52 protein-coding genes, 3 pseudogenes and 1 riboswitch (1 of these 56 running past the window's edge) are annotated in these 57,671 nt (G+C 55.0%); of the genes and pseudogenes, 35 read left to right on the top strand and 20 right to left on the bottom strand.

Annotated features, from left to right (window positions below):
• Positions 1-388: 388 nt before the first annotated feature.
• Positions 389-1,240: a glutamate racemase gene (murI, locus tag ACJ9N4_RS14900; protein ID WP_182919128.1), complete on the bottom strand. Its 852-nt coding sequence runs from the start codon at positions 1,238-1,240 to the stop codon at positions 389-391.
• Positions 1,185-3,038: a TonB-dependent vitamin B12 receptor BtuB gene (gene btuB, locus ACJ9N4_RS14905; protein ID WP_182273289.1), complete on the bottom strand. Its 1,854-nt coding sequence runs from the start codon at positions 3,036-3,038 to the stop codon at positions 1,185-1,187. Before btuB ends, murI begins: the two co-directional genes overlap by 56 nt.
• 65 nt (positions 3,039-3,103) lie before the next feature.
• Positions 3,104-3,335, bottom strand: a riboswitch (cobalamin riboswitch).
• Between the two features lie 104 nt (positions 3,336-3,439).
• Here btuB and trmA point away from each other — a divergent pair.
• On the top strand, positions 3,440-4,540 hold the full coding sequence (gene trmA / locus ACJ9N4_RS14910) for a tRNA (uridine(54)-C5)-methyltransferase TrmA (RefSeq protein WP_182919129.1): 1,101 nt from the start codon (positions 3,440-3,442) through the stop codon (positions 4,538-4,540).
• Positions 4,541-4,597: 57 nt separating this feature from the next.
• Here the strand turns inward: trmA and ACJ9N4_RS14915 are convergent, their stop codons facing one another.
• Together ACJ9N4_RS14915 and fabR are read right to left on the bottom strand one after the other, a co-directional pair.
• Positions 4,598-4,957 (bottom strand): YijD family membrane protein, encoded by a 360-nt coding sequence (locus tag ACJ9N4_RS14915; RefSeq protein WP_182273287.1) that lies wholly within the window; start codon positions 4,955-4,957, stop codon positions 4,598-4,600.
• Positions 4,958-4,966: 9 nt separating this feature from the next.
• Positions 4,967-5,605: an HTH-type transcriptional repressor FabR gene (gene fabR / locus ACJ9N4_RS14920; protein WP_014072319.1), complete on the bottom strand. Its 639-nt coding sequence runs from the start codon at positions 5,603-5,605 to the stop codon at positions 4,967-4,969.
• Positions 5,606-5,801: 196 nt separating this feature from the next.
• On the opposite strand from fabR, the gene sthA reads away from it, so the two are divergent.
• Positions 5,802-7,202, top strand: coding sequence for a Si-specific NAD(P)(+) transhydrogenase (gene sthA / locus ACJ9N4_RS14925; RefSeq protein WP_028018089.1), 1,401 nt, complete (start codon positions 5,802-5,804; stop codon positions 7,200-7,202).
• Here the strand turns inward: sthA and oxyR are convergent.
• The 4 genes from oxyR to argC all read right to left on the bottom strand — a co-directional run bounded on the left by oxyR (position 7,176) and on the right by argC (position 11,670).
• Positions 7,176-8,102: a DNA-binding transcriptional regulator OxyR gene (gene oxyR, locus ACJ9N4_RS14930; protein WP_182919130.1), complete on the bottom strand. Its 927-nt coding sequence runs from the start codon at positions 8,100-8,102 to the stop codon at positions 7,176-7,178. The two genes, sthA and oxyR, sit on opposite strands and share 27 nt — an antisense overlap.
• Before the next feature lie 332 nt (positions 8,103-8,434).
• Positions 8,435-9,808 carry an argininosuccinate lyase gene (gene argH / locus ACJ9N4_RS14935; RefSeq protein WP_182273284.1) on the bottom strand — a complete coding sequence of 458 codons (1,374 nt, stop codon included), beginning with the start codon at positions 9,806-9,808 and terminating at the stop codon, positions 8,435-8,437.
• A gap of 74 nt (positions 9,809-9,882) precedes the next feature.
• On the bottom strand, positions 9,883-10,659 hold the full coding sequence (gene argB, locus ACJ9N4_RS14940; RefSeq protein WP_098946274.1) for an acetylglutamate kinase: 777 nt from the start codon (positions 10,657-10,659) through the stop codon (positions 9,883-9,885).
• Between the two features lie 6 nt (positions 10,660-10,665).
• Entirely contained in the window at positions 10,666-11,670 is a 1,005-nt protein-coding gene (gene argC, locus ACJ9N4_RS14945) for an N-acetyl-gamma-glutamyl-phosphate reductase (RefSeq protein ID WP_182919131.1), read from the bottom strand.
• An 88-nt stretch (positions 11,671-11,758) separates the two neighbouring features.
• On the opposite strand from argC, the gene argE reads away from it, so the two are divergent.
• The 5 genes from argE to ACJ9N4_RS14970 all read left to right on the top strand — a co-directional run bounded on the left by argE (position 11,759) and on the right by ACJ9N4_RS14970 (position 18,532).
• A complete protein-coding gene (argE, locus tag ACJ9N4_RS14950; protein WP_182273282.1) occupies positions 11,759-12,910 on the top strand; it encodes an acetylornithine deacetylase in 1,152 nt (383 codons plus the stop codon).
• A 246-nt stretch (positions 12,911-13,156) separates the two neighbouring features.
• Positions 13,157-15,808, top strand: a complete 2,652-nt coding sequence (gene ppc / locus ACJ9N4_RS14955; protein WP_182273281.1) for a phosphoenolpyruvate carboxylase — start codon at positions 13,157-13,159, stop codon at positions 15,806-15,808.
• A gap of 52 nt (positions 15,809-15,860) precedes the next feature.
• A complete protein-coding gene (locus ACJ9N4_RS14960) occupies positions 15,861-16,625 on the top strand; it encodes a helix-turn-helix transcriptional regulator (RefSeq protein ID WP_182273280.1) in 765 nt (254 codons plus the stop codon).
• Positions 16,626-16,753: 128 nt separating this feature from the next.
• Entirely contained in the window at positions 16,754-17,416 is a 663-nt protein-coding gene (fsa, locus tag ACJ9N4_RS14965) for a fructose-6-phosphate aldolase (RefSeq protein WP_411500595.1), read from the top strand.
• Positions 17,417-17,428: 12 nt separating this feature from the next.
• Positions 17,429-18,532, top strand: coding sequence for a glycerol dehydrogenase (locus ACJ9N4_RS14970; RefSeq protein WP_182273278.1), 1,104 nt, complete (start codon positions 17,429-17,431; stop codon positions 18,530-18,532).
• 64 nt (positions 18,533-18,596) lie between these two features.
• Here the strand turns inward: ACJ9N4_RS14970 and katG are convergent, their stop codons facing one another.
• From katG to metB, 4 genes are all read right to left on the bottom strand, one after another.
• Complete coding sequence (katG, locus tag ACJ9N4_RS14975; protein ID WP_182273277.1) at positions 18,597-20,777, bottom strand: catalase/peroxidase HPI; 2,181 nt, start codon at positions 20,775-20,777, stop codon at positions 18,597-18,599.
• Positions 20,778-20,987: 210 nt separating this feature from the next.
• On the bottom strand, positions 20,988-21,878 hold the full coding sequence (gene metF, locus ACJ9N4_RS14980) for a methylenetetrahydrofolate reductase (RefSeq protein ID WP_411500596.1): 891 nt from the start codon (positions 21,876-21,878) through the stop codon (positions 20,988-20,990).
• A gap of 203 nt (positions 21,879-22,081) precedes the next feature.
• Positions 22,082-24,514 carry a bifunctional aspartate kinase/homoserine dehydrogenase II gene (locus ACJ9N4_RS14985; protein WP_411500597.1) on the bottom strand — a complete coding sequence of 811 codons (2,433 nt, stop codon included), beginning with the start codon at positions 24,512-24,514 and terminating at the stop codon, positions 22,082-22,084.
• Positions 24,515-24,516: 2 nt separating this feature from the next.
• Entirely contained in the window at positions 24,517-25,677 is a 1,161-nt protein-coding gene (gene metB / locus ACJ9N4_RS14990) for a cystathionine gamma-synthase (RefSeq protein ID WP_182273274.1), read from the bottom strand.
• 276 nt (positions 25,678-25,953) lie between these two features.
• On the opposite strand from metB, the gene metJ reads away from it, so the two are divergent.
• Positions 25,954-26,271 carry a met regulon transcriptional regulator MetJ gene (gene metJ / locus ACJ9N4_RS14995; protein WP_006179183.1) on the top strand — a complete coding sequence of 106 codons (318 nt, stop codon included), beginning with the start codon at positions 25,954-25,956 and terminating at the stop codon, positions 26,269-26,271.
• Between the two features lie 48 nt (positions 26,272-26,319).
• Here metJ and rpmE read toward each other — a convergent pair whose 3' ends face one another.
• Positions 26,320-26,532, bottom strand: a complete 213-nt coding sequence (gene rpmE / locus ACJ9N4_RS15000; protein ID WP_003862040.1) for a 50S ribosomal protein L31 — start codon at positions 26,530-26,532, stop codon at positions 26,320-26,322.
• 205 nt (positions 26,533-26,737) lie between these two features.
• Here rpmE and priA point away from each other — a divergent pair, with 205 nt between their 5' ends.
• From priA to rraA, 7 genes are all read left to right on the top strand, one after another.
• Entirely contained in the window at positions 26,738-28,933 is a 2,196-nt protein-coding gene (gene priA, locus ACJ9N4_RS15005) for a primosomal protein N' (protein WP_411500598.1), read from the top strand.
• A gap of 120 nt (positions 28,934-29,053) precedes the next feature.
• Positions 29,054-30,079, top strand: coding sequence for a DNA-binding transcriptional regulator CytR (gene cytR, locus ACJ9N4_RS15010; protein WP_182273272.1), 1,026 nt, complete (start codon positions 29,054-29,056; stop codon positions 30,077-30,079).
• A gap of 93 nt (positions 30,080-30,172) precedes the next feature.
• On the top strand, positions 30,173-31,168 hold the full coding sequence (gene ftsN, locus ACJ9N4_RS15015) for a cell division protein FtsN (protein ID WP_182273271.1): 996 nt from the start codon (positions 30,173-30,175) through the stop codon (positions 31,166-31,168).
• A 94-nt stretch (positions 31,169-31,262) separates the two neighbouring features.
• Positions 31,263-31,793 (top strand): ATP-dependent protease subunit HslV, encoded by a 531-nt coding sequence (gene hslV, locus ACJ9N4_RS15020; protein WP_182273270.1) that lies wholly within the window; start codon positions 31,263-31,265, stop codon positions 31,791-31,793.
• 9 nt (positions 31,794-31,802) lie between these two features.
• On the top strand, positions 31,803-33,134 hold the full coding sequence (gene hslU, locus ACJ9N4_RS15025; protein ID WP_182273269.1) for an HslU--HslV peptidase ATPase subunit: 1,332 nt from the start codon (positions 31,803-31,805) through the stop codon (positions 33,132-33,134).
• A 62-nt stretch (positions 33,135-33,196) separates the two neighbouring features.
• The gene (gene menA, locus ACJ9N4_RS15030) at positions 33,197-34,123 is read left to right on the top strand and encodes a 1,4-dihydroxy-2-naphthoate polyprenyltransferase (RefSeq protein WP_182920084.1); all 927 of its coding nucleotides are present in this window, start codon (positions 33,197-33,199) and stop codon (positions 34,121-34,123) included.
• A 92-nt stretch (positions 34,124-34,215) separates the two neighbouring features.
• Positions 34,216-34,701 (top strand): ribonuclease E activity regulator RraA, encoded by a 486-nt coding sequence (gene rraA, locus ACJ9N4_RS15035; protein WP_182273268.1) that lies wholly within the window; start codon positions 34,216-34,218, stop codon positions 34,699-34,701.
• Positions 34,702-34,798: 97 nt separating this feature from the next.
• Here the strand turns inward: rraA and zapB are convergent, their stop codons facing one another.
• Positions 34,799-35,038, bottom strand: coding sequence for a septal ring assembly protein ZapB (gene zapB / locus ACJ9N4_RS15040; protein ID WP_014072349.1), 240 nt, complete (start codon positions 35,036-35,038; stop codon positions 34,799-34,801).
• Positions 35,039-35,436: 398 nt separating this feature from the next.
• Here zapB and ACJ9N4_RS15045 point away from each other — a divergent pair, with 398 nt between their 5' ends.
• From ACJ9N4_RS15045 to fpr, 4 genes are all read left to right on the top strand, one after another.
• Complete coding sequence (locus ACJ9N4_RS15045) at positions 35,437-36,282, top strand: MIP/aquaporin family protein (protein WP_182273266.1); 846 nt, start codon at positions 35,437-35,439, stop codon at positions 36,280-36,282.
• Between the two features lie 21 nt (positions 36,283-36,303).
• The gene (gene glpK, locus ACJ9N4_RS15050; protein ID WP_182273265.1) at positions 36,304-37,812 is read left to right on the top strand and encodes a glycerol kinase GlpK; all 1,509 of its coding nucleotides are present in this window, start codon (positions 36,304-36,306) and stop codon (positions 37,810-37,812) included.
• Positions 37,813-37,921: 109 nt separating this feature from the next.
• A complete protein-coding gene (glpX, locus tag ACJ9N4_RS15055; protein ID WP_182919134.1) occupies positions 37,922-38,932 on the top strand; it encodes a class II fructose-bisphosphatase in 1,011 nt (336 codons plus the stop codon).
• Between the two features lie 96 nt (positions 38,933-39,028).
• On the top strand, positions 39,029-39,775 hold the full coding sequence (fpr, locus tag ACJ9N4_RS15060; RefSeq protein ID WP_182273263.1) for a ferredoxin--NADP(+) reductase: 747 nt from the start codon (positions 39,029-39,031) through the stop codon (positions 39,773-39,775).
• Here the strand turns inward: fpr and ACJ9N4_RS15065 are convergent, their stop codons facing one another.
• Complete coding sequence (locus tag ACJ9N4_RS15065; protein WP_182273262.1) at positions 39,776-40,195, bottom strand: DUF805 domain-containing protein; 420 nt, start codon at positions 40,193-40,195, stop codon at positions 39,776-39,778.
• Between the two features lie 112 nt (positions 40,196-40,307).
• Between ACJ9N4_RS15065 and ACJ9N4_RS15070 the strand changes: the two genes are divergently transcribed.
• Both ACJ9N4_RS15070 and tpiA read left to right on the top strand, forming a co-directional pair.
• Positions 40,308-40,904, top strand: a complete 597-nt coding sequence (locus ACJ9N4_RS15070; protein ID WP_182273261.1) for a DUF1454 family protein — start codon at positions 40,308-40,310, stop codon at positions 40,902-40,904.
• 111 nt (positions 40,905-41,015) lie between these two features.
• Positions 41,016-41,783: a triose-phosphate isomerase gene (gene tpiA, locus ACJ9N4_RS15075; protein WP_010436926.1), complete on the top strand. Its 768-nt coding sequence runs from the start codon at positions 41,016-41,018 to the stop codon at positions 41,781-41,783.
• An 82-nt stretch (positions 41,784-41,865) separates the two neighbouring features.
• Here tpiA and ACJ9N4_RS15080 read toward each other — a convergent pair whose 3' ends face one another.
• Positions 41,866-43,170, bottom strand: coding sequence for an SLC13 family permease (locus ACJ9N4_RS15080; protein WP_182273260.1), 1,305 nt, complete (start codon positions 43,168-43,170; stop codon positions 41,866-41,868).
• Positions 43,171-43,243: 73 nt separating this feature from the next.
• Positions 43,244-43,873, bottom strand: a pseudogene (locus ACJ9N4_RS15085) (CDP-diacylglycerol diphosphatase); the annotation flags it as partial.
• Between the two features lie 450 nt (positions 43,874-44,323).
• Here ACJ9N4_RS15085 and ACJ9N4_RS15090 point away from each other — a divergent pair.
• The 3 genes from ACJ9N4_RS15090 (at position 44,324) to ACJ9N4_RS15100 (ending at position 46,932) form a co-directional block, all read left to right on the top strand.
• The gene (locus ACJ9N4_RS15090) at positions 44,324-45,802 is read left to right on the top strand and encodes a SulP family inorganic anion transporter (protein WP_046499366.1); all 1,479 of its coding nucleotides are present in this window, start codon (positions 44,324-44,326) and stop codon (positions 45,800-45,802) included.
• A gap of 17 nt (positions 45,803-45,819) precedes the next feature.
• Positions 45,820-46,647 carry a universal stress protein gene (locus tag ACJ9N4_RS15095; RefSeq protein WP_411500599.1) on the top strand — a complete coding sequence of 276 codons (828 nt, stop codon included), beginning with the start codon at positions 45,820-45,822 and terminating at the stop codon, positions 46,645-46,647.
• An 81-nt stretch (positions 46,648-46,728) separates the two neighbouring features.
• Entirely contained in the window at positions 46,729-46,932 is a 204-nt protein-coding gene (locus tag ACJ9N4_RS15100) for a hypothetical protein (RefSeq protein ID WP_021314636.1), read from the top strand.
• A gap of 277 nt (positions 46,933-47,209) precedes the next feature.
• Here ACJ9N4_RS15100 and ACJ9N4_RS15105 read toward each other — a convergent pair whose 3' ends face one another.
• The 3 genes from ACJ9N4_RS15105 to ACJ9N4_RS15115 form a co-directional block, all read right to left on the bottom strand.
• Positions 47,210-47,440, bottom strand: coding sequence for a thioredoxin family protein (locus tag ACJ9N4_RS15105; protein WP_021314637.1), 231 nt, complete (start codon positions 47,438-47,440; stop codon positions 47,210-47,212).
• 13 nt (positions 47,441-47,453) lie between these two features.
• A complete protein-coding gene (locus ACJ9N4_RS15110) occupies positions 47,454-48,455 on the bottom strand; it encodes a permease (protein ID WP_032951239.1) in 1,002 nt (333 codons plus the stop codon).
• Positions 48,456-48,611: 156 nt separating this feature from the next.
• Positions 48,612-49,154, bottom strand: a complete 543-nt coding sequence (locus ACJ9N4_RS15115; RefSeq protein WP_046499350.1) for a sigma-70 family RNA polymerase sigma factor — start codon at positions 49,152-49,154, stop codon at positions 48,612-48,614.
• A 422-nt stretch (positions 49,155-49,576) separates the two neighbouring features.
• On the opposite strand from ACJ9N4_RS15115, the gene ACJ9N4_RS15120 reads away from it, so the two are divergent.
• From ACJ9N4_RS15120 to ACJ9N4_RS15170, 11 genes and pseudogenes are all read left to right on the top strand, one after another.
• Positions 49,577-50,185 carry a TetR/AcrR family transcriptional regulator gene (locus ACJ9N4_RS15120; protein WP_004393990.1) on the top strand — a complete coding sequence of 203 codons (609 nt, stop codon included), beginning with the start codon at positions 49,577-49,579 and terminating at the stop codon, positions 50,183-50,185.
• Entirely contained in the window at positions 50,182-51,333 is a 1,152-nt protein-coding gene (locus tag ACJ9N4_RS15125; RefSeq protein ID WP_016236501.1) for an efflux RND transporter periplasmic adaptor subunit, read from the top strand. The genes ACJ9N4_RS15120 and ACJ9N4_RS15125 overlap by 4 nt, the downstream gene beginning before the upstream one ends.
• Positions 51,330-52,535 carry an ABC transporter permease gene (locus tag ACJ9N4_RS15130; protein ID WP_022652303.1) on the top strand — a complete coding sequence of 402 codons (1,206 nt, stop codon included), beginning with the start codon at positions 51,330-51,332 and terminating at the stop codon, positions 52,533-52,535. Before ACJ9N4_RS15125 ends, ACJ9N4_RS15130 begins: the two co-directional genes overlap by 4 nt.
• Position 52,536: 1 nt before the next feature.
• The gene (locus tag ACJ9N4_RS15135; protein ID WP_004393997.1) at positions 52,537-53,247 is read left to right on the top strand and encodes an ABC transporter ATP-binding protein; all 711 of its coding nucleotides are present in this window, start codon (positions 52,537-52,539) and stop codon (positions 53,245-53,247) included.
• 28 nt (positions 53,248-53,275) lie between these two features.
• Complete coding sequence (locus ACJ9N4_RS15140; RefSeq protein WP_050074829.1) at positions 53,276-53,749, top strand: cytochrome c; 474 nt, start codon at positions 53,276-53,278, stop codon at positions 53,747-53,749.
• Entirely contained in the window at positions 53,736-55,223 is a 1,488-nt protein-coding gene (locus ACJ9N4_RS15145; RefSeq protein WP_011784757.1) for an efflux transporter outer membrane subunit, read from the top strand. The genes ACJ9N4_RS15140 and ACJ9N4_RS15145 overlap by 14 nt, the downstream gene beginning before the upstream one ends.
• A gap of 6 nt (positions 55,224-55,229) precedes the next feature.
• Positions 55,230-55,505: pseudogene (locus ACJ9N4_RS15150) on the top strand (helix-turn-helix domain-containing protein); the annotation flags it as partial.
• A gap of 2 nt (positions 55,506-55,507) precedes the next feature.
• Positions 55,508-56,518 (top strand): annotated as a pseudogene (locus ACJ9N4_RS15155) (DUF4158 domain-containing protein); the annotation flags it as partial.
• Positions 56,492-56,728 carry a Tn3 family transposase gene (locus ACJ9N4_RS15160; protein ID WP_176392666.1) on the top strand — a complete coding sequence of 79 codons (237 nt, stop codon included), beginning with the start codon at positions 56,492-56,494 and terminating at the stop codon, positions 56,726-56,728. The pseudogene ACJ9N4_RS15155 and the gene ACJ9N4_RS15160, both read left to right, overlap by 27 nt.
• 215 nt (positions 56,729-56,943) lie before the next feature.
• Positions 56,944-57,264 carry a DUF134 domain-containing protein gene (locus tag ACJ9N4_RS15165; RefSeq protein WP_001137910.1) on the top strand — a complete coding sequence of 107 codons (321 nt, stop codon included), beginning with the start codon at positions 56,944-56,946 and terminating at the stop codon, positions 57,262-57,264.
• Positions 57,239-57,671, top strand: the 5' portion of a protein-coding gene (locus ACJ9N4_RS15170) for a NifB/NifX family molybdenum-iron cluster-binding protein (protein ID WP_000626969.1). Its footprint extends 29 nt past the window's final position; only the first 433 of its 462 coding nucleotides appear in the window; the start codon lies at positions 57,239-57,241; its stop codon lies beyond the right edge, outside the window. The genes ACJ9N4_RS15165 and ACJ9N4_RS15170 overlap by 26 nt, the downstream gene beginning before the upstream one ends.

The raw sequence follows: 57,671 nt of genomic DNA on the forward strand, positions 1-57,671 counted from the left end.
TTAAAAGTTTGATGCTCAATGAATTAAACTTCGTAATGAATTACGTGTTCACTCGTTGAGACTTGGTATTCATTTATTGTCCGAAGACATTAAGAATCCATGTCACTTTGAGTGCCCACACAGATTGTCTGATAAATTGTTAAAGAGCAGTTGCAACGCGGCTTTCAGCTCACCGTTGCGAGGTCACGTATATTACGTTTTCCTCATTCAGAGTCAAGCGATTATTTTCACTTTTCTCTGCTGGCGTTCATCTCTGAACCCCGCTAACCCGGCGGCCTGTAAGCCGTTGTTCCGTGTCAGTGGAGGCGCATTATAGGGAGTTCTCAGACGTTGACAACCCCTCTTTTAAAAAAAACGTTCAACCGTCTCTTTTTTGCTCAAAACCGTGCTACAGCGCCAGTTTTTCGAGCGTTTCAAACCCATAACGGTGTAAAACGGGTAAAAGTTGTTCAGTCTCTTTTGTTATCGCCATACAAAAAGCGATATTCGCATCAGCAGATTTTGCATCTGGCGCTTCATGTTCCAGCAGCCAGGCCGTGCGACGTGCAATAGCGGCACCGGAATCCACCAGGCGCGTACCTTCTGGCAGAACCTTTAACAACTCTTCCTGTAATAGTGGGAAGTGAGTGCAGCCCAGCACTACCGTATCCGGTGGCTCCGGCATACGCAGCCACGGACGAAGGATCCGACGCAGCTCTTCAAGCGATACCGCCTCGCCGTGCAGCTTCGCTTCCGCCATCTCCACCAGTTCCGCCGAACCCAACATCGCAATCTGGCACTCATTAGCAAAACGGTCGATAAGCTCACGCGTATAAGGACGCTTCACTGTGCCACGCGTTGCCAGTAAACCGACGATGCCGTTCGCCGTCAGACGCGCAGCAGGCTTTATCGCGGGGACGACGCCCACAACCGGGAACTGGAATTTTTCACGCAATGCAGGAAGAGAGACCGTACTTGCCGTGTTACAGGCGATGACCGCCAGCGCCAGGGGATAGCGTTTTTGCACAGCGGTGACGATTTCAACCACACGCTCAACAATAAACTCCTCACTTTTTTCCCCATAAGGGAAAGCGACGTTATCGAAGGCGTAAATGTAATGGAGATCCGGCAAAAGATGCCGAATCTCATCATAGACCGAAAGCCCACCGACGCCGGAATCAAACACCAGCACGGTGGGACGCGGATTAGAAGGTGTAGCTGCCAGACAAGGTGTATTCCCGTCCTGCAGTTTGGTAGCCATAAACTGTCTCGTAATCTTTATCGAACAGGTTAGCTATTTTACCACGAACTGTCAGATGTGAGGTGACAGGATATGAAACTGCGACATCCCACAGACTTACACCGCCCATTTTCACGCGTTCTGATGCATAAGTGTTTGGATCAAACGCGACATCATAGCGGGTACCCAGATAACGGTAGGCCAGGTTCCAGTCGAGATCCCACACTTGCCAGTCCAGCTGATACTTAACCTGCTGCTTAGAACGACGAGCCAATACTTCATTCGTTTTGGCATTACGCGGGTCGACATAATCATAGGAAATCTGATGCCCTACCGGGCCAGTATCGAACTGCGCCGTTGCTTCCACGCCTTTAATACGAGCTTCATCAACGTTGTAATAGCGATAAGTATGCGGATCGCTGCTAATCAGGTTATCAATGTCATTACGATAGCCTGTCACGCGCCAGTTTACCGGCCCCGTCAGACCTTCAAAGCCACCTTCCCACTGCTTACTCTCTTCTGGCTTAAGATCCGGGTTGCCGTAACTCGCACTGTGGATCTGGCTCATGGTTGGTGCTTTATAAGCCGTACCGTAAGAACCGATGAGGCGATACCCATCGATGAACTCCCACGCAGCGCTGGTTTGCCATGTTCCGTGGTTGCCAAAGTTGGAGTTATCGTCATTACGCGCCGCCGCTTCCAGCGTCACGCTGTTGAACTGCTGCATTGCTGAAAGGAACACGCCGGTATTACGTTGCTCGTAACCTTTATCCAGGTAACCCGTTCCGGCCTGTGTCTTCTGCTTCTGCCAGTCCAGACCCGCCCCGATGTTGCCGTGACCCACTTCAACTGTATTCAGCCACTGGGTGGTGTATTGCTTCACATCATCCGTTGTTGCGGAATCAGCGTAGCGTCCTTTTTTCGGATCATAGTTCTGATCTTTACTGCGGCCGTAACCCGCCACCAGCTGCGACTTGAAAATGCCCTGGTTGTAACGCAGACCCGTGTCCCAGTTCTGGCTGTAGAGCTGACGAGTATCCGGCCGCCCATCAACCATAAAGCTTGCATCATAGTGATCGTAACCGTCATACGCAGTGCGGTTGTCGTAACCAAAGCCACGGAAGAAACCACTCACACTGTCGGTAATCTGCTGTTCCACAGAGCCGTACAGCGACTTACTCATAAAGCCATCGCGGTCAGGCTGACGTGGCGCATCCAGCGCGGCGATATCAAAACCACGGGTGTAGGTGTAGTTACCCGCCATCGTAACTTTGGTTTTATCAAACACCTGCTGGAAGGAGCCATCATAGGTTTGGTAACCCTTAGAACCTACGCCCGCAGAGATTTCTGCCCCCGGCTTATCGCGACCGGTGATGATGTTGATCACGCCGCCAATCGCGTCGGAGCCATATAAGGCCGAACGCGGGCCACGAATGTACTCGATGCGCTGGATCAGCGAGGTCGGAATTTGACTCAGATCGGGAACGTTGCTGATCCCGGCGCTGTTCAGAGGAACACCATCAATCAGCACCAGTACATGGCGGGATTCAGTACCGCGAATAAAGGTAGATGAAGTTGCTCCCAGTCCACCGCTTTGTGCGATATCTACACCCGGCAGGCGCGACATGATTTCAACAACGCTCTTTGCCTGCCAGCGTTCAATATCTTCACGCGTCACAACAGACGTTGGTGCCAGAACGGTATTAACAGGTTGCTCAAAACGGTTTGCAGTCACCACCAGCGAGTCTGAGCTATCCTGCGCCCAGCCCGAAAATGCCGTGACGGACAATGCCGTACACAGCGATACTTTTTTAATCATTGTTAAAGCATCCACAATATAAGAAGGATGCCGCAGGCCTCATCTATAGCACGCGATGATGAAACCAAATGCGACGTGATCCCGGCAGGTCTTCGGGCTAGGTGGCGTGTTGTGGATGAAGACTTCCCGCCCATTTCATCCTTCAGGCTACCTCTGCGTGAGCTACCTGAAGGACTTTGTGTATATAAAGCAGTGTCTACAACTCTCATCCCGCCAGTCTTTACCGCTGCGCGTCAGCTCCAGATTTACACTGGATTCCCTTTTCACTCTCAGGAGACCGGAAACAGAATGCTACAATTAGACACGTATAGATGTCCAGACAGCCATGCGCCATTAAATCTGGACATCCCCTGAACAATGCCTACAATCCCCGCGTAATTCTTTATCACTCAGGACGCATCATGACCCCCGAACACCTCCCGACAGAACAGTACGACGCGCAGCTGGCAGAGAAAGTTGTCCGCCTGCAAAGTATGATGACGCCTTTCAACGCGCCCGTTCCCGAGGTGTTCCGTTCGCCTGTCAGCCATTACCGTATGCGTGCAGAGTTCCGCATCTGGCACGATGGTGACGACCTGTACCACATTATTTTCGATCAGCAGACGAAATCCCGTATCCGCGTGGACAGCTTCCCGGCGGCGAGCGAACTCATTAACCAGCTCATGACGCTGATGATCGACGGCGTGCGCAGCAACCCCGTGCTGCGCCACAAGCTGTTCCAGATTGACTACCTGACCACCCAAAGCAACCAGGCCATTGTCTCTTTGCTCTATCACAAGGCGCTGAACGACGAGTGGCGCGAGCAGGCCGAAGCCCTGCGCGATGTGCTGCGGGCGCAGAACATCAATGTCCATCTGATTGGCCGTGCGACGAAAACCAAAATCATGCTGGATCAGGATTACATCGACGAGCGTCTGCCGGTGGCGGGTAAAGAGATGATTTATCGCCAGGTGGAGAACAGCTTCACCCAGCCGAATGCCGCGATGAACGTGCAAATGCTGGAGTGGGCGCTGAATGCAACGGAAGGCTCAACGGGCGACCTGCTTGAACTGTACTGCGGTAACGGCAACTTCTCGCTGGCGCTGGCACGTAACTTCGAGCGTGTTCTGGCCACCGAAATCGCCAAACCGTCTGTCGCCGCCGCACAGTACAACATCGCCGCTAACCATATCGATAATGTACAAATTATCCGTATGGCGGCTGAAGAGTTTACGCAGGCCATGAACGGTGTGCGTGAGTTTAATCGCCTGCAGGGAATCGATCTCAGGAGCTACCAGTGCGAGACAATTTTTGTCGATCCACCGCGCAGTGGCCTGGACAGTGAAACCGAGAAGATGGTGCAGGCGTACCCGCGTATTTTGTACATTTCCTGCAACCCGGAAACCCTGTGCAAGAATCTGGAAACATTAAGCCAGACGCACAAGGTTGAACGTCTGGCGCTGTTCGATCAGTTCCCGTATACGCACCATATGGAGTGCGGTGTGCTGCTTACTGCGAAGTAATGGGGTTCCCGTAGGGCAGGTAAGCAAAGCGCCACCTGCCTACAACACCCCATTCACTTACTCCGGCAGCTCGTGCTTACGGCTACGCATGCGCGAGCCAATCCAGAACACCAGCGCCACAGACAGCACGGCAGGCAGGAAGTTAGAGCCGATATCCGGGTACTCTGCGCGCACCACGGTGCTATACAGCAGCACGCCCAGAATAAAGCAGGCGGCGGCCAGCCCCGGTAACCCCACCGGCATGGTGCGGTTCTGATAACGCTGGTGTAGACAGTAAACCGTCAGAACCAGCGCGATTAGCGGGAAAATCGAGAACGGCACAATCGAGCTGAAAACAGCCGCAAACGTGCCATTAATTGATAAGCCAGCGATCAATGCCAGCAACAACGTACCCTTATCCTGACCTGACTGTTTCATTACTCACCTTCACTCATCGGTTTGATGTGCTAACTTCTCTTGTTCACGGCGATACCAGTAATATGCGCCTTTGGAAATCATCCGCAGTTGCAATACCAGCCGCTCTTCGAGCTGCTTGCGTTGCTCCACGCTCACATCCAGCGCTTCGGCACCCGCACTGAAGACAATTGTCACCATCGCTTCGGCCTGTGCTTCTGTGAATGCACGCGGCATATGGTTTTCGAGTTCAAGATAGTCGGCAAGTTCCGCGATGAAATGCTGAATTTCACGCGCAACAGCGGCACGAAATGCGGCCGACGTCCCGGAACGCTCCCGCAACAGCAGGCGGAACGCATTGGGGTTATTGCCGATAAATTCCATAAAGGTCGACACGGAGGTGCGGATCACGCTGCCGCCTTTCGCGATACGCTGACGCGCCTGGCGCATTAGCTGACGCAGCATCAGGCCGCTTTCATCCACCATAGTCAGGCCCAGTTCATCCACATCACGGAAATGACGATAGAAGGACGTTGGCGCAATCCCGGCCTCGCGTGCGACTTCACGCAGACTCAAACTGGCAAAACTCCGCTCGGCACTCAGTTGACTGAATGCGGCTTCCACCAGCGAACGCCGGGTTTTCTCTTTTTGTTGTGCTCTTACGCCCATCACGATAGCTGAATCCTTCCAAAGGTCTGATGGCACTATACCAGAGAATAAAATTAATCTGTTTGCCTGGCTTTGTGAATGATTGTTTACGCGCGGTTTGTGCTCCACTGCCCGAAAAAAGCACAACGATAATTGGGTTACTCAGGCAATGATGTTATGATCCTGTTGCTTTTATGTATAAGAACAGGTAAGCCTTACCATGCCACATTCCTACGATTACGACGCAATAGTTATTGGTTCCGGCCCCGGCGGCGAAGGCGCTGCTATGGGACTGGTGAAACAGGGAGCCAGAGTAGCGGTCATTGAGCGCTACCATAACGTTGGCGGCGGTTGCACCCACTGGGGCACCATCCCTTCCAAAGCCCTCCGCCACGCCGTCAGCCGCATTATTGAATTCAACCAGAACCCTCTTTACAGCGACCACTCCCGACTTCTTCGTTCCTCCTTTGCCGACATCCTGAATCACGCGGATACCGTCATTAACCAGCAAACGCGGATGCGTCAGGGGTTTTATGAGCGTAATCACTGCGAAATTTTGCAGGGCAACGCGCACTTTGTAGATGAACACACCCTGGCACTCGAATGCCACGACGGTTCGGTTGAAACCATCACCGCCGAAAAATTTGTGATTGCCTGCGGTTCACGCCCATACCATCCGGCCGACGTGGACTTCTCGCACCCGCGCATCTACGACAGCGACTCCATCCTTAGCCTGCACCACGAACCACGTCATGTGATTATCTATGGCGCGGGCGTAATTGGCTGCGAATATGCGTCGATTTTCCGTGGAATGGAGGTCAAAGTTGATCTCATCAACACCCGTGACCGCCTGCTGGCGTTCCTCGATCAGGAAATGTCAGATTCTCTCTCCTACCACTTCTGGAACAGCGGTGTGGTGATTCGCCACAACGAAGAGTACGAGAAAATCGAAGGCTGCGATGACGGTGTGATCATGCATCTGAAATCCGGTAAGAAGCTGAAGGCGGACTGCCTGCTGTATGCCAATGGCCGTACCGGTAACACGGATTCGCTGGCGCTGGAAAACATCGGACTTGAAACCGACAGCCGTGGTCAGTTGAAGGTCAACAGCATGTACCAGACTGCACTGCCGCATGTTTACGCGGTGGGCGACGTGATTGGTTACCCAAGCCTGGCGTCAGCGGCTTACGACCAGGGGCGCATTGCGGCACAGGCACTGGTGAAAGGTGAAGCCACAGCGCACCTGATCGAAGATATTCCGACGGGTATCTATACCATCCCGGAAATCAGTTCTGTGGGTAAAACCGAACAGCAACTGACGGCAATGAAAGTGCCTTACGAGGTGGGTCGTGCGCAGTTTAAACATCTGGCGCGGGCGCAAATCGTGGGGATGAGCGTGGGTACGCTGAAGATCCTGTTCCATCGCGAGACGAAAGAGATCCTCGGTATTCACTGCTTTGGAGAACGCGCGGCGGAAATCATTCATATCGGCCAGGCGATAATGGAGCAAAAAGGTGGTGGTAACACCATCGAATACTTCGTTAACACCACCTTTAACTACCCGACCATGGCGGAAGCCTACCGGGTTGCGGCACTAAACGGTCTGAACCGCCTGTTTTAACGCGCTGTCAAAATGGCCATCCATTGAACTACGGATGGCCTCTGCCAGCTGCTCATAGCGGCTGCGCAGCGGTGAACCCGGGCGATAAACCAGACCAATAGTACGACGCGGCTCTGGCTTAATACACGGCAGATACACCACACCATCACGTTTACGCTCACGCGGTACCGCCAGTGCAGGCAGCAGCGTAATGCCACTTCCGGCTGCCACCATATTACGCAGCGTTTCCAGGCTGGTTGCGCGGAAATGGGTATCTTCATCCGCACCCGCTTCAAAGCAGAAACCCATCGCCTGATCGCGCAGGCAGTGGCCATCTTCCAGCATCAGCAGTTTTTCACCGGCCAGATCGGCCATCGGCACGCGATCGCGGTTAGCCCACGGGTGATCTTCATAGATCGCCAGCATCATCGGCTCATCAAACAGCGGCACTTCGATAAAGGCTTCACTCTCTTTGACCAGCGCCAGAATCGCGCAGTCGAGCTTGCCGCTATCTAACTGCGCCAGCAGCTGATGGGTTTGCGCTTCATGCAGGTACATTTCGAGTTTCGGGAACGTCTGGTGCAGCATTGGAATGATGTGCGGCAACAGGTACGGGCCAACGGTTGGGATCAGGCCAATATGCAGTGGGCCGGACATCGTCTCCCCCTGCTGGCTTGCCATTTCCTTGAGCACTTTGACCTCGCGCAGCACGGTGCGCGCCTGATCCACCAGCAGAAGACCTGCCTGGGTGAACAGTACCTTACGACTGGTGCGCTCCAGCAGCATTACGCCCAGCTCATCTTCCAGCTTGCGGATCTGACCGCTCAGCGTGGGCTGGCTGACGTGGCAGGAATCTGCCGCGCGGCGAAAATGACGGTGCTCGGCTAACGCTACCAGGTATTCAAGATCACGAATATTCATTATTCATCCTCCGTCGCCACGATAGTTCATGGCGATAGATAGCATAGCAACGAACGATTATCCCTATCAAGCATTCTGTTGAATAATACATCACATAGACGAGACAGAACGTGTTTGACCCTTGACGTTCCCGCACCGTCAAACGAGTTTCTCTCAAACTCGAATAACTAAAGCCAACGTGAACTTTTGCGGACCCCGTGGTCCGCATTTTTTTTGCGTAAAAAAAGCCCGGGGATAAAAGCAAAATGGCAACCGAAGTTGCCATTTTTAGTGTTTGCTCCCTCTCCCCGTGGGAGTGTACGGTCCGGGGTGAGGGCATCAGCCCGCACAAATTAAACTAGCCGGTTTTTCGCATCCGCAATCGCCTGCGCGACTTGTTTAGGCGACACGCCACCTTTGGCAGCACGCTTATCCAGGCAGGATTGCAGCGCCAGAATCGGATACACATCGTCACCGATAACCGCACTGAATTTCTGCAGGTCGGCAAGCGCCAGCGCTTCCAGCGCTTTGCCCTGACGAATAGCTTCCACTACCGCTTCACCCACAATATGGTGCGCTTCACGGAACGGCACGCCTTTGGCGACCAGATAATCCGCCAGTTCAGTAGAGTTAGCATAACCCTGCTGCGCGGCTTCCTGACAACGTGGACGTTTCACCTGAATGCCGTCCAGCACCAGCGCGCCCATGTGCAGACAGTCCAGCCAGGTGTCGAGCGCATCGAACAACCCCTCTTTGTCTTCCTGCATATCTTTGTTGTACGCCAGCGGTAACCCTTTCAGGGTCATCATCATGCCGGTCAGCGCGCCCTGCACACGGCCACACTTGCCGCGGATCAGCTCCAGCGCATCCGGGTTTTTCTTCTGCGGCATCAGAGAAGAGCCGGAAGTCACGCGGTCAGACAGCTCAACAAAGCCAGCTTCACCGGAGTTGAAGAAGATCAGATCTTCAGCGAAACGCGACAGGTGAACCATCCCGATAGAGGCGTTGGAAAGCAGTTCCAGCACGTGGTCACGGTCAGACACGCTGTCCAGGCTGTTACGGGTAGCTGAAGCAAAGCCCAGCCAGCCCGCCAGCTGCTCACGGTCAATTTCGTATGCTGTACCCGCCAATGCACCACTGCCCAGCGGGCTTACGTCCAGGCGCTTCAGGGTATCCTGCAGGCGGCTTTCATCACGCGCCAGCATCTCAACATAGGCCAGACACCAGTGAGCAAAGGTCACCGGCTGCGCGCGCTGCAGGTGGGTATAACCCGGCATCACCGCGTCCTGGTTGTTCTGCGCAGTTTCCACCAGCGCGCTCTGCAACTGGCGGTTAGCCACCAGCAGTTCGCCAACGGTCTCTTTACACCACAGCTTCAGATCGGTCGCGACCTGGTCATTACGGCTACGCCCGGTGTGCAGCTTTTTACCCAACTGCCCCACTTTATCGATAAGCTTGCCTTCCACCCAGCTGTGAATATCTTCGGCATCGCTTTGCAGGATCTGCTGCGGATCCAGACGCACCTCTTCCAGCAGATTATTCAGCGCCTCTTCCAGTTGCAGCTGTTCGTCTGCGGTCAGTACGCCAACCGTCACCAGCGCTTTGGACCAGGCCACAGAGCCGACGATATCCTGTTCGGCCAGGCGGTAGTCGAAGCGCAAAGAGTCGTTGAACTGTTTGAACCGTTGATCCGCTGCCTGTGTAAAACGCCCACCCCAAAGTGCCATAACATCGTTCCTTTATTCGTTAGTTCTGCCGGGTGGCGCTACGCTTACCCGGCCTACGGTAAATCAATAAATGCTTATGCCAGAATACGTGTGCCAATCGGTGTGCCGTTAAACAGCGCCGGAAGTTGCTCCGCATGACGCCAGGAGGCAATGTCCACCGGGCGACCGAGCGTACGCGCGGCATCCAGTGCAGCGTTCACTTTAACAATCATGCCATCGGTGATAATGCCCTGGGCAATCAGTTGCTCTGCTTTCGCCGCCGTCATTTCCGCAATGCGCTGGCCTTTGCCATCCAGAATCCCGCTCACGTCAGAGAGCAGGATCAGGTCTGCACCCAGCGTCGCCGCCAGCGCGGTTGCCGCCTGGTCAGCATTCACGTTCATCAGCTCACCCTCTTCGGTCACACCGATAGAACTCACCACTGGCAGGAAACCACCTTCCAGCAGCGTGTTAATCAGCTTAGGCGAACCAGGCTGCGCCAGTCCAACATGACCGAGCTCTTCATCGAGCTGGGTCACTTTTACGCTATCACCATCACCCAGATAGAGACCAACAGAGGCAATATGGTGTTTCTTCGCCCACGCCAGCAGCGTTTTGTTCGCTGTCCCCGCCAACGCACCGGTAATGATGTCAATCTGATCGGCAGGCGTCACACGCAGGCCATTTTTCTTTTTCACCGGCAGGTTAAGCCCTTTCATCAGCTCATCCACCACACAGCCGCCGCCGTGGACAATCACCAGCGGACGTTGGTGTGATTCGCGATAGTTAACCAGCGCGGTAAAAAGACGCTCCAGCGCTTCTTCGCTGTCCAGCAGTACACCACCGAGTTTGATAATTAATGGGTTCATCATCACACCTTAAATAAGAGACTGTGTTTCAGGGAAGCCGAAACGAATATTTGCACACTGCATTGCCTGTGCGGCAGCACCTTTGAGTAAGTTATCTTCCGTAGCCACCACAATCAGGTGCTCGTCCTGCACGGCAAAGCCAATATCACAGAACGGCAGGCCAACTACGTTTTTCAGCGCCGGAACACCTTTTTCATACAGGCGCACCAGCGGTTTATCCGCATACGCCTGAGTAAAGACCTCGCCCACCTGTTCTTTGGTCACACCCGGTTTCAGGCGGCAGGTGATGGTTTCGAGGATCCCGCGCGGGAAGCTACCCAGATGCGGGGTAAAGATGACGTTCGCCCCCAGATGGGTAGTGATCTCAGGGTGATGACGGTGGTTAAACACGCCATACGGCTGAAGGCTCACTTCGCAGAAGCTATTAGAAATCGCTGCCTTGCGCCCTGCACCGCTCACACCACTGGTGGCGTTGATCACCGGCCACTGGTTCAGATCCAGCAGGCCTGCGTCGATCAACGGTTTCAGGGAGAGCTGCGCCGCCGTCGGGTAGCAACCCGGAACGGCAATCAGATCCGCGTCTTTTAGTTTGTCTGCGCTCCACTCCGCCAGTCCGTACACCGCTTTCTCAAGTAAGTCCGGGTGCTGATGGGTGAAACCGTAATATTTTTCGTAGAACGCGCTATCGTTAACACGAAACGCGCCGGAAAGGTCGAATACCACACAACCCGCCGCCAGGAATTGCGGAGCCAGGTCGTGGCTGACTTCGTGCGCGGTGGCTAAAAACACCACGTCTACACCGTCGGTAAACTCGCTGATGTCGGACATCGGCTGTAACGGCAGATCAACAATGCCTTTCAGCTGCGGATGCAAATCAGAGATTAACTTTCCGGCATCATTGCTTTGCGCTGACACGGTCAAAGCGGTTATGGTCATATGTGGGTGGCGATTCACGTAGCTTACAAGCTCTGCGCCCGCATAACCGCTAGCGCCTACAATCAGCGTATTCAACATCGGGTTCCTTTATGCTCAACGTTAATGTATTTTTATTCACATTTATTGCATGAATATTGATACTATCACGACCTAAGGTGTGTCAACAATGAAAATGAACTTACCGCCATTTATCGAGATCTACCGCGCCCTGATTGCCACACCCTCCATCAGCGCGACCGAAGAAGCACTGGATCAGAGTAATGAGTCTTTAATCAATCTGCTGGCGGGTTGGTTTAGCGATCTTGGGTTTAACGTTGAGGTTCAGCCCGTTCCCGGAACACGCCACAAATTTAACCTGCTCGCCAGCACCGGACACGGCGCAGGTGGACTGTTACTGGCCGGTCATACCGATACCGTTCCGTTTGACGATGGCCGCTGGACGCGCGACCCGTTCACCCTGACCGAGCATGACAACAAGCTCTACGGTCTGGGTACGGCCGACATGAAAGGCTTCTTCGCCTTTATCCTCGACGCGCTGCGTGACGTCGACGTGACAAAACTGAAAAAGCCGCTCTATATCCTGGCGACTGCTGATGAAGAAACCAGCATGGCGGGCGCGCGCTATTTCTCTGAAAACACCTCAATTCGCCCTGATTGCGCGATTATCGGTGAGCCGACTTCCCTGCAGCCAATTCGCGCCCACAAAGGCCATATCTCTACGGCAGTGCGTGTGCTGGGCCAGTCCGGTCATTCCAGCGATCCGGCGCGTGGCGTGAACGCCATTGAGTTGATGCACGACGCCATTGGTCACATCATGCAGCTGCGTGACTCGCTGAAAGAGCGTTACCACCACGATGCGTTCACCGTACCTTACCCAACGCTGAACCTCGGTAGCCTGCACGGCGGTGATGCCTCCAACCGCATCTGCGCCTGCTGTGAACTGCATATGGATATCCGTCCGCTGCCGGGCATGACGCTGAACGACCTGAATGGCTTACTGAGCGAAGCGCTGGCTCCGGTGAGCGAGCGCTGGCCAGGCCGTCTGACGGTTTCTGAGCTACACCCGCCGATCCCGGGATATGAGTGCCCGCCGGATCACCAGCTGGTTGAAGTGGTGGAAAAACTGCTCGGTGAGAAAACCGACGTGGTGAACTACTGCACCGAAGCGCCGTTTATTCAGACGCTTTGCCCGACGCTGGTGCTTGGCCCTGGCTCCATCAACCAGGCCCACCAGCCGGATGAATACCTGGAAACCCGCTTTATCAAACCCACCCGTGAACTGATTACCCAGGTTGTACATCACTTCTGCTGGCATTAATGACGCTTCCCCTCTCTGAAGAGAGGGGAAAATCTCGCGATCCCCGTCACATTCTCATAAGCATCTCTTATTTGATGCAAAGCGAATTAAATTTCGTAAATTGCCCACATTTATTCGTTTGCTGAACCGTTTTCGCAGCAATTGACGACGGGGGTTTTACGTGGCTTTATAAAGGGAGATGACAAAATATTGTCCAACAGATTTTCGACTGGGCATAAACAAAAATGATGGGGTGACTGGGTTTTTATGAACGAACAATATTCCGCGTTGCGTAGTAATGTCAGTATGCTCGGCAAAGTGCTTGGAGATACCATCAAAGATGCGCTGGGGGAGAACATCCTCGACCGCGTTGAAACCATCCGCAAGCTATCCAAATCTTCCCGTGCTGGAAACGAAGCCAATCGTCAGGAGCTGCTTACCACCTTGCAGAACCTGTCCAACGATGAGCTGTTGCCTGTTGCACGTGCGTTCAGCCAGTTCCTGAACCTGGCAAACACCGCTGAGCAATACCACAGCATTTCTCCAAACGGCGAAGCAGCCAGCAACCCGGAAGTCATTGCCCGTACGCTGCGTAAACTCAAAGAACAGCCAGGCCTCAACGAAGCCACCATCCAAAAAGCGGTGGAGTCTCTTTCTCTTGAGCTGGTGTTGACCGCGCACCCCACCGAGATCACCCGTCGTACACTGATCCACAAAATGGTGGAAGTGAATAACTGCCTGAAGCAGTTGGATCACAAAGACATTGCCGACTACGAACGTAACCAGCTGATGCGCCGTCTGCGCCAGCTGATTGCCCAGTCCTGGCACACCGACGAAATTCGTAAGAACCGCCCAAGCCCGGTTGATGAAGCCAAGTGGGGCTTTGCAGTGGTTGAAAACAGCCTGTGGGAAGGTGTACCAAACTACCTGCGCGAGCTGAACGAACAGCTGGAAGAGAACCTGGGCTACCGCCTGCCTGTTGATTTTGTCCCGGTACGTTTCACCTCCTGGATGGGCGGTGACCGCGATGGCAACCCGAACGTAACGGCTGAAATCACCCGCCACGTATTGCTGCTGAGCCGCTGGAAAGCCACCGACCTGTTCCTGAAAGATATTCAGGTGCTGATCTCCGAACTGTCGATGGTAGAAGCCACTCCAGAACTGCGTGAGCTGGCCGGTGAGGAAGGGGCCAGCGAGCCGTATCGTTATCTGATGAAAAAGCTGCGTAGCCAGTTAATGGCCACCCAGGCCTGGCTGGAAGCGCGTCTGAAAGGACAACGCCTGCCGAAACCGGAAGGACTGCTGAGCCAGAACGAGCAGCTCTGGGAGCCACTGTACGCCTGTTATAAATCACTTCAGGCTTGTGGCATGGGCATCATCGCCAACGGTGAACTGCTCGACACCCTGCGTCGCGTGAAGTGCTTTGGCGTCCCGCTGGTGCGTATTGATGTGCGTCAGGAAAGTACCCGCCATACCGAAGCGCTGGGTGAACTGACCCGCTATCTCGGCATCGGCGACTACGAAAGCTGGTCAGAAGCCGACAAACAGGCCTTCCTGATCCGTGAACTGAACTCCAAACGCCCTCTGCTGCCGCGCAACTGGGAGCCAAGCAACGACACCCGTGAAGTGCTCAACACCTGTAAAGCGATCGTTGATGCGCCGAAAGGCTCGGTGGCAGCCTACGTGATCTCGATGGCGAAAACGCCGTCCGACGTGCTGGCCGTTCACCTGCTGCTCAAAGAAGCCGGTATCGACTATGCCCTGCCGGTTGCCCCGCTATTTGAAACCCTTGATGACCTGAACAATGCCAACGACGTGATGACCCAGTTGCTGAACATCGACTGGTATCGCGGCTTTATCCAGGGCAAACAGATGGTGATGATTGGCTATTCCGACTCCGCAAAAGACGCGGGTGTTATGGCCGCATCCTGGGCGCAGTACCAGGCACAGGACGCGCTGATCAAAACCTGCGAAAAAGCCGGTATTGAACTGACGCTGTTCCACGGCCGTGGTGGCTCAATTGGCCGTGGCGGTGCGCCAGCACACGCGGCACTGCTCTCGCAACCGCCGGGAAGCCTGAAAGGTGGCCTGCGCGTGACCGAGCAGGGCGAGATGATCCGCTTCAAGTATGGTCTCCCGGAAGTGACCATCAGCAGCCTGTCGCTCTACACCAGTGCTATCCTGGAAGCGAACCTGCTGCCACCACCGGAGCCGAAAGCCTCCTGGTGTCATATCATGGACGAGCTGTCGGATATCTCCTGTGATTTGTACCGTGGCTATGTACGTGAAAACAAAGATTTCGTGCCTTACTTCCGCTCAGCAACACCTGAGCAGGAGCTGGGTAAACTGCCGCTGGGTTCACGTCCGGCGAAACGCCGCCCGACCGGTGGCGTCGAGTCTCTGCGTGCCATCCCGTGGATCTTCGCCTGGACGCAAAACCGTCTGATGCTGCCAGCCTGGCTGGGTGCCGGTGCAGCGCTGCAGAAAGTGGTGGAAGATGGCAAACAGAGCGAACTGGAAGCGATGTGCCGCGACTGGCCGTTCTTCTCTACCCGTCTGGGGATGCTGGAGATGGTCTTCTCGAAAGCCGACCTGTGGCTGGCGGAATACTACGATCAGCGTCTGGTGAAACCAGAACTGTGGGCACTGGGTAAAGAGCTGCGCGAACTGCTGCAAGGCGACATCAAAGTGGTGCTGGATATCGCCAACGACTCACATCTGATGGCTGACCTGCCGTGGATTGCCGAGTCTATCCAGTTGCGTAATATCTACACCGACCCGCTGAACGTTCTGCAGGCCGAACTGCTGCACCGTTCCCGTCAGGCGGAAGAGGAAGGTAAAGCGCCAGATCCACGCGTTGAACAAGCGCTGATGGTGACGATTGCAGGCGTTGCGGCAGGTATGCGTAACACTGGCTAATGTTTTATGCCGGGCGGCATGGCGCTGCCCGGCAAATTTTGGTCGTCTCACCATGCAACATGACATCTCCCCAATTCTGAACGATCTGATAACCGGTGCGTTACCGCTGGGTCAGGTGCATTTTTTCTCACCAACCGAACAACGCCCCCGCACGTCACCCCTGCTCGTAATTACCCTTGATAACCCATGCGAGGCATTATTTTCTTCATCAGGCATTGTTCAACAACATCCCGCCAGTTCGCTCAGCCTAAGCTTCGATAAACAACACCTGGCTCTCGAGCTCCATCGCGACAACTCTCTGTTGCAGCAGTTACAAATTCCCCGACGTGGCCCGCGAACAGGCGCTTTTCTTCTCCAGACGCTAACCGAGTTACAGATGCAGCCAGATGAACAGGATACCGCAAGACTGGTGGTATTAAGCCTGCTCAGCCACTGCCGGGATCTGCTTGGCAGCGATATCCACACCGCCAGCCGCAGCCGTGCCCTGTTTGACGCCGTTCGCCGCTTCATCGAAGAACATCACGCTTCGGTATTAACTCGCGAATCCGTGGCGCAGGCGTTCTACATCTCACCAAACTACCTTTCCCACCTCTTTCAGAAGATTGGTAACGTAGGGTTCAACGAATACCTGACACAAACGCGTCTGGAACACGCGCGCCAGCTGCTGAAAGGCTACGATCTTAAAATCAAAGATATCGCCGTAAGTTGCGGATTTACGGACAGCAACTACTTCTGCCGTCTCTTTCGCAAGCACACCGAACGCTCCCCCTCCGAATATCGTCGCCAGTATCACAGCCAGCTGATCGCCAAAAAATAGCATTGTGATCGCTCTCTCACTTCGCTAAGGACATTACATTTGTCCAGTATTTGGCAAAATTGACCTGTATCCGCCGCGCCTGGCCGAGCTTTATCCTTTATTCAACCTTTCTGACTTAAGGAAAAATAATGGAACTGTATCTGGATACCGCCAACGTGGCGGAAGTTGAACGCCTGGCGCGTATTTTTCCAATTGCGGGTGTCACCACCAACCCAAGCATTGTAGCCGCCAGCCGTGAATCCCTCTGGGAGGTGTTGCCACGTCTGCAAAAGGCCATCGGACCAGAAGGTACGCTGTTTGCCCAAACCATGAGCCGCGACGCAGAAGGCATGGTAGCGGAGGCCAAACGCCTGTGTAACGCCATCCCGGACATCGTGGTGAAAATCCCGGTGACGGCTCAGGGGCTTATCGCGATCAAGGCGCTGAAAAAAGAGGGCATAACCACGCTAGGCACTGCCGTTTACAGCGCCTCGCAGGGATTGCTCGCCGCGCTGGCGGGGGCGAAATATGTCGCGCCGTATGTCAACCGCGTCGACGCTCAGGGCGGCGACGGCATTCGCATGGTGCAGGAGCTGCAATCCCTGCTGGAACTTCACGCACCTGGGAGCATGGTGCTGGCCGCCAGTTTTAAAACGCCACGTCAGGCGCTGGACTGCCTTCTCGCCGGATGTGAGGCAATCACACTTCCTTTAGATGTAGCGCAACAAATGCTCGGCACCCCGGCGGTAGAGTCAGCCATAGAGAAGTTCGAGCAAGACTGGAAAAACGCGTTTGGTAACCTCAACCTCTAAGGGAGAACTGTTATGGACCGTATCATTCAATCGCCGGGTAAATATGTCCAGGGCGCTGATGTGCTTACCCGTCTCGGCGACTATCTGAAACCACTGGCACATCGCTGGCTGGTTGTCGGCGATAAATTTGTGCTGGGTTTTGCTGAAGAAACACTGCGTCAGAGCTTCAAACAAGCAGAGCTCCACGTCGAAATCGCACCATTTGGCGGCGAATGTTCACAAAATGAAATCGATCGTTTAAGAAAACTGGCCGATAGCGCCAACTGTATGGCAGTGCTGGGGATCGGTGGCGGTAAAACGCTGGATACCGCCAAAGCGCTGGCACACTTTATGGACGTGCCGGTCGCTATTGCCCCCACCATCGCCTCCACCGATGCGCCGTGCAGTGCGCTTTCCGTCATTTACACCGACAGCGGCGAGTTCGATCGCTACCTGATGCTGCCACATAACCCGAACATGGTGATCGTGGATACCAGGGTAGTGGCGGGTGCTCCGGCACGTCTCCTTGCCGCCGGGATTGGCGATGCGCTGGCAACCTGGTTTGAAGCACGCGCCTGCTCGCGCAGCGGCGCGACCACCATGGCGGGCGGGAAATGCACGCAGGCTGCGTTAGCACTTGCCGAGCTGTGCTACAACACGCTGATTGAAGAAGGTGAGAAAGCGATGCTGGCAGCGGAACAGCACGTGGTGACGCCTGCTCTTGAACGCATTATCGAAGCCAACACCTATCTGAGCGGCGTAGGCTTTGAAAGCGGTGGACTGGCGGCGGCACACGCCATTCACAATGGCATGACGGCAGTGCCGGATGCGCATCACTTCTATCACGGTGAAAAAGTGGCGTTTGGTACGCTCACGCAACTGGTGCTGGAAAACGCGCCGGTGGAAGAAATAGAAACCGTCGCGGCGCTATGCCATAGCGTTGGGTTACCGATCACGCTGGCACAGCTGAACATAAAAGAGGATATTCCGGCCAAAATGCGTCTGATAGCGGAAGCATCTTGTGCAGAAGGTGAAACTATTCACAACATGCCTGGTGGCGCGACGCCGGATCAGGTTTACGCGGCGCTGCTGGTTGCCGACCAGTACGGGCAGCGGTTCTTGCAGGAGTGGGAGTAATCATGTTGCCGGATGAGGCATAGCGCCCCATGCAAAAAAATCCCCGCCGAAGCGGGGATTTTTATTACTGCAGGTCAAACCGATCCAAATCCATCACTTTCGCCCATGCGGCGATAAAGTCGCGGACGAACTTCTCGCTGGCATCGCTGCTGGCGTAAACCTCGGCCAACGCACGCAGAACGGCGTTAGATCCAAAGACCAGGTCGGCACGGGTTGCAGTGTATTTCTCGTCACCACTGGCACGATCGCTACCGGTAAACAGCTCGTTTGATGCATCGGTCGCTTTCCACTGGGTGTTCATGTCCAGCAGGTTCACGAAGAAATCGTTGCTCAGCACGCCCTCACGGTCGGTGAACACCCCATTCTTGCTGCCATCAAAGTTTGCCCCCAACACGCGCAGACCACCCACCAGCACCGTCAGCTCTGGCGCGGTCAGCGTCAGCTGCTGGGCTTTATCAATCAGCAGGGACTCAGTCGTCGACGTATCGACCTGCGCACGGTAGTTACGGAAACCATCGGCAATCGGCGCAAGCAGGTTGAACATCTCGATATCCGTTTGATCCTGACGCGCATCCACGCGGCCTGGCGTAAACGGTACGGTGATATAAACACCTGCGGCTTTCGCTGCTTTCTCGATACCAACCCCACCAGCCAGCACGATGATATCGGCCAGTGATGCTTTGTTGGTGGTACGCTGGATAGCCTCCAGAGCCGGTAATGCGCGAACGGCGGCAGCGTTAACGTCCCAGTCGCGCTGTGGAGCCAGCGCCAGACGCGCACCGTTAGCACCGCCACGCTTATCGCCACCACGGAAGGTCGATGCAGATGCCCACGCAACAGAAACCAGTTCGCTGACGGAGAGACCAGAGGCCGCGATTTCCGCTTTCAGGCGCTCAATATCTTCTTTCGATGGGGCGAACACTGGCTGCGGCAGCGGATCCTGCCAAATCAGATCTTCTTTCGGCACTTCCGGGCCAATGTAACGCGCTTTTGGCCCCATATCGCGGTGGGTCAGCTTGAACCATGCGCGAGCAAAAGCTTCGTTGAAGGCCTGCGGATCGTTCAGGAAGCGACGGGAGATTTTCTCGAATTCCGGGTCGAAACGCAGCGTCAGGTCGGTCACCAGCATGGTGGGTTTGCGTTTTTTCGACGGGTCGAACGGGTCAGGCATAATGTCTGGCGCATTCACGGCTTCAAACTGAATAGCACCTGCCGGGCTGCGGGTCTGCACCCACTCGTATTTGAACAGGTTCTCGAAGAAATAGTTGCTCCACTGGGTCGGGGTTTGCGACCAGATCACCTCCAGCCCGGAAGTGATGGCATCTGCGCCAGCGCCGGTACCGAGTGTGCTGGCCCAGCCCAGGCCCTGCGCTTCAATCGGCGCGGCTTCCGGATCGGCACCGACATGGGTCGCCTCACCTGCACCGTGGGTTTTACCGAGCGTATGGCCGCCCGCAATCAGCGCAACGGTTTCTTCGTCGTCCATGCCCATGTTGCCGAAGGTGGCGCGAATAGCCGCCGCCGCTGACAGCGGTTCACCGCTGGCATTAGGCCCTTCCGGGTTAACGTAAATCAGCCCCATTTCGGTGGCGGCCAGAGGACGCTTCGCCAGCGCTTCCGGGTCACGGTGGGTCAGCCAGGCTTTTTCGTCACCCCAGTTTACGTCCATATCCGGTTCCCAGACGTCTTCACGCCCGGCACCAAAACCAAAGGTGCGGAAGCCAGAGTTCTCCAGCGCTACGTTACCCGCGAGGATAAACAGGTCAGCCCAGGAGATTTTTTGTCCGTATTTTTGCTTGATAGGCCACAGCAGACGGCGGGCTTTATCCAGGCTTACGTTATCAGGCCAGGAGTTCAGCGGCGCAAAGCGCTGTTGACCGCGTCCGGCACCACCACGTCCGTCAACGGAGCGATAGGTACCTGCACCGTGCCAGGCCATACGGATAAACAGGCCAGCATAGCTGCCCCAGTCGGCAGGCCACCACGGTTGAGAGTCGGTTAAGAGTGCTTTGAGATCGCCCTTCAGGGCAGCGTAATCAAGTTTGCTGAAGGCTTTGCGGTAATCGAAGTCTTCACCCAGTGGGTTCGAACGGTTGGAGTGTTGGTTAAGAAGATCTACGCGGAGTTGTTTTGGCCACCAGTCGCGGCTTGAGGTTCCTGCCCCCGCGCTCTGGTCATGGCCGCCCTGATGGAACGGGCATTTGCCGATAGATGCCGCTTTATTGGTATCGTCTGACGTGCTCATCGCTATGCTCCCTTTTACAGTGTTACCGTTACGATATACGCCCTTATTGATAAGGTATAGTTGGGATGACCCACAGATTCGATAGATAATTCCGTTCAATTAACCATGTAAAAAACATGGGCTTTGTACGTCAAAGGCAGAATTGCTGATATGGCGGGAAAATAAAACCCTTAGAAATCAAAAAACCCTCCGGAGAGGGCTTTTGCTTGCTTACACGCCAGGTCGAACACCGAGCGTGTGGCAAATCGCGTAACTCATTTCCGCGCGGTTTAGCGTATAGAAGTGGAAATCCTTCACCCCTTCACGACTTAAAATTTTCACCATGTCCATCGCGATATTTGCGCCCACCAGCTTGCGTGTTTCCGGGTCATCGTCCAGTCCCTCGTACATTTTAGACATCCAGAGCGGAATGCGCACGTTGGTCATGTCAGCAAATTTCTTCGCCTGCCTGAAGTTAGACACCGGCAGAATGCCCGGAATAATTTCGACGTCGATGCCCGCAGAGACGCAGCGGTCGCGAAAACGCAGATAGCTTTCCACATCAAAGAAAAATTGCGTGATGGCACGGTTGGCACCGGCATCCACTTTACGCTTCAGGTTGAGCAGATCCGCCTGAGCGCTTTTCGCCTCCGGGTGAACTTCCGGGTAAGCGGCAACGGAGATATCGAAGTCCGCCACGTCTTTCAGCAGTGTCACCAGGTCAGCAGCATACATTTCCGGCTTACCGCTGCCCGGCGGCAGGTCACCGCGCAGGGCGACAATATGACGAATACCGTTGTTCCAGTAGTCCAGGGCAATGGCACGCAGTTCATCGCGGGTAGCGTCGATGCAGGTCAGGTGCGGAGCCGCTTCCAGACCGGTACGCTCTTTAATGCCTTTAATAATACTGTGCGTACGGTCGCGCTCACCGGAGTTGGCACCGTAGGTCACGGAGACAAACTTGGGTTTCAGGCTGCTCAGGCGATCGATAGAGCTCCACAGGGTTTGCTCCATTTCACTGGTGCGCGGCGGGAAAAATTCAAAAGAGACGTTAATCTGGCCGTTTACTTCGGCCAGGCTCTGATTCAGGGCTTCCCGCTGGTTGGCGTGAAAAAAGCTCATACCTTACCTCATCAATCGCGTGTCGTTGTGTGTTGTATTGCGAACTTCTATACGTTTAGACGTCCAGATGTAAAAATGACGGAAAAGCGGAGTGGCGTCAACAGAAATAATCACCAGGAATGGTGAGGAATGTTCAGGGAAGATGAGGGAAATTCATGATGGTGAGACATTCCCTCTCCCACTGGGAGAGGGAACAAGTGATATTACAGCAGCTTAGCCAGACGATTGATGTCGGACTGGATCGCTCCGGCGGTGACATCGCGCCCCGCTCCCGGGCCACGGATCACCAGCGGGTTATCACGGTACCAACGGCTTTCAATCGCAAAGACGTTATCACACGGCAGAAGTGCGGCCAGCGGGTGTTCTGGACGAACCGCCTCCACACCCACGCGCGCTTTGCCGTTTGCCTCAAAACGCGCCACATAGCGCAGCACCAGACCCATCTCACGTGCGGCTTCCAGACGCTGCACCATCTGGTCGTTCAGCTCATCACCATTCTCGAAGAAGTGATCGACAGATCCTTCCTCGCAGCCCGCAGGCACCAGCGACTCCATGCGAACAGCACCAGGCTCAATGTCATAGCCCGCTTCACGCGCGAGGATCACCAGCTTACGCATCACGTCTTTACCGGACAGGTCAACGCGTGGGTCGGGTTCGGTTAAACCTTGCTGCCACGCCTGATCCACCAGGTCGGTGAACGGGACGGTGCCATCGAACTGCAGGAACAGCCAGGAGAGCGTACCGGAGAAGATGCCGCTCAGCGCCAGAATGCTGTCACCGCTTTCAATCAAATCACGCACGGTATGGTTAACCGGCAGACCCGCGCCCACCGTGGCGTTATAGAGCCAGTGACGACCGGTTTTTTCAAACGCATCGTGGATCTGACGGTATTTATCCGTGCTGCTTGCACCCGCCAGCTTATTCGCGCTGATCACGTGGAACCCGTGGCTGGCGAAATCAAGGTACTGATCGGCAAGCTGTTCACTCGCCGTAACATCCAGCACGACCAGGTCGTCGTACGGGTGCGCGCGCATCCACAGGAACAGCGACTCTTCATCCTGCTCAACGGCTTCATCATTAAAGAATGCAAGCGCACGGCTGGCATCCAGACCTTCATAGTTCAGCAGGCTGCGACGACTGTCCACCACGCCCGCCAGCACAAACTCAAACCCGGTACGCGCCGAAAGCGTAATTTGCTCGCGCGCAAACAGCTCCAGCCAGCGGGAACCAATGTTACCTTTACCGAACAGCACCAGGCCGATACGTTTTTCCGCCCGGAACAGGGAAGTATGTAGCCCCTGGATCAGGCTCTCGGTTGGCCCTTTACGCAGAACGGCCACCAGGCTGATGCCCTCTTCCGACTGCCAGGTAAATTCAACTGGCTGGCCTTTCAGTTGCTGCCAGAAACGGTGGCAGTGCAGCGGGTTACGGGTGACGCCTGCGCCCACCATCGCTATCAGTGCCAGCCCCTGACGCAGACGAAGCTCGCCAGGCAAGCCCGCTTCATCAAGAATTTTCAGCGCGCTGTCCGCCACTTCAGCGGTGTAGCAGAACTGCAGCAGTTGGCGGTCATTGTGTACGCCAACGGCCAGCGGACGCACCTGCGCACGCTTCAGGATCAGGTCGATGTCTTTGTGCGCCAGCTTGAAGTCCTGGCCGGCAGGCACCTGGAACTCAATCAGGCAGATGTCGTCGTGGCTGGTGACGATACGCGCCCCGGTACCAGAAGCCAGCACGCGTTCAATGCGTGTGGAACCCTGATCCGGGGTGTAGCTACAGCGAAGCTGCAGGTCGATGTCACTACCGGATACCGGCTGCAGCGTACGGGCGTGCAGAACCGGTGCCGCCAGACGCGCCAGCTCACTGGCTTCGTCGAGACGCAGCAGCGGCAACAGGCAGGCATCTTTCACTTTACGCGGGTCAGCGCTGTAAACACCGGCCACGTCGCTCCAGATGGTGACGCGGGAAACCCCCGCCAGCGCACCGATTTGCGTCGCAGAGTAGTCAGAACCGTTACGCCCAAGCAGCACGGTTTCGCCTGCATTGCTGCGGCTGATAAACCCTGTCACCACAATGCGTTTGCCGGGGTGTTGCACCAGCAGCTGTTGCAGTAGCGGATAAGACAGCCCCTCATCGACCTGCGGCTGCGCGGCACGTTCGGCACGCAGGAAGTCACGCGCATCGAGCCAGGCGGCGTCCACACCAAGGTGTTGCAGCACGGCAGCCATCAGGCGCGCAGACCACACTTCACCGTGGCCGACCACTTCAGCATACACCGCATCGGTAATGCCGCTGTCCAGCAGTGCAGCCAGACGCTCAAGGTCATGAGTAAAGGCGCTAATCAGCCCGTCCGCCACGTCCGCTGGCAGCAAGCCGGCAATCAGCTCGCACTGGTAACGGCGTAATGACTGTTGCACCTGATGCGCAGAAAGGCGATCGGTCTGGCTCAATTTCAGCCAGCTAATCAACTGATTGGTGGTGCTGCCAGCCGCGGAGACAACCATCATGTCACCCGGCTGTGAATACTCTGTCATGATCCCTGCGACACGCAGGTAACACTTCACATCAGCAAGACTACTACCACCAAACTTGTGCAGTTGACGACCCTTCGCCCCTGCCTGCGCTATCACACTCATGATTACCCCTTGGCTGCGATCCGGAAGCCATTTTCCAGATCGGCAATTAAATCTTCAGAATCTTCAATACCGGTAGAGATACGCAGCAGCGTCTCAGAAATACCGGCGGCGGCACGTGCTTCTGGTGCCATACCTGCGTGCGTCATGGTCGCGGCGTGGGAGATTAAGCTTTCCACCCCACCTAAGGATTCCGCCAGCGTAAACAATGACAACCCGCTCAGGAAGCGACGCAGCGTTTGCTCGTCGCCATCCAGTTCAAAACTTAACATCGCACCAAATCCCTTCTGTTGGCGCGCGGCAATCTCATGTCCCTGATTTTCAGGCAACGACGGGTGATAAAGCTTCTTCACCAGCGGCTGCGTTTTCAGGAAATCGACAATTGCCTGAGCATTACGCTGCGCCGCTTCCATGCGCGGCGACAACGTACGAATACCGCGTAACAACAAATAGCTGTCGAAGGCACTTGCGGTGACGCCGATGTTATTGGCCCACCATGCCAGTTCGGTGACAACGTCGGGATCTTTGGCAATCACCACGCCCGCTACCACGTCAGAATGGCCGTTCAGATATTTAGTGCATGAATGCAATACCAGATCTGCACCCAGTGCAAGTGGGTTCTGAAGGGCCGGACTGAGGAAGGTATTATCCACTACACTTATCGCTCCTGCATCCCTTGCGAGCTGACAAATTTTCGCAATATCGACAACACGCAACAATGGATTGCTTGGACTTTCCACCAGCACCAGCTTCGGCTGCTCTGTCAGCGCCTGTTTCAGCGCCTGTTCGTCGTTTTGATCGACAAACAGCACGCGATAGCAGCCACGTTTTGCCAGGCTATCAAACAGACGATAGCTGCCGCCGTAGCAGTCATGCGGGGCAACCAGCAGGTCACCCGGTTTCAGGAACACCGTCGTCACCAGGTGAATGGCAGACATCCCCGTATTGGTTAACACTGCCCCTGCACCGCCTTCCAGCTCCGCCAGCGCGCGTTGGGTAACATCACGCGTAGGGTTACCACGACGCGAGTAGTCATGCGCACGGGGTTCATTAAATCCGGTGAAATTGTAAGTACTGGAAAGATGAATCGGCGGGACAACACAGCCGTACTGCTCGTCATCATTCAATCCGCTACGCACTGCGATGGTGGCCTGTTTACGCGTCATGGTGAAGGCTTCCTGGCTAATTAGGTGAAAAGTCAGGCACCAGAGTAAACACTGAAAGTATGGACGTCAATACATCTGGACATCTAAACTTCTTTGCGTATAGATTGAGCAATGCGCAAATAGCCGTTAAAATTATACGCTTTAGTGCACGCTACAGCGGCAATATCCGTGCCACGGTATCGTCTCTACGGTAAACTACGCAAGATTACGGTTCAAAACGGACGGTTACAGGTTTTGCACCTTTAGATTAATGACTGAGAGGATTAAAGGTATCTCATGGCTGAATGGAGCGGCGAATATATCAGCCCATACGCTGAGCACGGTAAGAAGAGTGAACAAGTAAAAAAAATTACGGTTTCCATTCCTCTGAAGGTGTTGAAGATCCTCACCGATGAACGCACGCGTCGTCAGGTGAACAACCTGCGTCACGCGACCAACAGCGAACTGCTGTGCGAAGCGTTTCTGCATGCATTTACCGGCCAACCGTTGCCGAACGATGACGATCTGCGCAAAGAGCGTAGTGATGAAATCCCGGAAGAGGCAAAGGTGATCATGCGTGAACTGGGTATCGACCCGGATACGTGGGAATACTGAGAAGCAGATACAAAAAAGGCACCTTGCGGTGCCTTTTTTTCGGGAAACTTATTTCGCGCCCGGGATGCTGAAACGCTTGTTGAAGCGGTCAACACGGCCACCGGTTGCAACATCACGCTGCTTACCAGTGTAGAACGGGTGGCATTTGCCGCACACGTCCAGGTTCAGATCGTGACCCACGGTGGAGCGGATCTGGATAGAGTTACCGCAAGAGCAGTTTGCAGTAATCATTTCGTATTTAGGGTGAATATCTTTTTTCATGGGAGAACCTCAGTTAAGGCCGCGTCGCTCTTCCAGCCCTAACGCCAGACACCACGCGATGTTAATAGTATAGGTTTTGACGCTGCATAAAGCGCATCAAAGGCGGCGAATCATACAGAATTTGACCACCGTATGCAAACTGATCCGCACGCTGCTTTCACTAATGTGTATACTAACGCGCCACTTTTCAAGTCAGGAAGATTCGATGCCCGTCGCTCACGTTGCCCTGCCCGTTCCGCTTCCCCGCACCTTTGACTATCTGCTGCCCGACAGCATGAGCGCCAAAGCTGGCTGTCGCGTGACCGTGCCGTTTGGCAAACAGCAGCGCGTGGGGATTGTGGTTTCCGTCAGCGACAAGAGTGAGTTACCGCTTAATGAACTGAAGGCAGTTGTTGAGGTGCTGGACAGCGAGCCGGTTTTCTCCACCAGTACCTGGCGACTGCTGCTGTGGGCAGCGGATTACTATCACCATCCGATTGGCGATGTCCTGTTCCATGCGCTGCCCATTTTGCTGCGCCAGGGTAAGAGCGCCAGCCATGCGCCAATGTGGTACTGGTTTGCCACCGAGCAGGGGCAGGCCGTGGACATCAACAGCCTGAAGCGCTCGCAGAAACAACAGCAGGCGCTGGCAGCGCTGCGCCAGGGGAAAATCTGGCGGTATCAGGTCAACGAGCTTGAAGTCAGTGAAACCGCGCTGCAGGCATTAAGGAAGAAAGGGCTGAGTGAACTGGGTAGCGAAGCCCCCGCCCTTTACGACTGGCGAAACAACTTTTCTGTATCCGGTGACCGTCTGCGCCTGAATACCGAGCAGGCCACCGCCGTGGGAGCCATTCACAGCGCCTCCGATCATTTCTCCGCCTGGCTGCTCGCCGGCGTCACCGGCTCAGGTAAAACCGAAGTTTACCTGAGCGTGCTGGAAAATGTGCTCGCCCAGGGCAAACAGGCGCTGGTGATGGTGCCGGAGATCGGCCTGACGCCACAAACCATCGCCCGCTTCCGCGAACGTTTCAATGCCCCCGTTGAAGTTCTGCACTCTGGTCTGAACGACAGCGAGCGTCTCAGCGCCTGGTTGAAAGCCAAAAACGGCGAAGCGGCGATTGTGATTGGCACCCGTTCGTCACTGTTTACGCCATTTAAAAACCTCGGCGTCATCGTGATAGATGAAGAACACGACAGTTCCTATAAACAGCAGGAGGGCTGGCGCTATCATGCCCGCGATCTGGCTGTGTATCGCGCCCATAGTGAGCAAATCCCTATTATTCTGGGTTCCGCCACCCCGGCACTTGAAACATTGCACAATGTTCGTCAGCGCAAATACCATATGCTGCGCCTGACGCGTCGCGCGGGGAATGCGCGCCCGGCCATTCAGCATGTTCTGGATCTGAAAGGCCAGCAGGTTCAGGCGGGGTTAGCACCTGCGCTAATCACCCGCATACGCCAGCATTTACAGGCGGGCAACCAGGTCATTTTATTTCTTAACCGCCGCGGATTTGCCCCGGCACTGCTCTGCCACGACTGCGGCTGGATAGCAGAATGCCCGCGCTGTGACCACTACTACACCTTCCATCAGGCCCAGCGGCATTTGCGCTGCCATCACTGCGACAGCCAGCGCCCGGTACCGCACCAGTGTCCGTCGTGCGGTTCAACGCATATTGTGCCGGTCGGTCTGGGGACGGAGCAGCTGGAACAGGCGCTTACGCCCTTCTTTCCTGACGTTCCCATTTCGCGTATCGACCGGGACACCACCAGCCGCAAAGGTGCGCTGGAACAACAGTTAGCCGAAGTGCATCGCGGTGGCGCGCGCATCCTCATTGGTACCCAGATGCTGGCCAAAGGGCACCACTTCCCGGACGTCACGCTGGTCGCCCTGCTGGACGTGGACGGAGCACTGTTCTCCGCAGATTTCCGTTCAGCCGAACGCTTTGCCCAGCTTTATACCCAGGTTGCCGGACGTGCCGGACGCGCCGGAAAGCAAGGCGAAGTGGTACTGCAAACGCACCATCCCGAGCATCCGCTACTGCAAACCTTACTGCATAAAGGTTATGACGCATTCGCTGAACAGGCACTTGCTGAACGCCAGACAATGCAGCTTCCCCCGTGGACCAGCCACGTCATCATCCGGGCTGAAGACCATAACAACCAGCAGGCTCCTCTTTTCCTGCAGCAATTGAGAAATCTCCTGCAGGCCAGCCCGCTGGTGGATAATCAGCTGTGGATTTTAGGCCCGGTTCCTGCACTGGCTCCTAAACGCGGCGGACGTTTTCGCTGGCAGATTTTGCTCCAGCACCCTTCACGTATCCGCTTACAACATATCGTCAGCGGCACGCTGGCACTGATCAACACACTGCCGGAAGCACGGAAAGTGAAGTGGGTTCTCGACGTCGATCCGATTGAAAGCTGAAGACGGATCGAAAAAATTTAATACTCCTCACACTTTTTATGAAAATTCTGTAACCGATTCCATTAACAATCTGTAAAAATGGAGACGTCAGAAGTTCGGTGTTCAGGCGAGGAGAAGACGTTGAAGTCCAGGAAAGAGGTTGCTACTGCGACCATGAAAGACGTTGCCCAAAAAGCGAAAGTCTCTACGGCAACAGTGTCCCGCGCATTAATGAACCCGGACAAAGTCTCCCAGGCAACCCGCAACCGGGTGGAACAGGCGGCGCTGGAAGTGGGGTATTTCCCGCAGGCGATGGGGCGTAACGTTAAGCGCAATGAATCGCGCACCATTCTGGTGATTGTGCCGGACATTTGCGATCCCTTCTTCAGCGAGATTATTCGCGGTATCGAAGTGACGGCGGCTGAGCAAGGTTATCTGGTGCTGATTGGCGACTGTGCCCACCAGAACCAGCAGGAAAAAACCTTTATCGACCTCATCATCACCAAACAGATCGACGGCATGCTGCTGCTCGGCTCTCGTTTGCCGTTTGATGCCAGTATTGAAGAACAGCGTAATTTACCGCCGATGGTGATGGCCAACGAATTCGCGCCAGAGTTGGAACTGCCGACCGTTCATATCGATAACCTGACCGCCGCATTCAACGCCGTGAACTATCTCCAGGAGCTGGGGCATAAGCGTATTGGCTGCATTGCCGGGCCGGAAGAGATGCCGCTGTGTCACTACCGCCTGCAGGGCTACGTTCAGGCGCTACGCCGCACGGGCGTCACTGTCGATCCACACTACATCGCGCGTGGCGATTTCACCTTTGAAGCCGGTGGACAAGCGCTGGAAAAACTTCTGGCACTGCCTGAACCGCCTACTGCCGTGTTCTGTCACAGTGACGTGATGGCACTGGGTGCATTATCGTATGCCAAACGTCGCGGCCTGCGCATACCAAAAGATTTATCGATTATTGGTTTCGATAATATTTCGCTTTCAGAATTTTGCGATCCACCGCTCTCAACCGTCTCGCAGCCACGCTATGACATTGGTCGTGAAGCTATGCTTCTTTTGCTGGATCAACTGCATGGTCAGGCAGTTAGCAGCGGCTCACGGTTGCTGGACTGCGAACTGATTGTTCGTGGCACGACTCAGGCATTGACTTAAAGTAAATGCCTTTAGGACACCCTTATCTGGTCAAAGCCCCGCCGCTTAAGTAACATGGCGGGCTGACGAACGAATAAATACAGCGAAACGATAGTGGCACAACGAGATTATGTACGTCGCGGCCAGCCGGCACCTTCGCGACGCAAAAAGAGTAGCTCAAGGAACAAGCAACGTAACCTGCCTGCTGTCTCGCCAGCAATGGTCGCTATTGCTGCGGCTGTACTGGTGGCCTTTATTGGCGGTCTGTACTTTATTACTCACCATAAAAAAGAAGAGTCTGAGGCCCTTCAGGGCAACAAGGTTGCCGGGAATGGTCTGCCGCCAAAACCGGAAGAGCGCTGGCGTTATATTAAAGAGCTGGAAAGCCGCCAGCCAGGCGTTCGCGCACCGACTGAACCGTCCGCCGGTGGTGAAGTGGTGAACCCCAACCAGCTCACCGACGAACAGCGCCAACTGTTGGCACAAATGCAGGCCGATATGCGCCAGCAACCTACGCAGTTGAACGAAGTGCCGTGGAACGAACAAACGCCGGAGCAGCGTCAGCAAACGCTGCAGCGACGTCAGGCCCAGCAACAGATTCAACAACAGCAGTTGGCGCAAACTCAGCCAGTACAGCAGCCTCGTACGCAGCCGCGAGTGACGGAACAACCGTACCAGCAGCCGCAACAACAGACGCGTACGGTGCAGTCGCAGCCTGTTCAACAGCAGCCAAAGACTCAGCCGCAAAAGCAAACGGCTCAGCCTTATCAGGATCTGTTGCAAACACCTGCGCATACCACCGCGCAACAGCCGAAAACGCAGCAGGCCGCACCGGTCACCAAAGAGACCGAAGCGCCGAAGCAAACGGCTGAGAAGAAAGACGAACGTCGCTGGATGGTTCAGTGTGGCTCGTTTAAAGGTGCAGAACAGGCCGAAACGGTACGTGCTCAGCTGGCGTTTGAAGGCTTTGATTCCCGCATAACCACCAACAATGGCTGGAATCGCGTGGTGATTGGCCCGGTCAAAGGCAAAGAAAATGCGGATGGCACGATCTCTCGTCTGAAGATGGCAGGTCACACAAACTGCATTCGACTCGCCTCCGGGGGTTGAAACCCCCAAAATCCCCCCCATCTATCATTCTATTCAGCCCTGAGCACTGGCTCAGGGCTTCTGTTTCCCGATTCTGTAACCAGGGGGTCTGCTCGTGACAACAATTGTAAGTGTACGCCGTAACGGCCAGGTGGTGATTGCCGGTGATGGCCAGGCCACGCTGGGTAATACCGTCATGAAAGGCAACGTGAAAAAAGTCCGTCGTTTATATAACGACAAAGTGATCGCCGGTTTTGCGGGCGGCACGGCTGATGCCTTCACGCTGTTTGAACTGTTTGAACGTAAACTGGAAATGCACCAGGGTCATCTGGTGAAAGCCGCCGTTGAGCTGGCGAAAGACTGGCGTACCGATCGTATGCTGCGCAAGCTCGAAGCGCTGCTGGCCGTGGCCGATGAAACTGCCTCACTGATTATCACCGGTAACGGTGACGTTATTCAGCCGGAAAACGACCTGATTGCCATCGGCTCTGGCGGCCCTTATGCCCAGGCTGCGGCCCGTGCGCTGTTGGAAAATACCGACATGAACGCGCGTGATATCGCAGTGAAAGCGTTGGATATTGCAGGAGATATCTGCATCTATACCAACCACAACCACACCATCGAAGAATTACCGTCTAAAGCGTAAGGATCTCCCATGTCTGAAATGACCCCACGCGAAATTGTCAGCGAACTGAACAAACACATTATTGGCCAGGATAACGCTAAGCGTTCTGTGGCCATCGCCCTGCGTAACCGCTGGCGTCGTATGCAGCTTGATGAAGAGCTGCGCCACGAAGTCACACCGAAAAACATTCTGATGATCGGCCCGACCGGTGTCGGTAAAACCGAAATCGCCCGTCGTCTGGCGAAACTGGCTAACGCACCCTTCATCAAAGTTGAAGCCACCAAGTTCACCGAAGTGGGCTATGTGGGTAAAGAAGTGGACTCCATCATCCGCGATCTGACCGATTCCGCGATCAAGATGGTGCGTGTCCAGGCTATCGAGAAAAACCGCTTCCGCGCCGAAGAGATGGCCGAAGAGCGTATTCTCGACGTGCTGATCCCGCCAGCAAAAAACAACTGGGGCCAGGCTGAACAGCAGTCTGAACCTTCGGCGGCGCGTCAGGCTTTCCGCAAAAAACTGCGTGAAGGTCAGCTGGACGACAAAGAGATTGAGATCGATCTCGCTGCTGCGCCAATGGGTGTGGAAATCATGGCTCCTCCGGGCATGGAAGAGATGACCAGCCAGCTGCAGTCCATGTTCCAGAACCTGGGTGGCCAGAAGCAGAAAGCGCGTAAGCTGAAAATCAAAGAAGCGATGAAGCTGCTGATTGAAGAAGAAGCGGCGAAGCTGGTGAACCCGGAAGAGCTGAAGCAAGATGCTATCGATGCGGTTGAGCAGCACGGTATCGTGTTTATCGACGAAATCGACAAGATCTGTAAGCGCGGCAACGCGTCCGGCCCGGACGTCTCCCGCGAAGGCGTACAGCGCGACCTGCTGCCGCTGGTTGAAGGCTGCACCGTCTCCACCAAGCACGGTATGGTGAAAACGGACCACATCCTGTTTATCGCTTCCGGTGCGTTCCAGATTGCCAGCCCGTCTGACCTGATCCCGGAACTGCAGGGTCGTCTGCCGATCCGCGTTGAACTTCAGGCGCTGACCACCGAAGATTTCGAACGTATCCTGACCGAGCCAAACGCGTCGGTGACCGTACAGTACAAAGCACTGATGGCCACCGAAGGCGTGAATATCGACTTTACCGAGGACGGTATCAAACGTATCGCCCAGGCCGCATGGCAGGTCAACGAAACCACCGAGAACATTGGTGCGCGTCGTCTGCACACGGTGCTGGAACGCCTGATGGAAGATATCTCTTATGATGCGAGCGACCTTAACGGTCAAAGCATTACCATTGACGCAGAGTATGTGGGTAAACACCTGGATGCGTTAGTGGCAGATGAAGATCTGAGCCGTTTTATCCTATAATCGCGGTTACTGCATTCTCATCACTGTTAATGGGGCTGAAAAGCCCCATTTTTATTGGCTAAATAACTATGACTGATATCAGCCGTACTCAGGCGTGGCTCGAAAGTCTGCGCCCTAAAACCCTTCCTCTGGCCTTTGCCGCAATCATTGTCGGCACTGCCCTTGCCTGGTGGCAGGGCCATTTCGATCCGCTGGTTGCCTTGCTTGCACTTGTTACTGCTGGTTTGCTGCAAATTCTCTCTAATCTCGCCAACGACTATGGTGATGCAGAGAAAGGCAGCGATAAACCCGACCGTATCGGGCCGCTGCGCGGAATGCAGAAAGGGGTGATTACCCAGCCGCAGATGAAACGTGCGCTGATTATCACCGTCGTGCTGATTTGCCTGTCCGGTCTGGCGCTGGTGTCTGTTGCCTGTAAAACAACGGCTGATTTCATTGGCTTTATGGTGCTGGGTGTGCTCGCGATTATCGCGGCCATTACCTACACCGTCGGTACGCGCCCTTACGGTTATATCGGCCTGGGTGATATCTCTGTGCTGGTATTCTTCGGCTGGCTGAGCGTGATGGGCAGCGGGTACTTACAGGCACATATGCTCATCCCTGCCCTGTTCCTGCCGGCGACCGCCTGCGGTCTGCTGGCTACTGCGGTACTCAACATCAACAACCTGCGCGATATCGACAGCGACCGCGAGAACGGCAAAAACACGCTGGCAGTCCGTCTGGGGCCGGTTAACGCCCGCCGTTATCATGCGTGTCTGTTGATTGGCGCGCTGGTCTGCCTGGCCCTGTTTAACCTGATCTCCCTGCACAGCCTGTGGGGCTGGCTGTTCGTGCTCGCTGCGCCGATGCTGGTGAAACAGGCTCGCTTTGTGATGCGGGAACTTAGCCCGACGGCAATGCCCCCCATGCTGGAACGCACGGTAAAAGGTGCATTGCTGACTAACCTGTTGTTCGTGCTAGGGATTGTTTTAAGCCAGATACTGAGTTAACTGACAAATATCAATTAACAATTGATGATTTTGCCAACAACGCGTTTCGCACGATATACTGAACACATTCGCAGCAACAGAGCGGTAACCCTATGAAATACGATACCTCCGAGCTTTGTGACATCTACCAGGAAGATGTCAACGTCGTTGAACCGCTGTTCTCCAACTTTGGTGGGCGGTCGTCGTTTGGCGGGCAAATCATCACGGTGAAATGTTTCGAGGATAACGGGTTGCTGTACGATCTGCTCGAACAGAATGGCCGTGGCCGTATCCTGCTGGTCGATGGCGGCGGTTCCGTGCGCCGGGCCCTCATCGACGCCGATCTTGCCCGTCTTGCCATGCAAAACGAGTGGGAAGGCATTGTGGTTTACGGTGCAGTACGCCAGGTCGATGACCTGGAAGAGCTGGATCTCGGCATTCAGGCCATCGCAGCCATACCGGTAGGTGCGGCAGGTGAAGGCATCGGCGAAAGCGACGTGCGCGTGAATTTCGGCGGCGTGACCTTCTTCTCCGGCGACCACCTCTATGCCGATAACACCGGCATTATCCTTTCGGAAGATCCGCTGGATATTGAGTAATACCGTTGTTTTACCGCGATTTTGCGTGAACCATAAAAAAGCCGGGTGGCGTCAACGCTTTACCCGGCTTATTTTCATCTGTATTTCCCGAGAGAAATCAGACTTCTTCCATACGCCCAAGCAGCGCCTGCAGGCGATCCTGCCAGCCGTTCTGCTGTTCACGCAGCTGGTTGTTTTCGCGCTCCAGTTCTTCGCGACCGTGCTGAGCGGTCTGAACTTCCTGCGCCAGGCTGTTATTCTTCTCTTTCAGCTCTTCAATTTCCATTTGCAGCAGCGTGATGGTGTCAATCGCCTGCTGTACTTTCGATTCCAGTTTCTCAAACACTTCTAAAGACATGATGCTACCTCTCCTGAATTGCAAGGCGACGCTTTAACGTAAACGCGCACGACATATACCAACGATTGTATGGAGCACGGCGCTCTGTGTCCAGCAACACACCGCGCAGATCGCGGTTTGCAACACTTTTCGGCCTCGTCCTGGTGCGTTCGCGTCATATACCCCTAAATTGTTAAGCCTTTCGTTAATGAAATGATTCAGCTCACATTCCGTACTGATGCAAAAACGCGCTTTATGGCGCGAAAACGCTCATTTTATTGACGCAGACCACACATTTTAATTTCGATATTTCTCGTTTTTGCTCGTTAACGATAAATTAACACTATGTCTACAGGACATCGTGGCTGTCACGGGCGGCCATGCTAACAATAAACATCAATTTCTTCAGGATTCCGATTATGAGTCAGACATCAACCTTAAAAGGCCAGTGCATCGCCGAGTTCCTTGGTACCGGGTTGTTGATATTCTTCGGAGTGGGCTGTGTCGCTGCACTGAAAGTGGCGGGTGCCAGTTTTGGTCAGTGGGAAATCAGTATCATCTGGGGTCTGGGTGTGGCAATGGCCATTTACCTGACCGCAGGCGTTTCTGGTGCACATCTTAACCCGGCGGTAACCATCGCACTGTGGCTGTTCGCGTGCTTTGACGGACGCAAAGTTGTTCCGTTCATCATTTCTCAATTTGCCGGCGCGTTTTGTGCAGCGGCGTTAGTTTACGGGCTTTATTACAATCTTTTCATCGACTTCGAGCAAGCACATCATATGGTGCGCGGCAGTGTCGAAAGTATTGATCTCGCAGGTATCTTCTCAACGTATCCAAACCCGCATATCAATTTTGTGCAGGCGTTCGCAGTTGAAACAGTGATTACCGCTATCCTGATGGGCGTTATCCTGGCGCTGACTGACGATGGTAACGGCATTCCGCGTGGCCCGCTGGCTCCGCTGCTGATTGGCCTGCTGATTGCCGTGATTGGCGCATCAATGGGCCCACTGACCGGTTTCGCCATGAACCCGGCGCGTGATATCGGGCCAAAAGCCTTCGCCTTTATCGCAGGCTGGGGCGACGTAGCCTTCACCGGTGGCAAAGACATTCCTTACTTCCTGGTACCGCTGTTTGCGCCGGTTGTCGGGGCTGCGCTGGGTGCGTTTAGCTACCGCAAATTAATTGGTCGCCACTTACCGTGCGACACCTGTGTGGAAGAGGAGAAGGAAACAACTTCTGCCGCACAACAAAAAGCTTCGCTGTAATCTGACTACGGGACACATACCATGACCGAAAAAAAATATATCGTTGCGCTCGACCAGGGCACTACCAGCTCCCGCGCTGTCGTAATGGATCATGACGCGAATATCGTCAGCGTGTCACAGCGCGAATTTGAGCAAATTTATCCTCGCCCAGGCTGGGTAGAACACGACCCAATGGAGATCTGGGCGTCACAAAGCTCTACGCTGGTCGAAGTGCTGGCAAAAGCCGATATCAGTTCCGACGAGATTGCCGCCATTGGTATTACCAACCAGCGTGAAACAACCGTGGTCTGGGAACGTGAAACTGGTAAGCCTATTTACAATGCTATCGTCTGGCAGTGCCGTCGTACTGCGGAAATTTGTGAGCAGCTAAAACGCGACGGCATGGAAGAGTACGTGCGTAGCGCAACCGGTCTGGTGGTTGACCCGTATTTCTCCGGCACCAAAGTGAAGTGGATCCTCGACCACGTGGAAGGTTCACGCGAACGAGCAAAACGCGGCGAGCTGCTGTTCGGTACCGTCGATACCTGGCTTATCTGGAAGATGACCCAGGGACGCGTCCACGTGACCGACTACACCAACGCCTCGCGTACCATGCTTTTCAACATCAATACCCTTGAGTGGGATGACAAGATGCTGGACGCGCTGGACATTCCACGCGCCATGCTGCCAGAAGTGCGTAAGTCTTCTGAAGTGTACGGTCAGACCAACATCGGTGGTAAAGGCGGTACCCGTATTCCTATCGCCGGTATCGCCGGTGACCAGCAGGCGGCGCTGTTCGGCCAGCTGTGCGTCAAGGAAGGGATGGCGAAAAACACCTACGGCACAGGCTGCTTCATGCTGATGAACACCGGCGAGAAAGCGGTGAAATCAGAGAACGGTCTGCTGACCACCATCGCCTGCGGCCCACGCGGTGAAGTGAACTACGCTCTGGAAGGTGCGGTGTTCATGGCGGGTGCATCCATTCAGTGGCTGCGTGACGAGATGAAGCTTATCAGCGATGCATTCGACTCTGAATACTTCGCCACCAAAGTGAAAGATACCAACGGTGTATACGTGGTACCTGCGTTCACGGGTCTGGGCGCACCTTACTGGGATCCGTATGCTCGCGGCGCGATTTTCGGCCTGACGCGTGGTGTGAACTCTAACCACATCATTCGCGCCACGCTGGAATCCATTGCCTACCAGACACGTGATGTTCTGGAAGCCATGCAGGCTGACTCCGGTATCCGTCTGCACGCTCTGCGCGTGGATGGCGGTGCGGTAGCCAACAACTTCCTGATGCAGTTCCAGGCCGACATTCTGGGTACCCGCGTAGAGCGCCCGGAAGTACGCGAAGTTACCGCGCTGGGTGCGGCTTACCTTGCCGGTCTGGCCGTGGGCTTCTGGCAGAACCTGGACGAGCTGCAGGAAAAAGCGGTAATCGAACGCGAATTCCGCCCTGGCATCGAAACCACCGAGCGTAACGTCCGCTATAACGGCTGGAAGAAAGCGGTGAAACGCGCCCTGGCGTGGGAAGATCACGAAGAGTAATTTACCCCCACCTAACCTTCTCCCCACAGGGGAGAGGGTTACCCAAACCGCACCCAACGCCACTCTGTGATAAACTTCGTGCAATTCCTTTTGACTGCACGAGTACCTCATGAAACGTGAACTTGCTATCGAATTTTCCCGCGTGACCGAAGCGGCCGCGCTGGCGGGCTATAAATGGCTGGGTCGTGGCGACAAAAACACCGCTGACGGCGCGGCTGTCCATGCCATGCGCATTGTGCTTAACCAGGTCAACATCGACGGCACCATCGTGATTGGCGAGGGCGAGATCGACGAAGCGCCCATGCTCTACATCGGTGAAAAAGTTGGTACGGGCAAAGGTGATGCCGTGGATATCGCCGTCGACCCGATCGAAGGGACCCGCATGACGGCAATGGGCCAGGCCAACGCGCTGGCGGTACTGGCGGTGGGTGACAAAGGCTGTTTCCTCAACGCACCCGATATGTACATGGAAAAGCTGATTGTCGGCCCTGGCGCGAAAGGCGCTATCGACCTCAGCCTGCCGCTGGAAGAGAACCTGCGCAATATAGCCAAAGCGCTGGGTAAACCGCTTAGCGAGTTGACCGTAACGATTCTGGCGAAACCGCGCCATGACGCGACCATTGCGCAGATGCAAAAGCTTGGCGTGCGCGTATTTGCCATCCCGGACGGTGACGTGGCCGCCTCTATTCTGACCTGTATGCCAGACAGCGAAGTGGACGTGCTTTACGGTATCGGCGGTGCACCGGAAGGTGTGGTTTCTGCTGCGGTGATCCGCGCGCTGGACGGCGATATGCAGGCGCGACTGCTGCCGCGTCATGAAGTCAAAGGCGACAGCGCAGAGAACCGCCGTATCGGCGAAGACGAGCTGGCACGCTGTGAAGCAATGGGCATCGAAGCCAATAAAGTCCTCGCTCTGGACGAAATGGCGCGCAGCGATAACGTTATTTTCTCCGCCACCGGTATCACCAAAGGCGATCTGCTGGACGGTATCACCCGCAAGGGCAACATGGCGACCACCGAAACGCTGCTGATCCGCGGTAAGTCGCGCACCATTCGCCGTATACAGTCTATCCACTATCTCGATCGCAAAGACCCGGACGTACAGACCCACATTCTGTAAAACCGTTTGATCGATAGAGCTTTCCGGCCCATATGGGCTGGAAATCTTCACCACAAGTACGGAAGATAGAACAGAGATACAGCACAGGAGAAGATCATGGCGGACTGGGTAACAGGTAAAATCACAAAGATACAATTCTGGACCGATGCGCTATTTAGTCTCACCGTGCATGCTCCCGTCCACCCGTTTACCGCCGGACAATTCGCAAAGCTGGGGCTGGATGTCGACGGCGAGCGCGTGCAACGCGCCTACTCTTACGTCAACGCACCCGACAATCCAGATCTCGAGTTTTATCTTGTCACCGTCCCGGACGGTAAGCTCAGCCCGCGCCTGGCGGCACTTAAACCCGGCGATGATGTGCAGATTGTGAGTGAAGCGGCAGGTTTCTTTGTGCTGGATGAAATCCCGGACTGCGATACCCTCTGGATGCTGGCAACCGGCACCGCTATCGGCCCTTACCTTTCTATCCTGCAGTATGGCAAAGACCTTGAGCGCTTCAAAAACATCGTGCTGGTTCACGCCGCGCGCTATGCTGCCGACCTAAGCTATCTGCCACAGATGCAGGCGCTGGAACAACAGTATGGCGGGAAATTGAAAATTCAGACCGTCGTCAGCCGGGAAACCGCAGCAGGTTCGCTGACGGGTCGTGTACCGGCGTTGATTGAGAGTGGTGCACTGGAAGCGGCGGTGGGCTTGCCGATGAATACCGAAACCAGCCACGTCATGCTGTGCGGTAACCCGCAGATGGTTCGGGACACGCAGCAGCTCCTGAAAGAGACCCGGCAGATGACAAAACATCTTCGCCGTCGACCGGGCCATATGACCGCCGAACACTACTGGTGATCAGCGGTACTTCACCTCAAGGGTATCTTTACCGTATTTGTTCTCGCTCTGGGTGCCGATAAACGCGCCCAGATCGACAACCATCATCACAAAGATAATGGTCGGCAGTAGCCTGCCCACCACCCAGGGGAGGATGGACGGAAGCATCGACCAGTTCCCCGCCACCAGCATCCACGCCACAATAATCAGAAATGCCCACGCACCGGAACGACCGCGATCGTGCAGGCGTTTCACCACCACAGCGGCTGTTGGCCACAACAGGCACACCAACGCAAATGCCGCCGTCTGCGTACTCAGCCACGCGTTATAGGCAATGAAAAAAAGGAGCAACATGGCGACAATCCACGTCACCATCCAGATCCAGAAATCACGGCGTCCAATACGCCCTTTGAATGAAAACAACCACTGCTGTATGGTCATGTAAGGTTCCTTATTATCGTATGGTGCGCATTTTACCCTGGAGTTGTGACCTTTTGACAAGCCGACCAGATATCGATTTAATCATGAGCCATTACGGCCAGGGGCAATATTGATGAAAAGTTCGGTACATTCTCTTTTGCTGTGTTTCGCCATGCTGAGCGCTGGCTTTTCCCTGCATGCTGCCGAAACATCTGCCCCAACGACTGCGCCCTACCTGTTGGCAGGAGCACCGTCATTTGATCAATCCATCAGCCAGTTTCGCGAAGCCTTTAATCAGGCCAACCCAAAGCTGCCACTGGATGAATTTCGCTCTATTGATAGCGCCCGCGATACCCCCACTCTGACTCGTGCTGCCAGCAAGATTAACGAGAATTTATACGCGTCTACTGCGCTGGAGCGCGGGACGCTAAAAATCAAAAGCATGCAGATAACCTGGTTACCGATTCAGGGGCCGGAGCAAAAAGCCGCGAAGGCGAAAGCACTCGAGTACATGAGCGCGGTTTTGCAGGTCTTTACGCCCGCGCTAACGAAAGCACAAAGTCAGCAAAAGCTGCAAAAACTCCTGACCGCCGGTAAAAACAAGCGCTACTACACCGATACCGAAGGTGCTATTCGCTATGTTGTGGCAGATAACGGCGAAAAGGGACTGACCTTCGCAGTTGAACCGATTAAGCTGGCACTATCAGACTCACTCGGAGGGGCGAATTAATGACAAAAAGCAAAGCCTTTCAGGGGAAAATCTCTATACTGATTCACAGACCATGCTGCCCGTCAGGGTGGCCATATTCCTTAATTCGCTTATTTAGCGTGGAGAATTGAAATGCGACATCCTTTAGTGATGGGTAACTGGAAACTGAACGGCAGCCGCCACATGGTAAACGAACTGGTTGCGAACCTGCGTAAAGAGCTGGCTGGCGTGACGGGCTGTGCGGTTGCCATCGCTCCGCCGGATATGTACCTGGATCTGGCTAAACACGCCGCTGACGGCAGCCACATCGTTCTGGGTGCTCAGAACGTTGACGTTAACCTGTCTGGTGCGTTCACCGGTGAAACCTCCGCTGAAATGCTGAAAGATATCGGTGCGAAATACATCATCATCGGCCACTCTGAGCGTCGCACCTATCACAAAGAATCCGACGAATTCATCGCGAAGAAATTCGCTGTGCTGAAAGAACAGGGTTTGATCCCGGTTCTGTGCATCGGTGAAACCGAAGCAGAAAACGAAGCCGGTAAAACGGAAGAAGTTTGTGCACGTCAGATCGACGCCGTGCTGAAAACTCAGGGCGCGGCAGCGTTCGAAGGCGCAGTTATCGCTTACGAACCAGTCTGGGCTATCGGTACCGGCAAATCAGCAACCCCAGCGCAGGCTCAGGCGGTTCACAAATTCATCCGTGACCACATCGCTAAAGCAGACGCAAAAGTGGCTGAGCAGGTTATCATCCAGTACGGCGGTTCTGTAAACGCAGCTAACGCTGCTGAGCTGTTCACCCAGCCAGACATCGACGGCGCACTGGTTGGCGGCGCATCCCTGAAAGCTGACGCTTTCGCGGTGATCGTTAAAGCGGCAGAAGCGGCTAAACAGGCTTAATCGCCTTTGCGGCGGGTGGCGCTTCGCTAACCCGCCCTACAGGATCGCAGGCCCGGTAAGCGTTAGCGCCACCGGGCTTTTTTTATAAACGTCCCAGCACGCTAAACCACAGATAATCCAGCGGCAACAGTACCAGATACGTTGCGATCGCCAGCGCCAGACAGAGCGACATCCCCGCCCTGGCAGGCACCTTTCCTAACCCCATAGCCACCACAATTGGCGATGCCTGATATGGCAACAGCGGCGTGGAATAACCCAACACCTGAATCATGATCACCGAGAGCAGCGGGAATCCGGTGGCGTCAGAGAAACTCTGTGCCAGTGTGGTATACAGCGCCGGAACGCCGTTGGCGGTCATAATAAAGTTGAGCGCCGTGGTGATCCCGGTAAGTGCCAGGAAGCTGGTGAACGGCCTGTCGGCATCCAGCGGCATAATATGCAGCAATTCCTCACCTACCGCCGAACCGATGCCGGTTTGCGTCACCACAATCGCCAGCCCAAGAATCCCCGCTACGTAAATGCAGGTGCGCATATTCACACCCGCCGCGAACTCTTCGCCCGTGATAAAACCAATGCGTGGCAGCAACACAATGACCGATGCCACCAACCCGGTCCACGCAGGCCCGATACCGTGCCAGCTCTCCGTCACCCACATCACCAGTACCACCGCCAGCAGCCAGGCGAGACGTTTTTCGTCACGCCCCATCGGTTCAGACGGAGCCAGGTCGTGCGGGGGTTTTGGGCTGCCGGGGAAAAGCCAGCAGATCAGGCCAATCAAAATCACCCCTTTGAGAATACCGAGTACGGGGGTGTGGAGTAGCAGATAGGACACATAGTTGAGATGAATACCGTACGAACCTTCCGCCGCACCACTCATCACCAGGTTGGGTACGTTAGCGGGCAGGATAGTTGCCGAAAGCTGGAAAGTACCGAACCCGACGGCCAGTGCCAGACCAAACCAGGCGCGCGAGCCGTCAGCGATGCTGGCCCGTTTTGCCATCGCCGCAACGATTGGCATCAGCAGCGCAATACGCCCCATGTTCGACGGCATCACAAACGCCAGTGCATAACTCAGCAACACCACGCTTGCCACCATCTGCACCCAGGAATCGGTGAGCTTTGCCGACAGCGCCCGCGCGGCTCTGTCCGCCAGACCGGTTTTGCGGATCGCCACGCCAAGCACAAAACCGCTAAACACCAGCCAGAATGCGGACGAGGCAAAACCGCCAAAGATCACCTCCGGTGGGGCGATTTTGGCGGTCATTGCCGCAGCAAAAAACAGCAGTGCGGTGATAAATTCCGGTAACAGAGACGTCGCCCACAGCACGATGGTGACGCCAACAATCAATGAGGGTAGTAGCAGAGGGTAACTTAACCAGAGCGACATGCCTGTCTCCTGTCGTTTTTTTCAGCAAGTCTACGGTGACAGGCAGGACGAGTAAACGCTATTTATAGTGGGGTCACTTCAGAATATTGCATTGATGATCCTGCAATTCCTCTGCCGAGGCCCGGTTAAGCATCAGCACGTTACGCTCGGTCGCCAGCAACACAAATGAGCCGTCCGACTGCTGCGCCATCGCCAGCGCAAAGCGTCCCATGTGATCGCGTGCTTCCGGCAGTTCTTCCGCCAGCATCATAAACGGGCTGCGTTGCACCAGCTCATTTTCCGTCACCCGACGGGCAAGATACTCATGCCCTTCCAGTCCACCGGGAAGCGGCAGCCACTGGGTGCTGATTTGCCCCTGGCTGGCATCGAGCTTCGCGCGCACGTCTGGCCGCAGGCAGGAGATGTGAATATGGAAATGGTTCTGCGTGCGCCCGGTTGGGGAATTGATGGTCAGTGAAATGGCACTGTCGGGCACGTCAGAACCACGTTTAAGGCGCATAAAACTACGTGACTGCCACGCCAGCCAGAAGAAGTTCGGTGTGTGGGGCTCGGTCAGGAGCGGGCTTTCTGTGCCGTTGATGCGGTACGTCGGCATCAGCAGATATTGCAGCGGCCCGTTACGGTCTTTGAACACGACATAGCCCGCGTCAGGTTTCACCTGCGCGCACGGTGCCGGGTTACGATGCTGCAGCTGATTAGGGGTCAGTTTGGATATCGAAAATTATTGTACGTTAAGCTCATTTTTTAATCATTTCTGGTTTTTTTGGAAACGTAATATTCTGGATGTTAAGACGGTCATGCGGGGACATTGAACACAGATAATCATGTCCAGGTACGAACGTCCCATATAGAGTGTGAGCATTGATCGTGCTGTATTTTCGTTTATAGTAGATAGATTCTGTATCATACAGAGCACGTGGTCAGCACTAAAGTACATTACGCTGACTTATTCTGTTCACTGAGGGCTGAGTACCTGCTTTCAAGGATTTATCTGCTGATCATGCGCATTACGCCACCCTGAGTTTTCCCTTCCTCCGCCGTACTGAGCGAGCCTCAGAACGCACGTAATAACATCCCGTCTGCGGATGTGTTTTATCGTATTTGAAACTTATGTCCTCCGGGGCTAACTACATCTAAAAACTGAGAAATTACTATGTTGCTGTCCTCGACGCGTAAGGACTGGCTGGGTAACGTCCGTGGTGACGTGCTGGCTGGTATTGTTGTCGCGCTCGCACTCATTCCAGAAGCGATCGCCTTTTCCATTATTGCCGGTGTTGACCCTCAGGTGGGGCTTTACTCCGCTTTCTGTATCCCGCTGATTATGGCCTTCTTTGGTGGTCGCCCGGCGATGATATCTTCATCAACGGGGGCAATGGCGCTCCTGATGGTGACCCTGGTGAAGGATCATGGACTACAGTACTTACTGGCTGCCTCCGTACTGACCGGCGTATTCCAGCTGATAGCCGGTTATCTTAAACTCGGCGGGCTCATGCGCTACGTCTCACGCTCCGTGGTGACCGGATTCGTTAATGCACTCGCGATCCTGATTTTCATGGCGCAGTTACCTGAGCTCACCAATGTGACCTGGCATGTTTATGCTATGACGGCAGTAGGGCTCGCCATTATCTACCTCTTCCCGTATCTGAATAAAACAATCCCCTCACCCCTTGTCTGTATCGTGGTGCTTACGGCGATTGCCATATGGCTGCATCTGGACGTGCGTACGGTCGGGGATATGGGCAAACTGCCTGACAGTCTGCCGGTCTTCCTGGTGCCGGATATCCCGCTGAATCTTGATACGCTCCTGATTATTCTCCCTTACTCCGCAGGCCTCGCCATTGTAGGGTTACTGGAATCAATGATGACAGCCACGATTGTGGACGATATGACGGATACCCCCAGTGATAAAAACAGGGAATGCAAGGCTCAGGGCATCGCTAATATCTGCACCTCATTTGTCGGGGGAATGGCGGGCTGTGCAATGATTGGTCAGTCTGTTATCAACGTGAAATCCGGCGGTCGGGGCCGTCTGTCCACCCTCACTGCCGGTGTGGTCCTGCTGTGTATGGTAGTCTTTCTCAGGGACCTGGTCTCGCAAATCCCTATGGCCGCGCTTGTCGCCGTAATGATCATGGTTTCGATTGGTACCTTTTCATGGCGTTCAGTTACCGACCTTAAAAGCCATCCCATTTCTACCAGCGTGGTGATGCTGGCAACAGTGGTGGTGGTGGTGGCCACTCATAATCTGGCATTCGGGGTACTGACCGGTGTGCTTATCGCTTCCCTGAATTTTGCCACTAAAGTGGCGCGTTTTCTGGCTGTCTCTTCAGAACTCAGGGAAGAGTCCCGGCTCTATAAGGTCACCGGGCAGGTGTTCTTTGCCTCCGCCGACCGCTTTATGGCGTATTTTGATTTTCGCGAAGCTGCAGAGAAAGTTGTCATTGATGTTACGCATGCCCATTTCTGGGATATCACGTCGGTCAGCGCACTGGATAAGGTGGTTATTAAATTCCGCAGAGAAGGAACAGACGTTGAGATCCGCGGGATGAACGAAGCAACCCGTACTATCGTTGATCGCTTTGGTGTTCACGATAAACCCGAAGAAATCGAAAAACTGATGGGAGGTCATTAATGTCAGGAATTAATGCTATGGACAACACCGTTATTGCCTGCGTGGATGGATCGTCATCAACACGCGCCGTGTGTGAGTATGCAGCCTGGATTGCCGGGAAGCTTGACGTTCCTCTTGCCCTGCTGCATGTGCTTGAAAAAAATGAACAACCGGCAGTTTCTGACCTTACGGGGGCTATCGGTATTGACAGCCGGGAGCAACTGACGCAGGACCTTGTCCGAATAGAAGGGGAGCGTAACCGCCTGCTGATGACTCAGGGACGCGCCATTCTTGCCGGATGCACGGAACTGCTCAGCCAGATCGGTATCCCGGATGTTCAGCAACTTCAGAAACATGGCGCACTGGATATCATCCTGGCTGACCTGAAGGGTATTCGTATGATAGTGCTCGGTCGCCGGGGAGCACAGAACCCGGTTGGCAGCAATCTGGAGAGCATTATCCGCCTGCAGAAAAAGCCGGTAATGATTGTACCTGAAACTTTTTCTGTACCTTCAAGAGTCATGTTTGCGTTTGATGGCAGTGAGGAAAGCCGGAGAAACCTGCGTCGACTGACGCTCAGCCCTCTGCTGCAGAGCCTGGAATGTCATATCGTAATGGTTAACGGCGATGCTCATACCCTCGAAGAGGCAAAGCGTAGTCTGCAGTGCGCTGGCATCAGTGCGATATCCCGGTTAGCTGAAGGACGCTCGGTAACGGAGGCGCTTTGTCGTTACGCCGCAGAAAACGGCGTGGATTTGATTGTCATGGGGGCATATGGGCACTCTTCCCTGCGACGTTTTTTCATCGGCAGTAACACAACTGCGATGCTCGAACAGACCAGAGTCCCGCTGTTAATGCTCAGATAAGTCGGAACCCGGAGGAAACTCCGGGAAAACTTAATTCCAGACTGGCATTAAAACCCTGAGTCGGGAAGAAAAGGCGACATTATGAAGAAAATCCTTATGATTGATGAAGTTCTTGCGCTTGCCCGGCTTAGCCAGGTTGCATTTGATAAACCCATAAAATATATGGATGACACGGATGCTGAACTCATCGCTCGTTTTAAAAAAACCATCACACCAGAACTTATTGAGCAGATGTGTCTCAGAATACTTGAGCTTGAAGCGAAGTTTCAGACTTTAAACGAATAAGCGTCAGGAATATGATAACTAAAGGCTGAACAGGGACTGCAGTAAGACGGCCAGCGGTCAGAGAGCAAAAAACGGACCTGAACTGACTGTGATAAGTGAGATATCAGAGTGTAAACTTTACCTGCTGTGGCGGAGCTCCGCGACAGAGATGAAGGTATACCTTCATCTCTGGGTCTGAACTTTTCATTAAAAAAGGGGCTGCCGGGAGTCCTCTACAGAGATCAGAGCTTGATATTTCAGGCAATGAACGAACAGGAATTATTTCCCTGCCTGCAGGTCAGAGCCAGCTTTCGATAATGTCTCTTGATGGTATTCCTCCAGTATGTACAACGATGTTATCAACGACAACCGCCGGGGTCGCCATCACTTTGTGTTTCATTATTTCAGACAGTGACTCCACTTTTTCAAGCTGAATAGCGACGCCTCTCTCATCAGCCACCTGCTGGATAAGGCGGATGGTTGTTTTACAACCGGAACAGCCTGTACCCAGTACTTTTACATGCTTCATTTTATAATCCTCTTCAGGGAATTAACGGGAATACAACGTTAAAAATCCAGCCAACCAGTGTGAAAGAGGTCAACAACAGCAACAGCAGGGTGCACAGTAATTGCCACTTCATCACCTGTTTGAGCAGAATGAACTCAGGAAAGCTGGCAGCCACAGTGCTCATGCAAAAAGCCAGAGTTGTCCCCACTGGCAGGCCGTTCGTGATCAGACTCTCCATCACAGGGATCACACCGGTAGCATTGGAATAGAGAGGTATGCCAACCAGCACAGCTACAGGGACAGTCCACCACTGACCGGCACCGAGATGCGACGCGATCCATCCGTCGGGCACAAATCCATGCAATGCCGCACCAAGTCCTACTCCGAGAATGACCCAGAGCCAGACACGCTTAAAAATGGTGAGAGTTTCCTCTTTAGCAAAGGCATGTCGCTTTGAGAGAGGCATATGCGGTGCCATGGTAGATTGTCGGATCTCATCAGTTTGATGTTGCTGCCCGTCTCTGAGGGCATCGGCGGCAAAATCGGCTAACCAGCGTTCGGCCTTAATCCGATCAAGAAAAGCACCGCCAGCCATACCAACAGCCATTCCGACAGCAATATAAATGAGCGTGAACTTCCATCCGAGCAGGCTGACCAGAAGCAGGACGGCGACTTCATTGATAAGGGGGGATGTGATGAGAAAGGCCATGGTAATCCCGAGGGGGATACCAGCCGAAGTAAACCCCAGAAATACCGGGATACTTGAGCAGGAACAGAACGGAGTAACGGCGCCAAAGCAGGAGCCCAGTAAATACCCCATTCCACGGTGCTTACCTGCAAGATAGTTTCTTACCCTCTCAATATCCAGCGAGGCCCGTAGTATGGCCACAAAGTAGATCATGACCAGCAAGAGAACGAAAATTTTGCTCACGTCTTCGACAAAAAAGTGGATCGCCTCCCCGAGTTTGGTTGCAGGACTCAGACTAAGGCATTCATAGACCAGCCAGGTGGCAAAATCAGTGAAAATCTGGAACATAACGGACAGGCCTCACGACGGTTGTTTTTCGGGAAGACGCTGTTTGACAGAAAAGGATGCAGTTTTTTTCGATTTATTTCATTTGCTGAGAAATGTTATTGAACAGGATTTCACTGCAATAGCTTATCGGTAACCCCAGAAGGGGAAACAGATTCTTCACTTGGGAGTGAAACAACATACCCGACCATACTCATCCAGTCTGATCTGGCAATTGCTGGAAAGTTTCCTATGCAGCCTATCCCTCGCCCGGGATAAACGCGATTTGGTTGCCGCAAGTGTCAGACCATTTCGGTCTGCAAAATCAGCCTGTTTCATCCCCTCAAGATCACAGAGCGTAAGGATAATCCGATCAGACTCTGCCATTTTATCCAGGATGCGGAGCAGACAACCAGCCAGTGAGTCGACAGTTTCAGGCGTATTATCCGGCAATGATAAATCATCGTGGAGAGGCATAAATGGACGCTGCTGGCGGCTTTTATCAATAAGCAGATGCCGGGCAACCTCAAACAGCCAGGCTCTGGCATTCACGATGGCACAGAATTTCCCATGTTGTCGTATTGCCCGGAGAAAGGTTTCCTGTATCAGATCATCAGCATCAGCCTCATTACCCACTTGTCTGAGTAACCAGCAAAGAAGTTCGTGTTCATGCTTCTTCCACGCCTTCATAAGGCAAGGCGGCGTGCCGTTCAGTTGCTCCATTTATGACTCTCTCGTTAAATACACCGCATAGCGGGAGGATATTGGTTCTGATGCTGTCGGGGATGGGGTCCGGGAACTGTCGGTGCCATGATGATGTGATGGACTGATAGCATCCGATCAGTTATCCACCTTTCGGAAACCTCTTCCTGCAACAGGGTATGCTGTCTTGTGTTCAGTATCATGCAGTAAACCGTCATGCGCAATACCATCAATTTCCGCGCATTCGGTTCCGGATAAAACGTCAAAAAAGCGGTCCGGAATCTGCCTGATAAGCCAGCTAGGGGACGTCTCAGAAAACGGAAAATAAAGCACGTTAAGCCCATTGCAGACTCTAGATATTGACGAGTACGTCGGGTTTTCTCTTGTTTGAGTTGCCTCTTGTGGTAAGATAGTAATTAATTACTATCTTACAAGGAGTGCTCGTGGACACCCATCCAAAGCATCTGCCGGCCGATGAACGTCGTGCCGTAACTGTCGAGTCCGTCGTGGCGCTTGCCGGTTCACAAAACCCAAGCGAGATAACCACTGCGGCTATCGCTAAACACATGAACTTGACCCAGGGTGCGCTGTTTCGGCACTTCCCGAACAAGGAAGCCATTTGGCAGGCGGTCATGGAGTGGGTAGCAGAGCGCCTATTAGCCAGAATCGATCGATCCGCACAAGGAATCGAGTCGCCCTTGGCAGCCATGGAGGCGATGTTCATGAGTCATATCGAATTCGTAGCTGAGCACCCAGGCGTGCCAAGAATGATGTTTGGTGAGCTTCAGCGTGCCGAATCGACACCGGCCAAGCGCATGGTGCAAACCTTGATTCAGCGCTACGGCGAACGTTTGCATCGTCTCATCGAGAAAGGCAAGGCCAGCGGCGAGTTGTCTCCCTCGCTTGACAACGAGGCGGCGGCAACGCTGTTCATTGGCACGATCCAGGGCTTGGTCATGCAATCGCTGTTGGCGGGTGATGTGGGACGTATGCACCGCGATGCGCCGCGCGTCTTTGCAATTTATCGGCGTGGCATAAGGAGTGCGCAATGAAAAAGTTACCCTTGCAAGGCCGCACCCTGGCACTGCTTGCCGTCATCATTCCTTTGCTGGTGCTTTTTATTTATGTCGGTCTGCGATCAGGGCCGCTCGCCCCGGTCGCTGTGACGGTGGCAAGCGTGGAATCACGGGCTATCACACCGGCGCTGTTCGGCATCGGCACGGTGGAGGCGCGCTACACCTACAAGATCGGGCCGACGTTTGCCGGGCGCGTCAAACGCCTGGAGGTGCATGTAGGCGACCAGGTCAAGGCCGGACAGGTGCTCGGCGAGATGGAGCCGGTCGACCTTGATGATCGGGTGCGCTCACAGGAGTCTGTATTCAAGCGGGCGGAAGCGGCTTTGCGCGAGGCAGAAGCCCGGCAAGCCTACGCGCAAACCCAGGCGCGCCGCTATGAGCAATTGTTTGCGGTGCGCTCGACCAGCGAGGAAATCGTCACCACCAAGCGGCAGGAACTGCAGATCGCCGATGCCGCCCTATCCGCCGCTCGGGAAGATATTGCCCGGGCACGCTCCGACCGCGAAGCACTCGTCGCGCAGCGGAGCAATCTGCGCCTGATCGCGCCGGTCGACGGTGTAGTCGCCGTGCGCGATGCCGATCCCGGCACGACCATCGTCGCGGGCCAGGCCGTGGTGGAAGTGATCGACCCCAAGAGTTTGTGGATCAATGTGCGCTTCGACCAGATCAGCGCATCGGGGCTGGCTGGGGGGCTGCCGGCTCATATCGTCCTGCGTTCGCGTGGTGGCCAGACCTTGAAAGGTCGCGTGCTGCGGGTGGAACCCAAGGCCGACGCGGTAACCGAGGAAACGCTTGCCAAGGTGACATTCGATAACAAACCAGAACCTTTGCCACCAGTGGGTGAACTGGCCGAAGTCACGGTTGACTTGCCGGCGCTCCCGGCCGCTCCACTGATCCCCAACGCTGCCGTCCAGCGTGAAGGCGATAAAGTTGGTGTCTGGCAAATCGTGGATGGTGATCTGCATTTCTCCCCGGTCAAGCTCGGCACTTCCGACCTCAATGGTTACGTGCAGGTGCGCGAAGGGCTCAAGAATGGGGACCAGGTTGTGACCTATAGCGAAAAGGCACTGACGGCGCGCAGCCGCATCCATGTGGTCGAGCATATCCCGGGAGTTTCACGATGATCAGCCTGGCCGGCCGCGACATTCTCCATGCCTGGGGGAAATTCGTCTTCACCGGCATCGGTCTGGGTCTGCTGATCGGCGTCACCCTAGTCATGGCTGGGGTGTACCGAGGCATGGTGGACGACGGCAAGGCGTTGCTCGACAACAGTGGCGCTGACCTTTGGGTGGTGCAAAAGGATACTCTGGGTCCTTATGCGGAGTCGTCCAGCCTCAACGATGACGTGTATCGCGCCATTCTCGCCATGCCGGGAGTCTCACAGGCAGCGAACGCGACCTACCTGACCATGCAGGTACGCAAGGGCGAGAGTGATGTACGCACCATGGTGGTCGGCATCGCGCCCGGTGCGTTGGGGGCTACACCCGGATGGCCTCCTTATCTCGTCGCTGGACGCCAGATCACGCGCGGTCACTACGAGGCTGTGGCCGACATCGCCACCGGCTTCAAACTGGGAGATCGTCTTGCCATTCGCCGCAATCATTACACCGTCGTGGGGCTGACACGGCGCATGGTGTCGTCCAGCGGCGACCCGATGGTATTCATTCCGCTCAAAGATGCCCAGGAGGCCCAGTTCCTCAAGGACAACGATGCCATCTGGCAAAGCCGGCGTCGCACCGAAGCCAACCCGGTCTTCAATCGACCCGGTGATCCAGGTTTGCTGGATGCCGTGATTGCTTCACAGAGCAGCAACGCGTTCGTCAATGCCGTGCTGGTCACTCTGAAACCTGGTCATGCGCCGGACGAGGTTGCCGAATCCATCCAGCGCTGGAAGCGTTTGACGGTCTACACCCGGGCACAGATGGAAGACATCCTCGTCGGCAAGCTGATCGCCACCTCGGCCAAGCAGATCGGCATGTTCCTTGTGATTCTGGCCATCGTTAGCGCGGCCATCGTTGCCTTCATCATCTATTCGCTGACGATGGACAAAATCCGTGAGATCGCGGTGTTGAAGCTCATCGGCACACGCAACCGAACCATCGCCGCGATGATCATGCAGCAGGCGCTCGCCCTGGGCGTGATTGGCTTCGTGGTCGGCAAGATCACAGCCACCTTTTCAGCACCGGCTTTTCCAAAATATGTCCTGCTCACGCCAATGGATTCTGTCGCCGGTTTTTTTGCCGTGCTCGTGATCTGCGTTCTAGCTAGCCTCGTCGCCATTCGCATAGCACTCAAGGTCGATCCGGCCGAAGCCATTGGAGGTTGAGATGAGTGGCAAAGGGATACACATCGAAAGTTTAAGCAAGCGGTATGGCGATGGTGACACCGCTGTCTTTGCCTTGAGAGACGTGAATATGCATGTTGCGCCTGGTGAAGTGGTGGGACTGATCGGCCCTTCCGGGTCCGGCAAGAGCACGCTGCTCAAGTGTCTGGGTGCGGTGATCGAACCGACCGCCGGTCGCATGACGCTGGGCGATGAAGTGATCTACGCCGATGGCTGGAAAGTCCGCGACCTGCGCGCCTTACGGCGTGACAAGATCGGTTTCGTTTTCCAGGCGCCGTACCTGATTCCGTTTCTCGATGTCACCGACAACGTGGCGCTGCTGCCGATGCTTGCAGGCGTCGCGAATGGAGAGTCGCGCGCGAAGGCACTGGAATTGCTCACAGCGCTTGATGTGCAACACCGAGCTCGCGCAATGCCCTCGCAACTCTCCGGTGGCGAGCAGCAACGGGTCGCCATCGCGCGCGGACTGGTCAATCGTCCGCCGGTGATCCTGGCCGATGAACCCACTGCGCCGCTGGATTCCGAGCGCGCCATGGCTGTAATCCGCATCCTCAACGACATGGCCCGGAAGTTCGAGACCGCCATCATCGTCGTCACCCATGACGAAAAGATCATCCCCACATTCAAGCGCATCTACCACATCCGCGACGGCGTGACCCATGAGGAAGCTGGCGAAGGGCGGGAGTTCGAATGAGAGAACGATTGAATTACAGGAGAATTTCATGACCCACCGCAAACACAGCCACGCGTTTGGAACTATCACCCTGACCGTTACGGCCTGCCTGCTTTTATGGGGTTTCCAGTTGCCAGCTTGGGCTGGTGACGCTACCCAGGTTGAGCCACTGGCGCTACGCAAGATCATGCAGGAACTCGGGCGCAACATGCAGGCTATTACCGGTGCGATTTCGCAGGAGGAATGGGTTCAGGTCGTTCAGCTCGCCCCAAAAGTTGCTGCACACCCCGAGCCACCGCTTACTGAAAAAATGCGCATCCTTGCTTACCTCGGCGCTGATGCGACCAAGTTCAGAAACTTTGACGCGCAGACTCACGAGGCGGCGCTGGCCATGAAGCTGGCTGCTGTGAGCAGCGACGGCAAGGCGGTGATCCAATCATTCGCCCACGTGCAGGAAAGCTGCTTGGGCTGCCACCAAGCTTTCCGTAAACCTTTCGTGGAGCATTTTTATGGAGCACGCTAAAACATGCCAGCGCCCCATCAGCCTCGAAAGACGGCTTGCGGCAACTTACCTGGTAGCTGGTCTGGTCACCGCCGGTCTGGCCGGCTGCGCCGCCGGCCCTGATTTTCAGCGTCCCACCGCACCCGATGTGGCTCGCTACACTGCAACACCGGTAGCTGATAGAACCGTGTCCGCTCCCACGCAGTTCGGCGAAACACAACGTCTAGTCGAAGGGCTTCCGATCGAAACGCAATGGTGGCAAAGCTTGGGTTCATCCGCACTCGACGGACTGATAAACGAAGCTTTCCATGTCAGCCCGACGCTGGCGAGCATCAGCGCCAATTTGCGACAGGCGCAGGAGCTTCTTGCCGCACAGGCGGGCTCGACGCAATATCCACAGGTAGATGTCGCACTGGGATCTCAGCGCCAGCAAATGAGTCCCAGTAGCCAAGGGTTGAGCGGAGACGCACGTCAATTCAGCCTCTACAACGCCAGCGTTGGCGTGCATTACAACCTCGATCTGGCTGGCGGCAACCGGCGCGCACTCGAAGCCTTGGCTGCTCGCGCCGACTACCGTCGCTTCGAACTGAATGCTGCGCGCCTGGCCCTTGCCGGCAACATGGCAACCGCTGCCATAACCCGAGCACGCCTCGCCGCGCAACTAGAAGCCACTACTGCCATTTTGCGCGTGCAGGATGAGCAACTGCGCCTAGCCCATGAACGCGTGCGTATCGGTCAGGCCTCACCTGATGAAGCGTTGAGCCTACAAGCTCAGGCGGAGCAAACGCGGGCAGAACTGCCTGCGCTGCGTAAACAACTGCAACAAACCGAACATCTACTGGCGGTGCTAGCCGGTCGTGCCCCAGGCACGGGTGGCATCCCGGCCTTCACTCTGGCCGATTTCACTCTACCCGTCGAGATGCCGCTCGTCGTGCCCTCAGAACTGGTGCGCCGCCGACCGGATATCCAGGCGTCAGAGGCGCTGTTGCATGCGGCCAATGCAGACTATGGTGTGGCTGTCGCCAAGCTCTACCCACAGATCAACCTGAGCGCCAACCTTGGTTCTCAGGCGCTGACCACCGGTGCCCTGTTCGGTGGTGGTTCGGCAGTGTGGGGCCTGGTTGCGCAGCTCACCCAGCCTCTTTTTAATCCAGGGCTACCCGCTGAAAAAAGAGCGGCGCTCGCCGCTTTTGATGCCGCCGTAGCCAATTACCAGAGCGTCGTATTGGAGTCTTTGCGTAACGTCGCCGACACCCTGCGCGCGGTGGAAAGCGATGCACAAACTTTGACTGCCCTCGCTGCCGCTGATATGGCTGCACAGGCCTCCTTGCAGTCGGTCGAGCGGCAATACCGGCTGGGCGCGGCCAGCTACCTGCAACTGCTCATCGCGCAGCAACAGGCACAGTCAATCCGGATCAATATGGTTGCGGTCCAGGCACAACGCCTAGTCGATAGTGTTGCTTTATATCAGGCCCTGGGAGGTGGTGTCAGTTAAGACTATACGTTCACCGGCGAGGACTCACCGATGGCCAATCTGATGCTGTCGGTCATGGGAGCCTTTGCTGAGTTCGAGCGCGCTCTGATCCGCGAACGTCAGCGCGAGGGAATCGTGCTGGCTAAGCAGCGCGGGGCCTACCGGGGACGAAAGAAATCGCTGAACAGCGAACAAATTGCCGAGTTGAAACGGCGAGTTGCGGCAGGCGACCAGAAAACCTTGGTGGCCCGTGACTTCGGCATCAGCCGCGAAACCTTGTACCAGTACCTGCGGGAAGACTGACCATGCCACGCCGCTCAATCCTGTCCGCCACCGAGCGCGAAAGTCTGCTGACACTGCCAGATGCCAAAGACGAACTGATACGGCACTACACGTTCAACGAAACCGACCTGTCGGTGATCCGTCAGCGTCGCGGCGCCGCGAATCGATTGGGCTTCGCCGTGCAGCTTTGCTACTTGCGATTCCCTGGCATCTTCTTGGGCGTCGATGATCCTCCATTTCTGCCCCTGCTGCGCATGGTGGCCGCACAACTCAAGGTGCCGGTGGAAAGCTGGAACCATTACGGCCAGCGCGAGCAGACACGGCGGGAGCACTTGGTCGAGCTGCAAACGGTGTTTGGATTCAAGCCCTTCACCATGAGTCATTACCGGCAAGCCGTGCATACATTGACCGAACTGGCCTTGCAAACAGACAAAGGCATTGTGCTGGCCAGCACCCTTGTTGAAAACCTGCGGCGGCAGAGCATCATCCTACCCGCCATGAATGCCATCGAGCGCGCAAGCGCCGAGGCCATTACCCGTGCCAACCGAAGCATCCATGCGGCATTGGCCGATTCCTTGATACCTGTCCATCGCCAGTGCCTGGACGAACTGCTCAAGCGCAAGGATGGTAGCAAAATGACGTGGCTAGCGTGGCTGCGCCAATCGCCCGCCAAGCCAAACTCGCGCCACATGCTTGAACACATCGAACGCCTCAAAGCCTGGCAGGCGCTTGACCTACCTGCTGGCATCGAACGGCAGGTACACCAAAACCGCTTGCTCAAGATCGCCCGCGAAGGCGGCCAGATGACGCCCGCCGACCTGGTCAAGTTCGAGTCGCAGCGGCGTTACGCCACCTTGGTAGCACTGGCCATCGAGGGCATGGCCACCGTCACTGATGAAATCATCGACCTTCACGACCGTATCATCGGCAAGCTGTTCAATGCGGCCAAGAACAAGCATCAACAGCAGTTCCAGGCTTCCGGCAAGGCGATCAACGACAAGGTGCGGATGTATGGGCGCATCGAGCGCACGCTGTTCATTCTGGATTGGCTGCAAAGCGTGGAGCTGCGCCGCCGCGTCCATGCGGGGCTGAATAAGGGCGAGGCGCTGGACGACACGTTGCTGCAATATCTGTCCCCGCTGGGGTGGGAGCATATCAACCTGACCGGCGATTACCTATGGCGCAGCAGTGCCAAGGTCGGTGCGGGGAAGTTCAGGCCATTGCGACCGCTGCCACCGGCTTAGCGTGCTTTATTTTCCGTTTTCTGAGACGACCCCCTTATGGCAGCACTTTAAATTGAGTCTCATACAGTATCTGTTTTCTTTCTCTTCATCTCTCATGACCTGCTGCCCACTTACAGACTCCAGGGTAAAGCAAAAAATTCTCCACCGGTGAGCAGAGTATATTGCATATGCCAGTTTATGAATGTATATATAGCATATGCCAATAAGGAGCCTTCATGCCAAGACCCAGAATTCCCCGTAACATCTGTGGCCGTCCTGCGGATACCTGTTTTAAGCCCAATGCGCGACCGATGAGCCAGCTTGAACATGTTCATTTAAAAGAAGATGAGTTTGAAGCGTTACGGCTGGTCGATTTACTGGGCATGCAACAGCAGGAAGCGGCTGTTGCAATGGGGGTTTCAAGGCAGACACTGGCCAATGTCCTGAAAGCAGCCCGTTTTAAGGTTGTGGACTGTCTCACTCAGGGCAAGGCCTTAATAATGCACTCTGAAAGGGAAGGAGTTACACAAGATGATCACAGCCATTCCAGTGAATGACGACCGGGTAGCAAATCATTTTACCAAAGCGAGTCACCTTGTCCTGGTGGATGAGCGCGGTGTGGAGCTCAGCCGGACAGAAAATCCCGCGCTGGGCGCAGATTGTTCAGGTAAACGGAAGCTGGTTGACCTGCTGGTTCAACAGCAAGTCAGCCGCGTTGTGGTCCGTAACATCGGGGAACGGATGCTGGGTAAATTACTGGGGCATCAGATCGCGGTGTACCAGACTGACTGTGGTCGTCGTTTGTTCACTGAACTGTGTGATCCGGATACCCGTGTTCTGACTGAACTGAATAAGCCGGAGCAGGGACGCCAGTCCTTTCATCATGAGGCGAAAGGGAAAAAATGCTGTCACTCTGACGGGAACACAGCAGAAAATGCGTGCCAGGGTGGGCGTCAGCATCATC

It is taken from the genome of Enterobacter sp. LM3, assembly GCF_046622475.1.
GTDB lineage: Bacteria > Pseudomonadota > Gammaproteobacteria > Enterobacterales > Enterobacteriaceae > Enterobacter > Enterobacter cloacae_P.

Excerpts from the sequence above, each read along its gene's own strand:
- fsa (WP_411500595.1), top strand. The coding sequence starts at position 16,754 with ATGGAACTGTATCTGGATACCGCCAACGTGGCGGAAGTTGAACGCCTG.
- fpr (WP_182273263.1), top strand. The coding sequence starts at position 39,029 with ATGGCGGACTGGGTAACAGGTAAAATCACAAAGATACAATTCTGGACC.
- ACJ9N4_RS15165 (WP_001137910.1), top strand. The coding sequence starts at position 56,944 with ATGCCAAGACCCAGAATTCCCCGTAACATCTGTGGCCGTCCTGCGGAT.
- glpX (WP_182919134.1), top strand. The coding sequence starts at position 37,922 with ATGAAACGTGAACTTGCTATCGAATTTTCCCGCGTGACCGAAGCGGCC.
- ACJ9N4_RS15110 (WP_032951239.1), bottom strand. The coding sequence starts at position 48,455 with ATGTTCCAGATTTTCACTGATTTTGCCACCTGGCTGGTCTATGAATGC.
- ACJ9N4_RS15140 (WP_050074829.1), top strand. The coding sequence starts at position 53,276 with ATGACCCACCGCAAACACAGCCACGCGTTTGGAACTATCACCCTGACC.
- argC (WP_182919131.1), bottom strand. The coding sequence starts at position 11,670 with ATGTTGAATACGCTGATTGTAGGCGCTAGCGGTTATGCGGGCGCAGAG.
- zapB (WP_014072349.1), bottom strand. The coding sequence starts at position 35,038 with ATGTCTTTAGAAGTGTTTGAGAAACTGGAATCGAAAGTACAGCAGGCG.
- sthA (WP_028018089.1), top strand. The coding sequence starts at position 5,802 with ATGCCACATTCCTACGATTACGACGCAATAGTTATTGGTTCCGGCCCC.
- argH (WP_182273284.1), bottom strand. The coding sequence starts at position 9,808 with ATGGCACTTTGGGGTGGGCGTTTTACACAGGCAGCGGATCAACGGTTC.
- ACJ9N4_RS15145 (WP_011784757.1), top strand. The coding sequence starts at position 53,736 with ATGGAGCACGCTAAAACATGCCAGCGCCCCATCAGCCTCGAAAGACGG.
- argB (WP_098946274.1), bottom strand. The coding sequence starts at position 10,659 with ATGATGAACCCATTAATTATCAAACTCGGTGGTGTACTGCTGGACAGC.
- ACJ9N4_RS15105 (WP_021314637.1), bottom strand. The coding sequence starts at position 47,440 with ATGAAGCATGTAAAAGTACTGGGTACAGGCTGTTCCGGTTGTAAAACA.
- ACJ9N4_RS15065 (WP_182273262.1), bottom strand. The coding sequence starts at position 40,195 with ATGACCATACAGCAGTGGTTGTTTTCATTCAAAGGGCGTATTGGACGC.
- ACJ9N4_RS15130 (WP_022652303.1), top strand. The coding sequence starts at position 51,330 with ATGATCAGCCTGGCCGGCCGCGACATTCTCCATGCCTGGGGGAAATTC.
- metB (WP_182273274.1), bottom strand. The coding sequence starts at position 25,677 with ATGACGCGTAAACAGGCCACCATCGCAGTGCGTAGCGGATTGAATGAT.
- ACJ9N4_RS15095 (WP_411500599.1), top strand. The coding sequence starts at position 45,820 with ATGGACAACACCGTTATTGCCTGCGTGGATGGATCGTCATCAACACGC.
- hslU (WP_182273269.1), top strand. The coding sequence starts at position 31,803 with ATGTCTGAAATGACCCCACGCGAAATTGTCAGCGAACTGAACAAACAC.
- ACJ9N4_RS15135 (WP_004393997.1), top strand. The coding sequence starts at position 52,537 with ATGAGTGGCAAAGGGATACACATCGAAAGTTTAAGCAAGCGGTATGGC.
- rpmE (WP_003862040.1), bottom strand. The coding sequence starts at position 26,532 with ATGAAAAAAGATATTCACCCTAAATACGAAATGATTACTGCAAACTGC.
- ACJ9N4_RS15160 (WP_176392666.1), top strand. The coding sequence starts at position 56,492 with ATGTATGGGCGCATCGAGCGCACGCTGTTCATTCTGGATTGGCTGCAA.
- trmA (WP_182919129.1), top strand. The coding sequence starts at position 3,440 with ATGACCCCCGAACACCTCCCGACAGAACAGTACGACGCGCAGCTGGCA.
- ACJ9N4_RS15080 (WP_182273260.1), bottom strand. The coding sequence starts at position 43,170 with ATGTCGCTCTGGTTAAGTTACCCTCTGCTACTACCCTCATTGATTGTT.
- tpiA (WP_010436926.1), top strand. The coding sequence starts at position 41,016 with ATGCGACATCCTTTAGTGATGGGTAACTGGAAACTGAACGGCAGCCGC.
- ppc (WP_182273281.1), top strand. The coding sequence starts at position 13,157 with ATGAACGAACAATATTCCGCGTTGCGTAGTAATGTCAGTATGCTCGGC.
- ACJ9N4_RS15125 (WP_016236501.1), top strand. The coding sequence starts at position 50,182 with ATGAAAAAGTTACCCTTGCAAGGCCGCACCCTGGCACTGCTTGCCGTC.
- ACJ9N4_RS14970 (WP_182273278.1), top strand. The coding sequence starts at position 17,429 with ATGGACCGTATCATTCAATCGCCGGGTAAATATGTCCAGGGCGCTGAT.
- ACJ9N4_RS15045 (WP_182273266.1), top strand. The coding sequence starts at position 35,437 with ATGAGTCAGACATCAACCTTAAAAGGCCAGTGCATCGCCGAGTTCCTT.
- ACJ9N4_RS15070 (WP_182273261.1), top strand. The coding sequence starts at position 40,308 with ATGAAAAGTTCGGTACATTCTCTTTTGCTGTGTTTCGCCATGCTGAGC.
- priA (WP_411500598.1), top strand. The coding sequence starts at position 26,738 with ATGCCCGTCGCTCACGTTGCCCTGCCCGTTCCGCTTCCCCGCACCTTT.
- murI (WP_182919128.1), bottom strand. The coding sequence starts at position 1,240 with ATGGCTACCAAACTGCAGGACGGGAATACACCTTGTCTGGCAGCTACA.
- katG (WP_182273277.1), bottom strand. The coding sequence starts at position 20,777 with ATGAGCACGTCAGACGATACCAATAAAGCGGCATCTATCGGCAAATGC.
- argE (WP_182273282.1), top strand. The coding sequence starts at position 11,759 with ATGAAAATGAACTTACCGCCATTTATCGAGATCTACCGCGCCCTGATT.
- rraA (WP_182273268.1), top strand. The coding sequence starts at position 34,216 with ATGAAATACGATACCTCCGAGCTTTGTGACATCTACCAGGAAGATGTC.
- ACJ9N4_RS14915 (WP_182273287.1), bottom strand. The coding sequence starts at position 4,957 with ATGAAACAGTCAGGTCAGGATAAGGGTACGTTGTTGCTGGCATTGATC.
- ACJ9N4_RS14985 (WP_411500597.1), bottom strand. The coding sequence starts at position 24,514 with ATGAGTGTGATAGCGCAGGCAGGGGCGAAGGGTCGTCAACTGCACAAG.
- glpK (WP_182273265.1), top strand. The coding sequence starts at position 36,304 with ATGACCGAAAAAAAATATATCGTTGCGCTCGACCAGGGCACTACCAGC.
- btuB (WP_182273289.1), bottom strand. The coding sequence starts at position 3,038 with ATGATTAAAAAAGTATCGCTGTGTACGGCATTGTCCGTCACGGCATTT.
- ACJ9N4_RS15100 (WP_021314636.1), top strand. The coding sequence starts at position 46,729 with ATGAAGAAAATCCTTATGATTGATGAAGTTCTTGCGCTTGCCCGGCTT.
- ACJ9N4_RS15115 (WP_046499350.1), bottom strand. The coding sequence starts at position 49,154 with ATGGAGCAACTGAACGGCACGCCGCCTTGCCTTATGAAGGCGTGGAAG.
- oxyR (WP_182919130.1), bottom strand. The coding sequence starts at position 8,102 with ATGAATATTCGTGATCTTGAATACCTGGTAGCGTTAGCCGAGCACCGT.
- metF (WP_411500596.1), bottom strand. The coding sequence starts at position 21,878 with ATGAGCTTTTTTCACGCCAACCAGCGGGAAGCCCTGAATCAGAGCCTG.
- ACJ9N4_RS14960 (WP_182273280.1), top strand. The coding sequence starts at position 15,861 with ATGCAACATGACATCTCCCCAATTCTGAACGATCTGATAACCGGTGCG.
- metJ (WP_006179183.1), top strand. The coding sequence starts at position 25,954 with ATGGCTGAATGGAGCGGCGAATATATCAGCCCATACGCTGAGCACGGT.
- ACJ9N4_RS15090 (WP_046499366.1), top strand. The coding sequence starts at position 44,324 with ATGTTGCTGTCCTCGACGCGTAAGGACTGGCTGGGTAACGTCCGTGGT.